The sequence below is a fragment of the Enterobacter pseudoroggenkampii genome, from assembly GCF_026420145.1.
GTDB lineage: Bacteria > Pseudomonadota > Gammaproteobacteria > Enterobacterales > Enterobacteriaceae > Enterobacter > Enterobacter pseudoroggenkampii.
Genome location: NZ_JAPMLV010000001.1, coordinates 227,097 through 284,767 on the forward strand (window position 1 = coordinate 227,097; position 57,671 = coordinate 284,767).

The following is a 57,671-nucleotide window of genomic DNA, read 5'->3' on the forward strand; positions in this document are numbered from 1 at the left end:
AATAACGTGCTGCAGCTGGCGATCCTCTCGCGCATCAAGCTGTTTGTACGCCCTAACAACCTGGCGATGCAGCCGGAAGAGGCGCTTTCCCAGCTGCGGTTCGAACGCGCGGGTAACCACCTCAAAGTTAGCAACGCGTCCCCGTATTACATCACCCTCGTCAATCTGAAGCTGGGCGGGCAGCAGCTGGATAACCTAATGGTTGCGCCGAAAAGCTCGGCTCAGCAGGTGCTGCCAGCCGGTGCCAGCGGTACGCTTTCCTGGCAGAGCGTGAATGACTACGGTGCCATCACCCCGGCGCGTAGCGTCAACCTGTGAGCAGAGTCAGGGCGATGAAAAACCACCAGAGACGTTACTGCCCGGTTGCGCTGGCGCTGATGGCTGCGCTCTGGCCGCAGGCTGGCTGGAGCGAAAGCTATTTCAACCCGGCCTTTTTGTCCGACGACACCGCCAGCGTGGCGGATTTGTCGCGTTTTGAACAAGGACATCAGCAGGCACCCGGCGTTTATCGCGTGGATATCTGGCGCAACGATGAGTTTATCGGTACCCAGGACGTGCGTTTTGAGCAGGCCGAGAACACGCCGCCGGTGGCGGGCGGTTTATCGGCCTGCATTACGCGCGCGATGCTTGACCGCTTTGGCGTCAACGTTGCGGCGTTTCCCGAGCTGGCTAAGGTGCAGGGCGAGACCTGCGTTCCGCTGGCTACGGCCATACCCGGCAGCGAAACGGTATTCAACTTTGCCTCACAGCGTCTGGACGTCAGCCTGCCGCAGGTGGCGTTGCAGAACAGCGCCCGGGGGTATATTCCGCCCGAACAGTGGGATGAAGGCATTCCCGCCGCGCTGGTGAACTACAGCTTCACCGGTAACCGGGGAAGCGAAGACGACAGCTATTATCTGAACCTGCAAAGCGGGTTGAACTATGGCGCCTGGCGTTTACGTAACAACGGCGCATGGCGGTACACGCAGAATAACGGGCAGCGGCACAGCGAGTGGCAGAATATTGGCACCTGGGCGCAGCGCACCGTTATCCCGCTGAAAAGTGAACTGGTGCTGGGCGACAGCAATACCGGCAATGACGTCTTCGACAGCATGGGGTTCCGCGGCGGGCGGCTCTTCTCGTCTGACAGCATGTACCCGGACAGCCTGCAGGGCTACGCGCCGACCGTGCGCGGGATCGCCCGTACGCCCGCCAAAGTGGTGGTTCGCCAGAATGGCTACGTTATCTATCAAAGCTATGTCCAGCCGGGCGCATTTGCCATTACCGATCTTAACCCGACCTCCTCAAGCGGTGACCTGGAGGTCACGGTCGAAGAGAAAGACGGCACCCAGCAGCGCTATACCGTGCCGTACTCCACCGTGCCGCTTCTGCAGCGTGAAGGGCGCTGGAAGTACGACCTCGTCGCGGGGGATTACCGCAGCGGTAACAGCGATCAGGACACGCCGTTCTTCACCCAGGGAACCCTGATTACCGGTCTTGCCAACGGTTACACGCTCTACGGCGGGACACAGCTGGCGTCACGCTATACCGCGGTGGCCGTCGGGGCCGGAAAAAACCTGGGTGACTGGGGCGCGGTCTCGCTCGATATCACCCACGCCCGCAGCCAGCTTGCGGACGACAGCAAGCATGAAGGGCAGTCTCTGCGCTTCCTCTATGCGAAATCCCTTAACGGCTTCGGCACCAACTTCCAGCTGCTGGGCTACCGCTACTCCACGAAAGGCTTTTACACCCTCGACGATGTCGCCTGGCGCTCAATGGAAGGCTATCAGTATGCCGATAGCCAGAACGATAACGATGTTCCAGACGTGCAGAGTTATCACAACCTGACGTGGAATAAAAAAGGCCGCTTCCAGCTCAACGTATCTCAGTCGCTGGGGGACTACGGCTCGGTCTATATCTCCGGTAGCGAGCAGACCTACTGGGGAACCGACGAGACGAACCTCTGGTACCAGTTGGGCTATGCGGGCGGCGTGAAGGGGATCAACTACTCCGTTTCGTGGTCGTGGAACAAATCCGTTGGGATAGACGGCACCGATCGGATCGCGTCATTTAACGTCTCCGTGCCGTTCAGCCTCTTTACCCGTCAGGGCTATCGCCGGGACAGCGCGATTGACCGCGCCTACGCTACGGCATCCGCCAGTCGAAACAGCGATGGCGACACAAGCTGGCAAACCGGCGTCAGCGGAACGCTGCTGGAGGACCGCAACCTGAACTACAGCGTGACCCAGGGACACACCAGCACCAACGGCGCAAGCGGAAGCGCCAGCGCCAACTGGCAGGCGACTTACGGCACGTTGGGCGTGGGCTACAACTACAGCGACGATCAGCACGATCTCAACTGGCAGCTCTCCGGCGGGGTGGTCGGACACGCCGACGGCGTGACCTTCAGCCAGCCGCTGGGCGATACCAACGTGCTGATCAAAGCGCCGGGAGCATCAGGCGTCAGCATTGAAAACCAGACCGGGGTGAAAACCGACTGGCGAGGCTACGCGGTGATGCCGTATGCCACCGTCTATCGCTACAACCGCGTGGCGCTGGATACCAACACCATGAGCAACAACACCGATATCGAAAACAACGTGAGCAGCGTGGTGCCGACGAAAGGCGCGCTGGTGCGCGCCAGCTTTGATACCCGCATTGGCGTGCGCGCTTTGCTGACGGTGATGCGCGGTAACCAGCCCGTGCCGTTCGGCGCTGTGGTCCGTGAAACCCGAAGCGGTGTCACCAGCATGGTGGGGGATGACGGGCAAATTTACCTGAGTGGGCTGCCGCTGGAAGGCGAACTGCTGATCCAGTGGGGCGACGGGGCGCAGTCCCAGTGTCGCGCACCTTACAGCTTGTCTGAACAGAGCCTGCAACAGGCAATCACACTTAAGGGGATCAGCTGTGATTAAAACCCAAATCTTTGCCTTGTCGCTGCTGGCGTTACTGCCCGCGACAAACGCATTCGCTACCGTGTGCGTCAATGAGAAAGGCGTGCCGACGGAGGTGCATTACGACCTGACGGATAAATTCAATAGCTCGAATAACCAGATTGGACAGGTCGTGACGCTCAGCGAAAAATCGCAGTGGGTAGGGGTGAATGCCGTCTGCCCGAAGGGCACGACCGGGAACACCACCAAGCGCAGCTATGTGACGGATTACCCGATCACCGGGACCAGCGATGGCTACCAGTATCTGAAGCTGAACGACTATCTGGACGGGGCCATGAAAATCACGGACAGCTATGCTGGCGTGTTTTACCCGCCAAAAAGCTATATCCAGATGGGGAGCCATCCTAACGTCTCCAAAAACAAACCGTTTGGCGTTCAGGACTCCAGCCTTGTCTTCCGCCTTAAGGTGACCCGGCGTTTTATCAACATGGTGGTGATCCCGCGCGCCACCATGTTCCGCGTCTACGTCACCACTACCTCCTCCGATCCGCTAACCACGCCGGTCTATACCATTAGCTACAGCGGAACCATTCAGGTGCCGCAAAGCTGCGCCATTAATGCCGGTAACGTGGTGGAGTTTGATTTCGGTGACATTGGCGCCTCTTTGTTCAGCAAGGCGGGCGTGGGTAACAAGCCGGAGGGCGTCTCATCGCAAAGCAAAACCATTGCGATCAAATGCACCAACGTGGAGGCGAACGCCATGCTGACGATGCGCGTCGAGGCGGAAAAAGTCTCTGATAATGTGCTGGTGTCGGATAACCCGGACGTCGGGTTCATCATTGCCAACGAGAGCGGAGCGCCGCTCACGCCTAACAACCTGACAAGCAAAATTCCGTTCCGCCTTGACGACAGCGCGCAGGCGCAGGTGGGGATCCGGGTCTGGCCGGTGAGCGTGACGGGCAATAAGCCAGCGGAAGGGCGTTTCACCTCGCGCGGGTACTTGCGCGTGGATTACGACTAAGGAGCCAATATGCGAAACGGGATCCGTTTTATCACCGTGGCGCTTCTTGCGCTTTGCACACAGGCTCAGGCGGACACCGCGTTGGGCGAAATTAACATTCGGCTCTACGGCAATATCGTCGATTTTACCTGCGTTGCCGAGGGCAGCGACAGCGACAAGACCGTCACGCTGGGCACCTGGCCCACGAAACAGCTCAGCACCACCGGAAGCCGCACGCAGCCCATGCCGTTTACGCTGAAGCTGACCGGCTGCCCGCCGGGCGCGGCGTCCATTACGTTTTCGGGTAAAGCCGACGGGAGCAATAACGGTTTGCTGGCGCTCAATGACGCCAGTACAGCAAGTCATGTCGCGGTAGAGATCAGGGATGCGGATAAAACGCGTCTGGCTCTCCAGCAGGCCAGCCAGCCGGTGTCGGTTGATGCGCAGGGGAATGCGACATTGTCGTTTTATGCCAATTATATTGCCACCGCAGATAATCCTCAGCCCGGACGAGCCGATGCGGATGCCACCTTTATGATTAACTATAATTAGCACTGACCGCACTCCCTGCAGCTCAGATAAGCTGCAGGGAGTGAATTCAGGTTAAAGCAGTTCGTGCGCTTTGGCGTAATCAATTAATTCTACGATGCTTTGCACACCCAGCTTGGAATAAATATTGGATTTATGCGCGCTAATAGTTTTGTTGCTTAATAGTAGCTGTTCAGCAATTTCCTTATTGGATAATCCATTCGCCAGATACCGTAATACCGTGACCTCACGATTCGATAATGGCATATCTACTGCCATCCCTTTCCCTGAACCCAGGTGGTTTATAAAGTTCAGCGTTTCCGACGGGAAAAAGGAATAGCCCATCAGGATCATTTCTACGGCGTTGTAGATCTCACCCAAATCTTTCCGTTTGCTGACGAAGCCATTTGCCCCGGCGCGAATGGCGCGACCCGCGTAAAATAGCTCTGATTTAGACGAGAGGAACAGAACCTTAATCTCTTTGTTTAAGTTTCTGATTCTCTTAAGTAAAGTGAAAGCATCCGTGCCCGTGAGTTCAATGTCAAGGATCACCAGATCGATAGGGTGATTGCGGATACAGTCAAGGACTTCATGGCTATCGCCAGACTTGAGCTTGACTGCGATATTCTTATTTTTCTGTAGCAGGACTTCTATCGACATTCTGACGATAGGATGTTCGTCCATAATGATAACGGATGCCGGTTTCATTTTTAATGCCTCAGATTGTTAAAAGCGTTATGCAGAGTTTGGTAAAACTCTCGAAATGCCGGAAGGATATAATGTGCAGATCCCTATACCGTAGTATTTCCCTGGAAAGAGCGAAAGCATCCTTGTTTACGTAATGAAAAGAACTATGCCTCAGCGCGGTCATCTCATTAGGCTGGTGTTGGCAAAAAGGTTTTTCTTATTCAAATTTGGTACGCATCTTATTATACAGGGTAAGTTTTTTCCGAAAACCCTGTAAATTAATATCCGCGTATGGGTTTGTATTATCTTCTGGATCTGAATCACTATTTTTTTAAAATTAGCGGAAATATCCTATTATCTCATTTACCGCATATTTTCATCTTTATGTAATAACAAAAAATAACAGATATCTCTGTATGTTGATCAATTGTTAACAAAAATAGACATCATTTCTGGGGGCGAACCCGCGACGCGGAGGTTAAAAATTGCCCTCGCAGGCCGTCAGACCTTCATCCGAAAGTGCTTGCGTTGACCACGATAACGGCGCCAGGTCCGCAGGAGAACATGCTACCCGCTTCGCTTTTTACTCCTGGACGTTGTCGCTAAGCTGCTTGTTTTTACATCATTATCATCTTGTTAACGCTATCTGCATTCGCCTAACGGATGGAGGAAAGTGCTGCCGTTCATTCAATTTATGGCATTTCACAAGGTTTACGCCCATAAATTAGGAATAGTTATAAATTCGATTTTATTGTTAAAAATTAACATTTATGTAACGCAATTGGTAAGTAAATTCCTAAACCGCTTTAGGAAATAAGGGGTTAGGACGTGAGTGAAAACGTGCAGTCTGAGAGGTTATTAAGAAGATGAAGCAATTCCTGGCGATGGCTCAGCCCCAGCTTCAGCAGGATGCAGCTGAGACGATAGATAATGCGGCTATAGGGGCGATTCTGCATCAGGGCAATCTGACGCAGCGTCTTGCCCCGTGAGAGCTCCTGCAGGATGGGCCATTCATTGCGTGAGAACCAGTCTTTGTCGGAACCCTGCGGGGGGCGGGTATCCAGCAGGCTGTGCTGGAGCGCGGCGGCGTTCAGTTGGCGTTCGAGCACATGAAAGGGACCTGCCGCTTTGCAGAAGAGGCGGGTGTCGTAATTATCGGCCCGGACTAACAGCCAGGGCGTCAGGTACGGAGGAAACAGGCTATGCCTTCTCAACTGATCCAGTTTCTCCAGCAGCCCCGTGGACCGGCTTTCTATATCCACGACCAGACGGGCGGAGGGCCACTGTGTCTGAGCGATAAGGGCGTCGTCCAGCGTGGCGTAGTCGCAGCAACTGCTCAGAGGAAACTGCCCGTTGAGAAAGCCGGTGCGCAGGTAGTGATCCTCCGTCACCAGAAGGATAAAAGGGGCGTCTGTTTTGCGGGGCTGGCTGATGGACTGGCTCAAAAATTCGAGTCGGTCGAAAAAGGGGGGAGCAAAAGGTGAGCGCGTAAATCCCAGTGCATCACTTCCTGTACGCCGCCGCCGGTAACGGCGCACTGTCATTCGCATGGTCTCCCTCCTGGAAATGGCGTTTTAATCCTCCGGCCATGTCCAGGACGGCCAGTAATATCCCTGGCCGAGGTCTGCGCCTGCCTGCAGTGCCCAGGTACGATCGCGTTCAGTCTCAATACCTTCAATAAGCACTTTCCCGGCCAGCTGAAAGCAAAGGGAAACCAGTTGCCTCAGCTCAGGGGTGTCGCGTAAACGCCAGAATGCTTCCTTATCTATTTTGACGCCGCTTAACGGGAGTCGACAGGATAAAAACGACTGCACTAAGACGTCGTCCACGTCATCCAGCCAGATAGCGTGTCCCTGTCTGCTAAGTTGCTGCAGATTCTGAACCACATGCTGCTTCTGTGCGACGGTTAGCGCCAAAAAGGACGCGAGGTCGACAATCTCAATATTGAGCTGCACGCCAGGTAACCTGATAAGTCGCTGAAAAGACGCAGGCTCCGTCAGGACGGTTATCGGCAGATTAATAAAAAGGTTATGTCCGTGCGGCGTATTTTTTAGCGTGGCAAGCTGCGCTTCAAGCAGGGTTATCGACCACTCAGCGGACCGATCGCAAAAAAAGTCCTCGCTGTGGCGCGTGTCGGACAGAACGCTAAGTACCTCCACGCCAACCTGGCGCAGGGAGGTGAGGGCGACGATAGGCTCAAGCTTAATGCCGACGATGTCCTGAGAAAGGTACTGTAACCGGGGGGGCGTATCGATCAGGTTTTGCGCTGTCACTCCATTGTCCTGTTGTCTGTCAGCCTCCAGGCGGCCGGGATACCTGACTCTAGTGTGACGAGCTGACGTTCAGGAAAACAGCAGGCGTTACTTAAATGCAACTAGGCCTTTTCGCAGCGCTAAATTTTACGGTGAAACAGGGAGAAATGTTGAGAAAATAGCCGTATTTACAATCGGCTAGCGGTAATTGCCCTGGAAAGCGGAAAAGGCATTGACTCACCTGCCATTGACCGTATAATTCTTCGCGTTTCACCACCGCGAAGCACACGCTTCTCAGTGCGCCCTTAGCTCAGTTGGATAGAGCAACGGCCTTCTAAGCCGTAGGTCGTAGGTTCGAATCCTACAGGGCGTGCCATTTCCTCTCAACGCACGTCTTTATTCATCGACATCACCCACGCTATGAAGGTTCTAAGCGGTGCTGGCAGATGTTTTCGGCTCGGGTAGTAAACACAAAAATTATCAGCGGGATAGGTATAATAAGGTAGCAAACGGACAAGTTTGTTTTCGCTAATTTTATCCTCAACCAGATTCTCATAAACAAACGCAATCCCTAACCCATATTCAGCAGCCTGGATCATTGCCGCGTCTGAATCGACAACCAGATCGCCATTAACAGATACCTCCATTGTTTCCCCTTGTGGATCCATAAACTCCCAGCGATACAGCTTTCCATCAGGAAAACAGCGATTTATACACCTGAAATTGACCAGATCTTTTGGTGAGTCAGGCGTGCCTGATTTCTTCAGAAAATCGGGGCTGGCAACGGGAATAAGAGACATCTTGCCACCAAAAGGAATGGCAACCATATCTTTAGGAACATCTTGTGTATAACGTATTCCGGCATCGAAACCTGAGTCGATAATATTGATTTTTCTGTCAGTGGTGAACAACTCTAATTTAATACCCGGGTAATCATTTTTGAACGTAACGAAATGGCTTTGAAAAAAGAGATCAACCACGATCCGGGGTAAGTTGACTTTGATGACGCCTTCTGGCTTTTCTTTCTGGTCATTGAGATTATCAATGACGCGTCTGTAGTCATTCAGCACGGGCGTCACGTCATCAAGAAACGCTTTACCGACGGCCGTCAAAGACAAGCTTCGGGTGGAGCGATTCAAAAGTCTAACCCCAAGTTTTTCTTCAAGATTATTTATGGCGACAGTTAACGTCGGCGCTGAAACATTTAATTCTTTTGCGGCCTGACGAAAACTCCCGTGTTTTACAATAAGAAGTAATATTTCTATATGTTGTAACTCTGGTGCATTTTTCATTGTTAATTCTCATAAAATACTGCATTAAAAATATACTAATTGTTATGCGTTAAGAATGAAAGTATATATTTCCTGTCATTTATCAAAACAGGAATATAAGATGAAAACACGTTATCTGGGAAAAGATAAATTCCAGGTGTCAGCACTGGGGTTGGGTTGTATGGGGATGAGTTTTGCCTATGGTGGCGCCGAAGAATCGGAGGCGATCAATACCATTCACGCTGCGGTCGATTTGGGCGTTACCTTCCTTGATTCCGCGGAAGTTTATGGCCCCTATGATAATGAAGTCCTGGTCGGGAAAGCGATTAAAGGCATTCGCGACAAGGTACAGATTGCGACAAAATTTGGTTTTCGCATCCTTCCCTCCGGACATGGTCTTGAACGTATGGCTGGTGTTGACAGCCGCCCTGAACATATTCGTGAAGCGGTAGAAGGTTCACTTAAACGTCTCAATATCGAGACTATCGATCTGCTTTATCAGCACCGCGTCGACCCGTCTGTACCTGTTGAAGACGTTGTGGGAACAATGGCTGATTTAATCAAGGAAGGGAAAGTTCGCCATATCGGGCTTTCAGAAGTCTCAGCCGACACGTTACGCCGGGCCTGCAAAGTTTATCCGATTACCGCCGTGCAAACGGAATATTCGCTCTGGACTCGCGAGCCGGAGGAAAGCATTCTCAACGCTTGCCGCGAGCTGGGCGTTGGGTTTGTGCCCTACAGTCCGCTGGGTCGCGGATTTTTAACCGGGAAAATCACGGACAGCTCCGGCTTTGGCGAGGATGATTTCCGACGGAACCTGCCTCGCTTCCAGAAAGCAGCGATGCAGAAAAACCAACAGCTGCTCGGCCAGCTACAGGATGTCGCAGATAAATACCGCTGTTCCCTCGCACAGCTGGCCCTCGCATGGGTGATGAGTAAAGGAGATGACATTGTTCCTATTCCGGGGGCTCGAAAAATAGCGCATTTGCAGGATAATGCGGGGGCGGTCAGCCTGAATCTTTCCGATTCTGATATTAAGTTCGTTGACCATGTCTTTACGCCTGACAATATTCAGGGGCAAAGATATAACCAGGGTGATTTTAATTTAATCGATAAATAACACACCGCATTACATTCTCCTGCTTCTCTGGCGGGAGAGTTGTTCATCTGTGCATTAAATATCGCAATAATAAATAGAAGGCTAATGAATTCTTCTTCCGTTCAGTCTTAAGGTTTTCTTAATTTTGAATTGAATTGTCTTTCCCATCTGGATTTTTATCATTTCAAACCACGTAATAATGAAATTTTACACTTTTACGCGTAAACTGGATTGATACTAATTATCATTAGCGTTGTTGTATGCTTTAATCCTGTCCCACAAAGCTATGAGTGGTTACTCCCGTTGGTCTATTAAGGATATGTTCATGAATTCTCGCCTGCTGTCCTGCTTCTCGCTTGCCTTGTTGTCGTCATCCCTTTTCCTTTCCACACAATCAGTTGCCGCCGATAACAACGAAGGTATCGTTGTGTATAACGCGCAGCATGAAAACCTGGTGAAGTCGTGGGTTGACGGTTTTACCAAAGAAACCGGCATTAAAGTGACTTTGCGTAATGGTGATGACAGCGAGCTGGGTAACCAGCTGGTTCAGGAAGGCAGCGCATCGCCGGCCGACGTATTCCTGACGGAAAACTCACCGTCCATGGTGCTGGTGGATAACGCTAACCTGTTTGCGCCGCTGGATGCAGACACCCTGAAGCAGGTACCGGCAGAGTATCGTCCGGCGCACGGTCGTTGGATCGGCATTGCCGCCCGCAGCACGGTATTCGTCTATAACCCGGCAAAACTGAACGAACAGCAGCTGCCTAAGTCGCTGATGGATCTGGCGAAACCCGAGTGGAAAGGCCGCTGGGCGGCATCACCGTCAGGCGCGGATTTCCAGGCCATCGTGAGCGCGATGCTGGCTCTGAAAGGCGAAAAGGCCACTCTGGAATGGCTTAAGGCGATGAAAGCCAATTTCGTTGCCTATAAAGGCAACAGCACGGTGATGAAAGCCGTCAATGCCGGCCAGATTGATGGCGGCGTGATTTATCACTACTACCGCTTTGTCGATCAGTCTAAAACCGGTGAAAACAGCAAAAACACCCAGCTCTACTACTTCAAACACCAGGATCCGGGCGCGTTTGTGAGCCTTTCCGGCGGTGGCGTGCTGGCGTCCAGCAAGCACAAAGCCCAGGCGCAGGCCTTCATCAAATACATTACCGGCAAAGAAGGTCAGGAGAGTCTGCGTACCAACAACGCCTTTGAATACGCTGTGGGCGTAAACGCGGCCTCAAACCCGAAACTAGTCCCACTGAAAGATCTTGATGCACCGAAAGTTGAACCTTCAACGCTCAACAGTAAAAAAGTTATCGAGCTGATGACGCAAGCCGGTCTGCTGTGATCCTGAGAGTGAAGTGAACGTCTTATGTCTGGTCTGAGTCTCGACATCGGAAAAAACAGAGTGCAGGAGCCTGCCCGCAGGCGTCCTGCACTGCCGATGGTTGCGTTAGCTGTGTTGTTTTCATTAATGGCGCTTCTGCCTTTGGGTTTTATCATTGCCATTGGCATTGAGACCGGCTGGGAAACCATTAAGGCGCTGGTGTTTCGCCCGCGTGTTGCTGAGCTACTCAGCAACACGCTGTGGCTGACGGCTTTAGCGGTTCCGCTGTGTATCGTGACGGGCGTGGCGATAGCCTGGCTCACCGAGCGCACGCAGCTTGCCGGGCGAGGGATCTGGTCTGCACTGGCGGTCGCCCCGCTGGCGATCCCCGCGTTTGTGCAAAGCTATGCCTGGGTAAGCGTTGTCCCCTCCATGCATGGGCTCTCCGCGGGCGTGTTCCTCTCCGTTCTGGCCTACTATCCGTTTATCTATATGCCGGTTGCGGCGGTGCTGCGTCGTCTTGACCCGACGCTTGAAGATGTCGCCGCATCGCTCGGCACGCCGCCCTGGCGGGTCTTTTTCCGCGTGGTGCTGCCGCAGCTCAAGCTGGCTATCTGCGGCGGCGCGCTGCTGGTGGCGCTGCATCTGCTGGCGGAATATGGCCTGTACGTGATGATCCGCTTTGATACCTTCACCACGGCAATCTATGACCAGTTCCAGTCTACCTTCAGCGGCCCGGCGGCGAACATGCTGGCGGGCGTGCTGGCCTTATGCTGTCTGGCTATCCTGGTGCTGGAAGGCGTAACGCGCGGAAAAGCACGCTACGCGCGCATTGGCGCCGGGGCCGCGCGCGAACAGAAACGCTGGCCGCTGAAGCCTGCGGCTGCCGCGCTGGGCCAGCTGTTTTTCATCGTGCTGATCGTGCTGGCGCTGGGCGTGCCGTTGATTGTCCTGTGCCGCTGGATTTGGCTCGGGGGCGTGCAAAACTGGATGAGTCCCGATCTCTGGCACTCCCTGCGCCAGACGCTGATGCTCGGCGTGGGCGGTGCGCTCCTGACGACGGCGTGCGTGATCCCCATCGCGTGGCTGGGTATCCGCTATCCGCACCGTATCTTCCGGATGCTGGAAGGGTGCATCTATATCACCAGTTCACTGCCGGGCATTGTCACGGCGCTGGCGCTGGTCACCGTCACCATTCATTACGCCCGCCCCATTTACCAGACGGAAATTACCCTGTTCCTGGCCTACCTGCTGATGTTTATGCCCCGAGCGCTCATCAACCTGCGGGCGGGAATTGCGCAGGCGCCGGTCGAGCTGGAAAACGTGGCGCGCAGCCTGGGCAGCACGCCCGTGAAGGCGCTCTGGAGCGTCACGATGCGGCTGGCCGCGCCCGGTGCTGCGGCGGGTGCCGCGCTGGTTTTCCTCGGCGTCAGCAACGAGTTGACCGCCACGCTGTTGCTCTCTCCGCTGGGCACGCGCACGCTCTCCACCGGATTCTGGGCGCTGACCAGTGAAATTGACTATGTTGCCGCCGCGCCTTACGCGATGCTGATGATCCTGATTTCACTCCCGCTGACCGCCATTCTCTATATGCAGTCGAAAAAAATTGCAGGGCTATGACATGCTTGAATTAACCGCCATTTCTAAATCGTTTTCTGATGTGCAGGTGCTCGACAGCTTAAACCTGAGCGTTGCGCCGGGGAGCAGGACGGCGATTGTCGGGCCGTCCGGGTCGGGGAAAACCACGCTGCTGCGTATTCTTGCCGGTTTCGAAACGCCTGACACCGGGCGTATTGTCATGCAGGGGAGAACGCTGTTTGATGAAAACCGTTTTGTCCCTGCCCACCAGCGCGGGATCGGTTTTGTACCTCAGGAGGGGGCGCTGTTCCCGCACCTCAATGTGGCAGACAACATTGCCTGGGGGCTGGACGGCACCCGCCACGAGAAACGCCAGCGCGTTGAGGCGCTGATGGAAATGGTGTCTCTGGACAGGCAACTGGCAACGCACTGGCCCCACGAGATTTCCGGCGGGCAGCAGCAGCGCGTGGCGCTTGCCCGTGCGCTGGCCCAGCGTCCTTCACTGATGCTGCTGGATGAACCGTTCTCGGCGCTGGATACCGGCCTGCGCGCCATGACGCGTAAGGCAACGGCCGATCTGCTGGCCGAAGCGGGCGTGGCCTCGATTCTGGTCACCCACGATCAGAACGAAGCGTTGTCCTTTGCCACGCAGGTTGCCGTGATGCGCTCCGGACGCTTCACACAGGTCGGTACGCCTTATGAGGTTTACACCCGTCCCGTTGACGAAGAGACGGCGCTGTTTCTTGGCGACGCCGTGATCCTGCCAGCTCAACTCGCTGCCGGGTATGCCGTGTGCGCGCTGGGTGAAGTGCCGACGGACAACGCGCATGCGACAGGACAGGGCAGGGTGATGATGCGCCCTGAACAATTACGCGTGACGGCATGTGCCTCACATGAAAGCCCGATCTCGATTCTTGATGTGGATTTCACCGGACAGCTATCGACGCTCACCCTCGGATTAGCCGGGCAGCAACAGCCCGTGATTCTGAAGACCGTCAGCCAGCCAGGATGGAACCCGGGCACGGCGGTACGCATTGATATTGCTGGCACCGCGCGGGTATTCGAATATTCTTAATATTCGTTAGTAATTTCATGCAACGGGTTGTTATAAAAGAATTTTCCCGAACGTATGGCATTTCCTGAGATTCTCTACCATGCTCATAAAACCTCACCACAATGCGTGAGGTTTTTCGTAGTTGCTGATTAATCTCAAGGAAAAAAGGTTATGAAAAAGACGACTGCTATTTTGTTGGGAACGGCGTTACTGTTTACGACCAATGCTTTTGCTGCTCAGTTGCTGACAAAAAATGAGTTCAAGAAAGTTGCGTCTCAGTATCAAAAAATCGGTACGGTAAGTACCTCGAATGAGGTATCTGTTGATGATGCAAAAAAAGAACTGATTGAGAAAGCCGATAAGAAAGGCGCAGATGTCCTGGTGCTCACGTCAGGGAACACCAACAATAAAATTCACGGTACGGCCAATATCTACAAGAAAAAATAACGTCATTGCAGCCACCCCCGCAACGGGGTGGTTGTTCCCCTCATTTCTCGCCAAACCTCCTCATGAACGCGGTTACACTTGCTAATGCATGTATAATGCGTATAGTTCTCATTTGCATTTTGATAAACACATTCTAAGACCCGACAACGGGTCATTTTTGCGCGCACGTATAAATGAGTTAACGATGAACAACACCAAAATAAACAACACGCTGTTGGCGCTCGCCGTTGGCGCGGTGACGCATTCCGCCTTCGCGGCGGACGATCAAAAAGAGGAAACCCTCGTTGTCCAGGCTGCACCAGCCAGCGATTTCAAACCCGGTGGCGACCAGTTGGTACCGGCCTTCCTTGACGGGCAGATGGCGAACGGCGGGCGCATGGGGATGCTGGGCCAGCAGAACGCCATGGACGTGCCGTTCAACATCATCAGCTACACCTCGAAGCTGGTGGAAGATCAGCAGGCGAAAACCATTGCCGATGTCGTCGCGAACGACGCGGGCGTGCAGTTCGTCCAGGGGTTCGGCAACAGCGCGGAAACCTACCGTATCCGTGGTCTGAAGTTCGACGGTGACGACATGACCTTTGGCGGGCTGTCCGGCGTGCTGCCGCGCCAGGTGGTGGATACCCAGATGGTTGAGCGCATTGAGATCTTCAAAGGGGCAAACGCCCTGATGAACGGCGCGGCGAGCTCCGGCGTGGGCGGGATGATCAACCTTGAGCCAAAACACGCGGGCGAACTCCCGCAGGCGAAAGTGGGCGTCGACTACACTTCCGATTCTCAAATTGGCACCACGCTGGATGCGGGCCGTCGCTACGGCGACAACGACCAGTTTGGCGCGCGGGTGAACCTGGTGCACCGCGAAGGGGAAACCGGCATACCGAACGATCGCCGCCGCACCACGCTGCTCTCTACCGGCCTGGATTACAGCGGTGACCGCTTCCGCACCTCGCTTGATCTGGGCTATCAGAAGAAAACCTTCCACGGTAGCCCAACCAGCGTCAACATTTCGGCGGTGGATTTCGTGCCCGAGCCGCCGAAAAACGATCGCAACTTCTCGCAGAAGTGGGCCTACAGCAACATCGAAAACGAGTTCGGGATGTGGCGCAGCGAGTACGACATCACCGACGGCTGGACCGCCTATACCGGCCTGGGCGCGCAGCATGCGCATGAGGAAGGGATCTACAGCGCGCCGAAGCTGGTAGATAAAAGCGGCAAGGCAACGGTCAGCCGCCTTGATACCAACCGCATCAGCGACTCCGTCAGCGGTATGGCGGGCATTCGCGGTAATTTCAATACTGGTTTCGTCTCGCACAAGGTCAACGTTGGCTATTCGGCGATGACCAAAAACGAAAAAATCGCGTGGAAAATGTCGGCGACGAAGGATAACCCGACGACCAACATCTACCACAACACCGGCGTTGAGATGCCGGACAGCACCAACCTCAACGGCTCAGGCGGGAAATACAGCGACCCGCTGACCAGCGGACGCACCCGTACCCAGGGCTGGCTGTTGAGCGATACCCTGGGCGTGCTGGACGACAAACTGCTGTTCACCGCCGGCGCGCGCCATCAGAAGGTGGTCATTCGCGGGTATAACAAAATTACCGGTGCGGAAAGCGCGGCAGACGGCTTCGACGGCAGCCGCTGGATGCCAACCTACGGCGTGGTCTACAAGCCGTGGGAGGAAATCTCCCTCTATGCTAACCATACCGAAGCGCTGCAGCCGGGCAAAACCGCGCCTAATACCGCCACCAACTACGGCCAGAGCACCGGTATCGTGCACTCTAAGCAGAACGAAGTGGGCGTGAAGGCGGACTTTGGCCGCGTGCGCGGATCGCTTGCGCTGTTCGAAATCAAGATGCCGTCGGCGATCCTCGACGACAGCGGCCACTACGGCCTTGACGCCGAGCAGCGTAACCGTGGCGTGGAGCTGAACGTCTTTGGCGAGCCCATGCTGGGGATGCGTCTGAATGCCAGCGCCACCTGGCTGCAGGCCGAGCTGACCAAAACCAAAAATGGCGTCAATCAGGGGAACGATGCGATCGGTATTCCGAACTTTTACGCCGTGCTGGGCGCAGAGTACGACATCAAGCCGATTGACGGCCTGACCGCCACCGCCCGCGTGAACCACTCCGGCGCGCAGTACGCTGACCTGGCAAACACCAAAAAGCTGGACAGCTACACCACGCTGGATCTGGGGATGCGCTATCGCTTCGCGGTGAACCACAATGCAAACCAGATGACCGTGCGCGCAGGCATCGATAACGTGACCAATGAAAACTACTGGGCCAGCGTGGACGATTCCGGTACTTACATCACGCAGGGCGAACCGCGCACCTTTAAGATCTCGGTTGGCTACGAATTCTAAGCGTTCCATCTCGTTATCCGGGGCAGGGATGCCCCAATCCCTTGCTACCTCCAGCATGAAGTGTTAAAACGTGCCCCTTCTAAAAAAGAGACAGGGGTAGGACGTGAAAGACGCGTCATCCGCTTCAGGCCATGGTAGCGCCGAAGCCTCGTCGGATCAGAATCCGACGCTGCAACGTGGTTTGCAAAATCGACATATTCAGTTAATTGCCCTTGGCGGCGCAATCGGTACCGGGCTCTTTCTCGGCATCGGCCCCGCTATTCAGATGGCGGGCCCGGCAGTGCTGCTGGGTTACGGTATCGCCGGGATTATTGCCTTCCTGATCATGCGCCAGCTTGGCGAGATGGTTGTCGAAGAGCCGGTTTCAGGCTCCTTCGCGCACTTTGCTTATAAATACTGGGGCCCGTTTGCCGGCTTCCTGTCCGGCTGGAACTACTGGGTCATGTTCGTGCTGGTGGGAATGGCGGAGCTGACCGCCGCAGGCATCTATATGCAGTACTGGCTGCCGGATGTCCCGACGTGGATCTGGGCGGCGGCCTTCTTCATCATTATTAACGCCGTTAACCTCGTCAACGTCCGCCTGTATGGTGAAACCGAGTTCTGGTTTGCGCTGATCAAGGTGCTGGCGATTATCGGCATGATCGGCTTTGGCCTGTGGCTGCTGTTCTCAGGCCACGGCGGCGAGCGCGCCACGATCGACAACCTGTGGCAGCACGGCGGCTTCCTCGCCACCGGCTGGAAAGGGCTGATCCTCTCCCTGGCGGTGATCATGTTCTCCTTCGGCGGTCTCGAGCTGATTGGCATTACCGCCGCCGAAGCGCGCGACCCGCATAAAAGCATTCCAAAAGCGGTTAACCAGGTGGTGTACCGTATCCTGCTGTTCTACATCGGCTCGCTGGTGGTCTTGCTGGCGCTCTATCCGTGGGTGGAAGTGAAATCCGACAGCAGCCCGTTCGTGATGATTTTCCACGATCTGAACAGCAACGTGGTCGCCTCTGCGCTGAACTTCGTCATTCTGGTGGCGTCGCTGTCGGTCTATAACAGCGGCGTTTACTCCAACAGCCGTATGCTGTTTGGCCTCTCCGTTCAGGGCAACGCACCGCGCTTCTTAACCCGCGTCAGCCGTCGCGGCGTGCCGGTGAACTCCTTGTTACTGTCAGGTGCCATCACGTCGCTGGTGGTGCTGATCAACTACCTGCTGCCGAAAGAGGCCTTTGGCCTGCTGATGGCGCTGGTTGTCGCCACGCTGCTGCTGAACTGGATCATGATCTGCCTGGCGCACCTGCGATTCCGCGCCGCGATGCGCCGCAAGGGGCGCGAAACGCAGTTCAAAGCGCTGCTTTACCCGGCGGGTAACTACCTCTGTATCGCTTTCCTGGGGCTGATTCTGGTACTGATGTGCACCATGGATGAGATGCGCCTCTCGGCGATGCTGCTGCCGGTGTGGGTGATCTTCCTGTTTGTGACGTTTAAGCTTTCCCGCAAAAAGTAGCACGTTTTTCACCCTCTCCCTGTGGGAGAGGGCCGGGGTGAGGGCACCAGACCGCACTTGCCTTCACGCCCGGGTGCCTACACAGATTACCTGGCAATGACCCCCGACAGGGCGCGAATATCGTTCCCGGTCGGGGACTGGTGAATACGCAACCCAAATTCATCCACCACCGCGAAAATATGGTCGAAGATGTCGGCCTGAATCTCCTCATATTCTGCCCAGACCACCGTATTGGTGAAGGCATATATTTCAATCGGCAAACCATTCGCGTCAGGTGCTAGCTGGCGCACCATCAGCGTCATATCTTTGCGAATGCGCGGGTGATTGCGCAGATATTCGTTCAGGTAGGCGCGGAAGGTGCCGATATTGGTCATTTTGCGCAGGTTTAATACCGATTCCCCTTCACCGTTCTGCTGATTCCACAGGTTAATTTCCTCATGACGTGCGGCCAGATAAGGCTTCAGCAGTTTCGCCTGAATGAGCTTCTGCTGCTCCTGCTCGTCGAGGAAATGAATACTGGTGGTATCAATATTCAGGCTGCGCTTAATACGTCGCCCGCCGGAGGCCGACATGCCGCTCCAGTTGATAAAGGCGTCGGAGACCAGGGCCCACGTCGGAATGGTCGTAATCGTATTATCGAAATTGCGTACTTTCACGGTGGTCAGGCCGATATCCGTCACCGTGCCGTTGGCGCCGTATTTCGGCATTTCCAGCCAGTCGCCGAGCTTGAGCATGTCGTTGGCGGAAAGCTGAATACCTGCCACCAGTCCGAGTATCGGGTCTTTAAACACCAGCATCAGCACGGCGGCCATGGCGCCCAGACCGCTTATCAGAATCGCCGGGGACTGGCCGATGAGCAGGGAGATAATCAATATCCCCACCAGGATGGCGCTCACCAGCTTGATGCCCTGGAAGATCCCTTTCAGCGGCAGCTGTGACGCGGTGGCCATTTTCTGCGACAGATTGAAAATCACGTCCAGCAGCGAGAAGAAGGAGAGCAGGGCATATACCATTACCCACAGCCTGGCGCAGGTAGTGAGAATTTCCGCTGCTTCGCTGCCTTTTTGCAGCCACAATACCGCCTGGACATTGACAATTATCCCCTGCAGGGTAAAGGCCAGACGGTGAAATAATTTATTCTGGGTGATGATCTGCAGCCATAAATGGCTGCTGGCCTGCGCGCGTTTTTCGAATGCGCGAAGCACCCCTTTGTGTAGAATAAAATGAACGATGATGGCGGTAAGAAAAATAATACCAAAGATAATCACTAAAGAGGTGGTGTGATTAATTTCAATGCCTAACTCTTCAACCTGAGCAATCAATTCCTGCATAACGTCTCCTGTATTTTTGCAGCCCCATAATGGCGGCTGCGGATCTATTATGCAAATTCACGAACTTATTTGGCGGCCTGGCAGACCTTTACCACCGGCAGGCACAGGCTATGGCGGATGCGCAGCGTCGCCAGAGCCAGCACCACCATCATGGCCGTTTCCACCATCAGGAAGACGTTAACCGCCTGGGTGTAATCCCCGTGATGGTTTTGCAGCGCGTGCAGCAAGATTGCGCCAAAAATGGCCGGGCCAAGACCCAGCGCGGCCTGCTGGAGCGTGCTTAAAATAGCGCTCGCGGCCCCCGCGTCGTCAGGCTGAATGTCGCGCATCCCGATGCGGTAGAAGCTGTTCACGATCAGCGCCTGCCCGTAGCCCACCAGTCCGGTGGCGGGTGCCAGCGTCAGGGCGGTATTCTCTATGCCCCAAACGCGGAACGTGGCGATCAGCGCCAGCAGGCCGGTGATCTGGATCGCCAGACCCGTCAGCAGGATGGTGCTGGTGCTGTAGCGGGCAATCAGCCGCGGCGCGAACCACGCCGAAACAAAGTAGGTCACGCCAAGGGCGATAAAGCTGTTCCCGGACTGCCACGGCGCCATCCCCAGACCCGTTTGCATGGTCAGTGCCATACAGAACATAAATCCGGACCAGACGCTGAAAAAGAGCATCGCAATCAGAATGCCAAAGCGCACGCTGCGAAGCGCAAGCAGGCGCGGCGGGATCAGCGGGTGGGCATTCTCACGCTCTTTTTTGCGCGCATTCAGCGCCATCAGCCAGGCCAGCGGAACAAGGGCGAGCAGCATCGCCTTCAGCGGCCAGGACCAGTGCCACTGCGGGCCGAGCGCCATCGGGAACAGCAGGCAGCAAAGCATGATGGCCAGCAACACGGTACCCGGCCAGTCGATGCGTGACGGCGTCTCGCGACGGGTTTCCGGTACGAAGCGGCGGCTCAGCGCCAGCACCACCAGACAGATCGGCACGTTGATAAAGAAGGCGTTACGCCAGCCCAGCCCGGCGATATCCGCCGACACCAGCCAGCCCCCGCCCATCTGCCCGACGATAAACGCAATCCCGCCGATGCCGCCGAACAGGCTGATGGCTTTTGCATGCGCCGTACCTTTCAGCGTCACGTGCAGCGTGGCAAGAATTTGCGGCATGATCAGTGCGGCACCCGCGCCCTGAACGATGCGCGCGGCGAGCAGCTGTTCAATGTTCCCCGCCATTCCGCACAGCAGCGAGGCCAGACCAAAGCTCGCCACACCCCACATAAACAGACGGCGACGGCCAAAATTATCCCCCAGCTTGCTGCCGAGCGCGAGGCAGACGGCAAAGGCCACGCCGTAGAGCGCGACGATCAGCTCCAGCTCGGTGGCGGTAGCGTGCAGTGAATGGGTAATGGCGTCCAGCGCCACGTTGGTGATTGAGGTATCAATCATCGGCAGCATCTGGCCGGTTAACAGCAATATCAGGCCAGCGCGACCCGGTGAAACAACTGACGTATTCATGGTAACTCCATTGCGTCATTCAACAGATGGTCGTAGCATCTACCATCAGATAAACGGGTACCAGTTCTTACTTATACTGGTACTGGCACCACCATGCAGGGGGATTTATGGCGCTGATGTCTGAACCCGTCGTCTCACTTCAGGATGACACCCGAAAACAGCTGGGGGCATTTTTACGCGCGCGGCGTGAAAGCCTCGATCCGCAGCGCTTAGGCCTGCCGCGCAGCGGTCGCCGCCGCACGCCCGGTCTGCGTCGGGAAGAGGTAGCGATGCTCGCTGACGTGGGCGTAACCTGGTACACCTGGCTTGAGCAGGGCAGGGACGTCAATCCGTCCAGCGCGGTGATGGCGGCCGTGGCAAAAGCGCTGCAATGTACCCCGACCGAGGCCCGGCATCTGTTTGTATTAGCGGGTTTGCCGCCGGGTGAAGCACCCCAGGCGGTCTGCTGCGAGGGCATCAGCGAAGGCACACGCCGCCTGCTCGACACCCTGCTGCCAAAACCTGCCAGCATCCAGAAGCCCAATTTCGACATCGTGGCGTGGAACGACAGCTTCGGCCACCTGATGGGTGTGGATTTCAATGAAATCCCGCCGGAAGACCGCAACTGTATTTACCTGTTCCTCACGCATCCGGCGTGGCGCGCGCGTCTTGGCAGACGCGACGACGTGCTGCCCATTTTTGTCTCCTATTTCCGCGCGGCGATGGCCGAGCACCGGGGCGACCCGCTGTGGGAAGCCAAACTGGCGCGCTTCTTTGCGGTGTCCGAAGAGTTTAAAACCCTGTGGCACCAGCGTAACGACGTGCGCGGCGTGGAGAATCAGCTCAAGCTGTTTACCCATCCCGAGCTGGGGGAGTTTACGCTGCAGCAGATGTACTGGTATTCCGCGCCGCGAAACGGGTCGCGTCTGCTGGTGTATCTGCCGGTAGATGAGGCAGGGGAGCGGGCGATGGCGTGGCTGGCGGCGCAGGGGAAATAGTTTTTTGCGAGGGGCTTTCAGGGAATAAGCACGGTTTCGGTTTAGCCTGGTTGAAGCGTATAAAGTGCGTCATGAAAGGCAATATTAGCCTTTAATGCAAATTGTCTTATATGCTAATATCATCAGGGATGAAAAATCGTGTTCAGACTTATCGTTCATGAGGCCGTTAGAGAAGAAATTCTCGCATTGCCAGCAGAGGTACAGGCGAAGCTGATTCGCCAACTTGATAAATTACGCACTCACCCGACAGCACTACGAGAACCCGACAGCAAGCCCTTACCCTATGGTTTGTTTGAAATCAGAACCGTTGGGGCGATCCATAGCCGTGGGATCTATGTGTACCAGCGGGAAAAGACGATTTTCCTGTTGCGTGTGTTTATCAAAAAGACGCAAAAAACACCCTCTGCTGAGATTCGTCTGGCGCTGAAAAGACAACAGGAGATGTTGGATGAGCAAGAAGATTATTGACTGGGACGAATTAAGAACCGAGCTGTTAAGTGATGCGGAAGTAAAGGCGTCTTTTGATGCGGAAGCCCGTAAAGAACGTTTGCAGGAGATGCTGGCACAATGGCGTAATCATGCTGGCCTGACGCGTGCTCAGGTTGCGGAGCGAATGGGCGTCAGCGCGCCAACGGTATCGCGAATGGAAGCCAATATCACCCGGGCGAGCCTTGATACGTTAACGCGATATGCGCTGGTATGTGGGGTTAAGCATCCGCAGATCACGCTTTACTGATGGCTGGCACGCCGGGATCCAGCGTGCCAGTAAGGTTTAGCACTCAGTCACAATCGTGCTCAGCGGCAGGCGAGATTTCGGCAGCGTGGCGTTGAAATCTTCTACGCTGTGATGCCCAACCGGCACCACCACCAGGCTGGTGAAGCCCTTCTCTTTCAGGCCAAACTCTTCGTCGAGGATCGCAGCGTCGAAACCTTCGATCGGTACCGCGTCCAGGCCCATTGCGCCCACGCCCAGCAGGAAGTTGCCCACGTTCAGGTAAACCTGCTTCGCCATCCACTGGTCGTCATCTTTCAGATCCACGCGGTGCATGTCGGCAAAGTAGGTACGGCCCTTATGGTTCGCGGCTTTGGCTTCCGGGGTGTTGAAGCGACCGTCGGCTTCTTCCTGATCGACAACGCGCTCCAGCCAGGCATCGTCCATCGCGGTTTTTGCGCAGAACACCACCACGTGAGATGCATCCAGCATTTTGCGTTCGTTGAACACATAGGTGCCCGCGGCGGATTTCGCCACGCGCGCTTTTCCTTCCTCGGTGCTGGCCACAATGAAGTGCCACGGCTGGGAGTTGGTGCTGGACGGGCTGTACTGCAGCAGGGTTTTGATTTTTTCCGCTTCTTCCGCGGTCAGTTTTTTGCTTGCGTCGAACGCCTTGGTGGAGTGGCGTTTCAGGGCGACAGAAATGATATCCATAACAACTCCTGGTGATGAAATTCGCCCGCTCGCGGGCGCGAAAGGAAAGCAGATTACCGCGCGAAGCGGCAAAAGATAAGTGCAATTCGAGCGCTTAATCTGTTCGTCTCAGACGAACAATCAGACTGGCCGGATCCACTTCTGGTCTTTTTTCGGCAGCTTATCCACCACCAGATGCCAGGAGTCATTAATGAGGTCGGTAACCAGTTCCGGCGTCACGTCGTCAGTGCCGTAAAGGGAAATCCAGTGCTTTTTACTCAGATGGTAGCCGGGTTCTACCCCGCGGTAGATCTGCTGGTTTAACAGTGATTTCTCCGGGTCTGACTTCAGGCTGACGTGCGGCCGCCCGTGCGCGACGGCCACAATCATGAAAATTTTTCCGCCCACTTTGAAGACGTCAAACTCCGGCCCGAACGGCCAGCAGTGTTCGGTGAACGGCAGTTCCAGGGCCACACGCATAGCGTGCTCCTGTAAGGCTTTACTCTCCATTGGCGTCCGCGCCACATCACCTCAAAGCCGAGCGCTTTAAAATCAACGGCGCGGGACGGATCGCGGGTGGCAAATTCCATCGTGCTTTCAGCCAGCGATAAGAAAAGTGCATCGCCAAACGTTTTAAATTCATCTGACATAAACACCGGGCGCACCGAGCGGCGGCACAGCTCATGGAGTTCCGGGAACATATCTTTCACCGCCTGTTCCGTTTCGACGCTCAGCTTTTCACTGACGCCAATCTGGCGGATCGCCGCATGAGAAACGGGGTTACGTATACCCCAGTCCACATAGCTGTTCCAGATATTGCGGGTATGTTCTTTAGGCAGCGTGATGGTGCGATCGAGGTTCGCCAGCATGGTCTGGCAGAGATCCTGCTTCAGATGCACATAGAGGGCATTCAGCAGATCGTCTTTCGTAGCAAAGTAGCGGAACAGGGTACCTTCGGCGACGCCCGCCTTACGGGCAATGAGCGCCGTTGAGGCGGCGATACCTGACTGTGCAAACGCCGCCGTTGCGGCTTCCAGTAAGGCCTGTTTTTTATCTTCACTCTTCGGACGTGCCACTAAATTGTTCCCCCTGTCAATGGTTAAAACCCTGATTGAAACACGTGCTTTGACACGCTGCAACGCGGAATGTCAAAGATCGAAAACGTCTTGACGACTTTATCATCATATCTATAATGAGTGCTTACTCACTCATAATCAAGTTTACCCTGCGCACGCTATCGGATGGGGCGCGTTTTCGGGTCAGGATATGAAAAAACCTCTCTTCATCTGCGTGGTGTTAATCATGATTATTGCTTCAGCCGCGAGTTTACCGTTTGTTCTGAATGCCGGATTCGGCCAGCCGCCGCAGGGTGAGCAGCTCACCGAAGTGGAGGCCTCCCCACAGTATCGCGAGGGGAAATTCCACAATACGCTGCCGACGCCGGGTTATAACGGTGACAAAAACATGCTGGTCGCGATGTGGGAATTTCTGACCAAAAAAACCGAAAACGCCCGCCCGGCCCGGCCGCTTCCGCTGGTGAAAACCGATCTTGCGAGCCTGCCGCTGGAGCAGGACACCCTGGTGTGGCTCGGTCACTCCTCGTGGTACCTGCAGCTCGCGGGCAAACGGATCCTGATTGACCCGGTTCTTGGCAACTATGCCGCGCCGTTCTCGTTCCTCAATAAGGCCTTTACCGGCGAGTATCCGTGGCGCGCTGAACGCATGCCGGCGATTGACCTGCTGATTATCTCGCACGATCACTACGATCATCTGGATTACGCCACTATCAAGGCGCTACTGCCAAAGGTGAAGCGCGTGGTGACGCCGCTGGGCGTGGGATCCCACCTGCGCTACTGGGGAATGAAGCCTGAGATTATTGACGAGCGCGACTGGAACCAGTCGGTACGCATCAGCGATGAATTGACGGTGCATGTTCTGCCAGCACGTCACTTCTCCGGGCGCGGCATTAAACGCGATCGCACCCTGTGGGGCAGCTTTATGTTCGTCACGCCAGATCAGAAGATTTATTACAGCGGGGATTCCGGTTACGGCCCGCACTTTAAGGCTATCGGCGAGCAGTTTGGTGAGGTGGATTTAGCCATTATGGAAAACGGTCAGTACGACCAGGACTGGAAGTACATCCACATGCTGCCGGAGGAAACGGCGCAGGCCTCGGCGGATCTGAATGCGAAAGCCGTGGTGCCCGGGCATAACGGACGCTTCGTGCTGGCGAAACACGCCTGGAACGATCCGCTGATCCAGCTGGCAAAAGCCAGCAAGGATAAAAATTATCGGCTGCTGACGCCGGAACTGGGCGAGCCCGTCCGGGTAAGCGACAGCGCACAAACCTTTCGTGCGTGGTGGGAATAATGTTTAAGCGAGAAGCAGAGGGGGACAGCAGTATGACCATTTCCGCTCAAGTCATCGACACTATCGTCGAATGGATCGACGACAATCTGCATCAGCCATTACGTATAGAAGAGATTGCCCGCCACGCGGGTTACTCGAAGTGGCACCTGCAGCGGCTGTTTATGCAGTACAAAGGGGAGAGCCTGGGACGTTATATCCGTGAACGTAAGCTGCTGCTGGCGGCGCGCGATCTGCGAGAATCCGACGCCCGGGTGTACGACATCTGCCTGCGCTACGGGTTTGACTCGCAGCAGACGTTTACCCGCATCTTCACCCGTACGTTCAACCAGCCGCCGGGTGCGTACCGTAAAGAGAACCATAGCCAGACACATTAACCTGTCGCGTGCAGGCCGGGTAAGGCGTAGCCGCCACCCGGCTTTTTTGTGAGCTCAGGACGCGAGTGAAAACCAGCGTCGCCAGACAAAACGCAGCACGAAGAATTCAATCGCCCCGAGCAGTAAAAACCACACGCAGAACAGAATGGTATAGAGCTGGTTAAGATCGACCATATGAAAGGTCTGAACCAGCTTCTGCGCCAGCACCAGCCCAAGCGAAGGCGCAGGGAGCAGCAGGCACGAAAGCAGGGCCAGCAATAAAATGCCGCCTGCGGTGAGCAGCGATTCTAGCGGGTGTTTCATCGTAATGTTAATCGTCAGTTAAAAATGTCATTGTCCGGCATTCTGTAACGTAAAGCAATATCAGCCCCGCTGACCTTTTTGAATAAAATAAAGACATTATTACTGCGCACAAATAACAACATACGACCCGGCGTTTATATTAATATCGCGTTATGTAAATAAACGTCCGCATCAGGAAAATAATTTTACAAATGTATAGGTGCTATAACCAATTAACGTGGCAATAACAATGGCCGCGATAACGTATAACACCAGTCTGCGCCCGCGATAAATACCCCACATGGTTCCCCCTCGTTTAGTATTGGTTTAGAAATATTTTGTAAAAATCAGGTCATCGAAATAGTTTTAATCAGTTTTGAATAACCGAGAAGTCATTATATTGCGGTAGATCAATTTTACCCGCAAGTCTTTAAAATGAATTTATTTAAGCCCGAAAGGAATTCAGGCTTCAGTTCACCGGATATTGAAGGAAAAATACGATGACCGAAAAAAAATTGTCCCCAAACATGCCGCCTTCCGGCGGGCTGGCATACCAGCAGACCGCAGAGCAGGTGCTTGCTCACGCGCAGAGCCAGGCCAGCGGTCTGGATCGTGCGGAGGCGCAGGCGCGTCTGCAAAAAACAGGGCCGAACGCGCTGCCGGAGAAAAAAGGTAAACCTGCCTGGCTGCGTTTCCTGGCCCATTTTAATGATGTGCTGATTTATGTCCTGCTGGCCGCCGCCGTATTAACGGCAATAATGGGCCACTGGGTGGATACGCTGGTTATTTTAGGCGTGGCGGTAATCAATGCCTTAATTGGCCATATTCAGGAAAGCAACGCGGAAAAATCCCTGAAGAGTATTCGTAATATGCTCGCCAGCGAGGCGCGCGTTATTCGTAACGGTAACCATGAAACAATCCCCACAACTGAAATAGTCCCGGGCGATATTATTGTATTACGCGCGGGGGATCGTATTCCGGCGGATATGCGTTTAATTGAAGCGCATAATTTACGCGTGGAAGAAGCGATTCTGACCGGTGAATCCACCGTGGTGGATAAACACGTTAATCCGCTGAGCGGTGAATTACCGCTGGGCGATCGTACCAACATGGTCTTCTCCGGGACGACAGTCAGCGCGGGCGGCGGCGTCGGTGTGGTCACCGCGACCGGTCAGGATACGGAACTCGGCCACATCAACCAGATGATGGCAGGTATCGAGAAGCACCGTACGCCGCTGCTGGTGCAGATGGACAAGCTGGGTAAAGCGATCTTCGCGATTATTCTGGCAATGATGGCCGCGCTGTTTGTCTTCAGCCTGGCGTTCCGCGAGATCCCGATGGGGGAGCTCCTGCTCTCCCTGATTAGCCTGGCGGTGGCCTCCGTACCGGAAGGTCTGCCGGCCATTATCTCCATCATCCTCTCCCTGGGCGTGCAGGCGATGGCGCGCAAGCGGGCGATTATCCGCAAGCTGCCGACGGTTGAAACCCTGGGCGCGATGACCGTGGTCTGCTCGGATAAAACCGGTACCCTGACCATGAACGAGATGACGGTTAAAGCCATCATTACCGCTGACGCCTGCTACCGCGTGGACGGTAACAGCTACGAGCCGGTGGGCAACATCTACCTGGAAGGCAGCGACGAGCCGGTGCAGATCCAGCCGGGCACCGTGCTGGAGCAGTACCTGCGCACCATCGACCTGTGTAACGACAGCCAGCTGATTCAGGACGATCGCGGGCTGTGGGGCATCACCGGTGGGCCGACCGAGGGCGCGCTGAAGGTGCTGGCGGCGAAGGCCAGCCTTGAGCCGGTGATGACCACGCTGGTGAATAAGATCCCGTTCGACTCGCAGTACAAGTACATGAGCACCCACTACCAGATTGGCGGTGAGGAGCAGATCCTGATCACCGGCGCGCCGGACGTCATTTTCGCTCTGTGCGCCGAGCAGCAGACCCGCAACGGTGTGGAAGCCTTCAACCGCACGTACTGGGAAAGCGAGATGGAGCGCTATGCGCGTCAGGGGCTGCGCATGGTCGCCGCGGCGTTCAGGCCGGCGAACGGCGAGCAGGAGCTAACGCACGATGACCTGAGCCACGGCCTGATCTTCCTCGGCATCGCCGGGATGATGGATCCGCCGCGTCCGGAAGCGATTGACGCGATTAACGCCTGCCAGCAGGCGGGGATCCGCGTGAAGATGATCACCGGGGATCACCCGCAGACGGCGATGAGCATTGGCCAGATGCTGGGAATCACCAACAGCGAGCAGGCGGTTACCGGCTACGAGCTGGAGAAGATGGACGACGCCGCGCTGGCGGAAGCCGCGGTGAAGTATGACATCTTCGCCCGTACCAGCCCGGAGCATAAGCTGCGCCTGGTGAAAGCGCTGCAGGACAAAGGCGAAATCGTCGGTATGACCGGCGACGGCGTGAACGATGCCCCGGCGCTGCGTCAGGCTGACGTGGGCATCGCGATGGGCATCAAGGGCACGGAAGTGACCAAAGAGGCGGCGGATATGGTCCTGACGGACGATAACTTTGCCACCATCGCCAGCGCGGTGAAAGAGGGGCGTCGCGTTTACGACAACCTGAAGAAGACCATCCTGTTCATCATGCCGACCAACCTGGCGCAGGGGCTGCTGATTGTGATTGCGCTGCTGGCGGGGAACATCATTCCGCTGACGCCGGTGCTGATTCTGTGGATGAACATGGCCACCTCCGCCACGCTCTCCTTCGGCCTGGCCTTTGAGGCCGCCGAGCGCAACATCATGCGCCGTCCGCCGCGTCAGACCGGGCAGCACGTGATGGACGCCTACGCCGTCTGGCGCGTGGCCTTCGTCGGCACCATGATTGCCATTGCCGCCTTTGCGCTGGAGGCCTGGCTGGCCCCGCGCGGCCACAGCGCGGAGTTCATCCGCACCGTGCTGCTGCAGATGCTGGTCTGCGCCCAGTGGGTATACATGATTAACTGCCGCAACACCGAAGGGTTCTCCCTCAACCGCGGCCTGCTGGCGAACAAAGGGATCTGGCTGGTGACGGGCGTGCTGTTCCTGCTCCAGGCGGCGATTATCTACCTGCCGTTTATGCAGATGCTGTTCGGCACCGAAGCCCTGCCGCTGCGCTACTGGTTTGTGACCCTGGCCGTTGCAGGCGTGATGTTCTTCGTCGTCGAAATCGAGAAGCGACTGACCCGCAGGTTCCGTAAGGCTGCATAACCTTTTGCCCTCACCCTAACCCTCTCCCACGGGGAGAGGGGACTCTGACCTCCCTCTCCCTGTGGGAGAGGGCCGGGGTGCGGGCAACAACCCTGAGGTACTCCCATGAAATTCCCACTTCTGTTCGCGCTCCTCGCCTGCACCCTGCAACCCGCATTCGCCGCCATTCCCGTTCGCATCGCCACCGTGGAGCAGACCGCCCATGCCGCCGAACGCCAGATCCCGGGCCGCATCGAAGCCATCCACACCGTTGAGCTGCGCGCCCGCACGGAAGGCGTGATTACCCAAATCCACTTCCGCGACGGGCAGTACGTGAAAAAGGGCGACGTGCTGTTTGAGCTGGACGACGCCGAGCCGCGCGCCGCCCTGCGCCTGGCGCAGGCCGAAGTGAGAAGCGCCGAAGCCACGCTGCGTCAGGCGCAGCAGCAGCTTTCCCGCTTTGAAAGCCTGGGCAGCAGCAACGCCATCAGCCGTCACGACGTGGACAACGCCCGCATGCAGCGCGACGTCGCCAGTGCCGCTCTCGAGCAGGCGAAGGCCCGGCTGGAAGCCCGCAACGTCACCCTGAACTACACCCGCATCGCCTCGCCGATTGACGGCCGCGTGGGGCACAGCAGCTTCCACGTGGGTAGCCTGGTCAACCCGGCGAGCGGCGTTTTGGTGGAGGTCGTGCAGCTCGATCCGATCCGTATCGCCTTTGCGCTGGAAGAGGGGGCGTTTGCCACCAAAGCCGGACAGCATGCGGATATCAGCGCCATGAAGCAGGCCTGGCAGGCATTAATTGACAGCAACGGCCAGCGCGTCAGCGGTGAACTGACGTCAGTGGACAATCGCATCGACCCGCGCACCGCCAGCGTGATGCTGCGCGCCGAGTTCGCCAACCCGCGCCATCAGCTCCTGCCCGGCGGCAACGTAAACGTGACCCTGCGACCGGCAAGCGAGCAGCCGGTGCTGACCCTGCCTGCCGCCGCGGTCCAGCAGAACGGCGACGGGTTCTTTGCCTGGGTGGTTAGCGCCGACGGCAACGCCGAAATGCGCCCGCTGAAGGTCGCCGGACAGATTGGCCAGCAGTTCCAGATTTCATCCGGCGTGAAGCCCGGTGAGCGAGCGATTACTGACGGCGCGCAGCGCGTGCAGCCCGGCGCTGCTGTCCAGATACTGAATTAAGGAGCCATCATGCTGACGTTTTTCATCAAACGCCCGCGCTTCGCGATGGTGATTGCGCTGGTCATCACCCTGCTGGGGGCCATTGCGCTGAAGATTATCCCGGTGGAGCAGTATCCGCAGATCACGCCGCCGGTGGTGAACGTCTCTGCCAGTTGGCCGGGCGCCAGCTCCGCTGACGTGGCGGAGGCCATCGCCACGCCGCTGGAGACGCAGCTGAACGGCGTGGATCATATGCTCTACATGGAGTCCACCAGTTCGGACGAAGGCACGTACAGCCTGAACATCACCTTTGCGGCGGGCACCGATCCGGACCTCGCCGCCATCGACGTGCAGAACCGCGTGGCGCAGGCCGTGGCGCAGCTGCCCACCGAGGCGCAGCAAAACGGCGTGCAGGTGCGCAAGCGGGCCACCAACCTGATGATGGGGGTAAGTCTTTACTCACCGAATAACACCCACACGCCGCTGTTCGTCAGCAACTACGCCAGCACCCAGGTGCGCGAGGCGCTGTCGCGTCTGCCCGGCGTGGGGCAGGTGCAGATGTTTGGCGCGCGCGACTACAGCATGCGCATCTGGCTGCGCCCGGACCGCATGAACGCCCTGAACGTCACCACCGATGACGTGGCGCAGGCGCTGCGCGAGCAGAACGTGCAGGGCGCGGCGGGTCAGGTGGGCACCCCGCCGGTGTTTAACGGCCAGCAGCAGACCCTGACCATCAACGGGCTGGGGCGCTTAAGCCAGGCCGAAGAGTTTGCCGACATCATCATCCGCGCGGGGGAGATGGGCCAACTGGTGCGCCTGAAGGACATCGCCACCATCGAGCTCGGCTCGCGCAGCTACAGCTCCGGCGCGCAGCTGAACGGGCACGACTCCGCCTATTTGGGTATCTATCCGACGCCGTCCGCCAACGCCCTGCGCGTGGCCAATGCGGTACGCGCGGAGCTGGAACGCCTCTCAACGCGCTTCCCGGACGACCTGGTTTATGAGGTGAAATTCGACACCACCTCTTTTGTCGCCTCGACCATTAAAGAAATCGGCGTCTCGCTGGCGCTGACCATGCTGGCGGTGGTGGTGGTCGTTTCCCTGTTCCTGCAGAGCTGGCGTGCGACGCTGATTGTCGCCCTCGCCATTCCGGTGTCGCTGGTGGGCACCTTCGCGGTGCTTTATACGCTCGGCTACTCCGCCAACACGCTCAGCCTGTTTGCCATTATTCTGGCGCTGACCATGGTGGTGGATGACGCCATCGTGGTGGTGGAGAGCGTTGAAACGCTGATGGCGGAAGGACAAAGCCGCACGGCGGCCACCGAGCTGGCGCTGCGCCAGATTGCCGGGCCGGTGATCGCGACGACGCTGGTGCTGCTGGCGGTATTTGTGCCGGTGGCCCTGCTGCCGGGGATTGTCGGCGAACTCTACCGCCAGTTCGCGGTGACGCTCTCCACCGCCGTGACGCTCTCAAGCCTGGTGGCGCTGACCCTGACGCCCGCGCTGTGCGCGATGCTGCTGCGTCCGCGCCCGGAGAAACCTGCGGCCATTTATCGCGCCTTCAACCGCGGGCTGGACGCTACGCGCGGTTTCTACACCCGCCTCGTGCATGTCTCAAATCTGCGACCGTGGCTGGCGCTGCTGGCCACCGCAGGCGCGGCGGCAGTCGTGCTGTTCAGCTTTATGTCGATGCCAAAAGGCTTCCTGCCGCAGGAAGACCAGGGCTACTTCTTCGCCAGCGTTCAGCTGCCTGAAGCGGCTTCGCTGGAGCGCACCGAAGCGGCGATGACCACCGCGCGGGAGCTGATCGCCGAAAATCCGGCGGTGGAGGACGTCATTCAGGTCTCCGGATTTAACATCCTCAACGGCACCAGCGCCTCCAACGGCGGGTTTATCTCCATCATGCTGAAGGACTGGAGCGCGCGTCCGCCGCTGGAGGAGGTGATGGGCACCCTGCAGCGCCAGCTGCTGGCCCTGCCGGAAGCGACCATCATGACCTTCGCGCCGCCGACGCTGCCGGGGCTGGGCAACGCCTCCGGCTTTGACCTGCGCATCCAGGCTCAGGCGGGGCAGAGCCCGGCGGAGCTGGAGCGCGTCACCCGCGAGGTGCTGGCGAAAGCCAACCAGCATCCGCAGCTGAGCCGCGTGTTCACCACCTGGAGCAGCAACGTGCCGCAGCTGACGCTGACCGTTGACCGCGAGCGCGCCGCCCGTCTCGACGTGCCGGTGTCGCGCATCTTCAGCAGCCTGCAAACCGCCTTTGGCGGCACGCGCGCCGGGGATTTCAGCATCAACAACCGCGTCTACCACGTGGTGATGCAGAACGAGATGCAGTGGCGCGAGCGCGCAGAGCAGATCGGCGAGCTGTTCGTGCGCAGCAACAGCGGCGAGCGGGTGCGCCTGAGCAACCTCGTCACCATCACGCCAACCGTCGGCGCGCCGTTCCTGCAGCAGTACAACCAGTTCCCGTCCGTGTCGGTGAGCGGCTCGGCAGCGGCTGGGGTGAGCAGCAGCACCGCGATGGCTGCGATGGGTAAGATTCTGGCGGAAAGCCTGCCGGCCGGCTACGACTACGCCTGGAGCGGCATGTCGTACCAGGAGCAGCAGACCGGCAATCAGGCGATCTGGATCGTGCTGGCGGCGGTGGTGATGGCATGGCTGTTCCTCGTCGCCCAGTACGAGAGCTGGACGCTCCCGGCAAGCGTGATGCTCTCGGTGCTGTTTGCCATTGGCGGGGCGCTGGTCTGGCTGTGGATGGCCGGATACGCCAACGACGTGTACGTGCAGATTGGTCTGGTATTGCTGATCGCGTTAGCGGCCAAGAACGCGATTCTTATCGTCGAGTTCGCCCGCGCGCGGCGTTTGGACGGAATGGCGATTGTCGATGCCGCGCGGGAAGGGGCCTCGCGCCGCTTCCGCGCGGTGATGATGACCGCCGTGTCGTTCATTATCGGCGTTCTGCCGATGATGCTGGCGACTGGCGCAGGCGCCCAGAGCCGCCGCATCATCGGCACCACGGTCTTCAGCGGCATGCTGGTGGCGACCGTGGTGGGGATTCTGTTCATCCCCGCGCTGTTCGTGCTGTTCCAGCGCCTGCGTGAGTGGGGCCACGGCCTTACGGACTCGTCGCCCACAGCTCGCAGTGCTTCTGCACCAGAGAAATCAGCGAGCCGCCGTCGGCGATAAAGTCCCGCATGCGCTGCGCCTCACTCTTGCCCTGCTTTAACAGCAGGGCAATTTCATTGATTGCGCTTGTCGCACCGAGCTTATCGGCCGACGGCGCCACCTGCTCCAGCAGCCAGGCGATGTCCTCCGCCACGGTTCGTTGCTCGCCGGTGTGCACATCCGTCAGGATCCCCTCCAGCCCGTAGCGACACGCCTGAAAACGGTTAAAACGGTAGAGCAGAAAATCCCGTTCCTGATGCTTATACGGTCGCGTGGTCAGCAGCCAGTGTGACGTGGCCTGAATCAGCCCGGCGATGTTAATCGCGTGGCCGAGCGTCAGCGGCGTATCCATCACCCGCACCTCCACGGTGCCAAAATGCGGGCTGGGGCGAATATCCCAGTGCAGATCCTTGATGCTGTCGATCATGCTGGTGGCGCTCAGGCGGCGGAACAGCCCTTCAAACTCCTGCCAGCTGTTGACCCACGGCATCTGTCCGTTATCCGGGAACCCGGAGAAGATATTGAGCCGCGACGAGGAGAACTTCGTGTCGGTGCCCTGCATATACGGCGAGGCGGCCGCCAGGGCGATAAAATGCGGCACGAAGCGCGACAGGCCGTGCAGCAGGTAAATCGCGTCATCCCCGGTCCGGCACCCGACATGCACATGCTGGCCGAATACCGTTGCCTGCAAAATCAGATAGCCAAAGCGCTCCAGCGTGACGTTATAGCGCTCGTCGTCGCACACCTCCTGGCGCTGCCATTTCTGGAACGGATGCGTCCCGCCGCCGCAGATCTGAATGTGCTGCTCTGCCGCCGCGCGCAGGATGCTCTGTTGCATCACTGAGAATTGTGCCGCCGCCTGATCGATGGTCTGACACACGCCGGTGGCGATTTCGAGCATGCTTTCGGTGATGTCGTGTTTGACTTCGCCGCCTTTGATGTCGTCTTTGACGGCGGCGATGAGCGCGGAGGAGTCCTGGCTGAGATCGTACCCCGGCGGGTTAACCACCTGCAGTTCGAGCTCGATGCCAAGGGTGAACGGTTCAGAGGATTTGAAATCGGGTAAAGGCATGGCGCACTCCGTTGTCTGTGAATGTTGAGTATAGACAACGGGTGTGGCGCGCTCGTCTCAGGGTGGTATAACTGATAGCAGGCTTAGCAAAAGGGGAGTGACTCATGTCTGACTATCCAACCATTGCGCTGATAGGACCCGGTGCGATTGGCACCACCATTGCCGCAGTACTGCATGACGCTGGCCGCACGCCGCTGCTGTGCGGACGGACCGCACATGCGGCGTTACGCCTGCGCCACGATGAGGGTGAAACGGTGGTGCCCGGTCCGGTATTAACCGATCCGACAGCCATCGCGCGTCCCGTTGACCTCGTTTTTATCGCGGTGAAAACGACGCAAAACGCCGACAGCGCCGGGTGGCTGCGCGCGCTATGCGATGAAAATACGGTGGTCTGCGCCCTGCAAAATGGCGTAGAGCAGAAGGCTCAGCTTGAGCCTTTGGTCAGTGGCGCAACGGTGCTGCCGTCGGTGGTCTGGTTCCCGGCGCAGCGCGAGCCGGATGCCTCCGTCTGGCTGCGGGCGGAGCCGCGCCTGACGCTGCCGGACATGCCGCAGGCGCAGCGGGTGGCGGAGGCGCTTCGCGGTACGCGCTGTGAAGTTGAACTCTCGGCAGATTTCGCCACCGTCGCCTGGCGCAAGCTGCTGCAAAACGCGGTCGCCGGGCTGATGGTGCTGGCCAACCGCCGCGCCGGGATGTTCAGGCGCGAGGATATCAGCGAACTTTCGCTGGCCTACCTGCGCGAGGGGCTTACTGTCGCCCGCGCGGAAGGGGCGAAGCTGAACGATGACGTGGCGCAGGAGATCCTGGCGAACTTTCAGCGTGCCCCTGAGGACCTGGGTACGTCTATTCTGGCTGACCGTCAGGCCAACCGTCCGATGGAGTGGGACATCCGTAACGGCGTGATCCAGCGCTACGGCCGCAAGCACGGCATTGCGGTGCCCATCAGCGACGTGGTGGTGCCGCTGCTGGCGGCGGGGAGCGAGGGGCCGGGTTAACGGCCGCTGTTTTTCCGTTCGGCAAAGTAATGCGCGGGCGTGCTGCCCATCGCTTTTCGGAACATGGTGATAAACGCGTTCACGGATTCGTACCCGAGCGTTGTCGCCACGTTCTGGACCGGCACGCCGCTTGCCAGCTCCCGCAGGGCAATAATCAAGTGCAGCTGCTGGCGCCATCGCCCGAAGCTCAGCCCGGTCTCGCGCTGCATCAGGCGGGAAAACGAGCGCTCGCTGAGGGCAAGCCGTTTCGCCCACTCCTTCAGGCTGCTTCTGTCCTCAGGTCGGCTGACCAGCGCGTCGGCCATGGCGCGAATTTTCGGGTCGGTTGAGACCGGCAGGCTCAGCTTCTGCTGCGGCATGCTGGCAAGCTCATCAAGCGTGACCCTGATTAGCCTGGAGACATGGCCGTCGGGCGGATAATCAACGCCCTCGTGGGTTAGGCGATCGACCAGCTCCTTGATCAGCGGCGAGATCGCCAGCGTGCAGCATCTCTCCGGCAGCGCCGCCGCGCCGGGCTCAATAAACAGATAGTTCAGATGCGCGTTCCAGGTCGCTTTGGCACTGTGCGGGATCCCCCCTGGGATCCAGACGGCGCAGTCTGGCGGCACGATCCAGATGTCATTCTCCGCGTAACAGCTGACCGCACCGTACCGGGCAATAATCAGCTGTCCTTTCCGGTGGCTATGCACCGGTACTTCCGCGGCGTAGTCCACGAAGTCCAGATGACGCGCCACCGCCGGGCTGGCGGTAGAGTCGGGGTCATACAGCGTAGTAGCAGATTGAGGCTTCACGATTCTGGCAACATTTAGGTATTTTTTGACAGAATAGAGTATTTAAGCGGGTCTGCAAGCCGGTAATAATTCCGGCATGAAAAACGTCTTCTCTTATCCCGTGCGCCTGCCCGCCGCGCTGCAAAACGACGCGGGGGCGCTGATCTACGCCGCGAAGAGTTTCGCCGCGGCGATGCTCGCTTATTACATCGCGCTGTCTATCGGCCTCGAACGCCCCTCATGGGCGATTATTACGGTTTACATCGTGTCGCAGACGTCGGTCGGGGCATCGCTCAGCAGAAGCCTCTACCGGCTGGCCGGTACGGTTGTCGGGGCCAGCGCGACCGTTCTGATTGTGCCCACCTTCGCGAATACGCCGATCCTGTGCAGCATGGTGCTGACGGGCTGGATCGTATTCTGCCTGTGGCTCTCCCTGCTGGAGCGCACGCCCCGGGCCTATGCCTTTGTGCTGGCGGGCTACACCGCGAGCCTGATTGGTTTTCCCGCGGTATCCGATCCCGGCGGCATCTTTAACGTCGCTATTGTCCGCGTGCAGGAGATCGCGATCGGGATTTTCTGCGCGGCGCTGATTCACCGCTACGTGCTGCCCGCGCGGGTATCAGGGCTGTTCAACGCTAAATTATCCCAGACGCTACAGGCCACGCGCGAGCGGGTGGCGGATACCTTAGCGGGCAAGCCCGATGCGGCTTCCGGCCCGCTGCATCTGGCCCTGGCGCTGCAGTTCCTGCAGGGCATAAGCCACCATATTCCGTACGATTTTGCCCTCTCCGCCCCGGTGCGGCAGGCCAGAAAAGCGATTCACGACCGGCTGGCGCGGCTCGTTATCGTCAACTGTGAACTACACGATCGCCTGCCAACGCTTGGAACCCTGCCCGCCGACGTGCAGGCCTTGCTGGAGGATGTTCAGGCCTGGGTGGCCGGTGAAGGCGCTAGCCTCAGCAGTACGGCAGAGGCGCTGCGGCTCCGCTGTGCGCTTCTCATCGATCGGTATGCCGCGCAGGCGCAGACGTTTGACGACGCGCGGCTGGTCAGTTTTATTCGCTACCTCTCGGAGGCGATCGCGCTTCTGCAGCAGTGCGAGCGCCTTTCCAGCGCCATCCACCATGCCAAACCCGTCTTTGGGGAGGTGCAAACCCGCGCGGCTAAAGGCTACGTTTTTCACCGCGATCCTCTTACCGCGGCCCGCACGGCGCTGGGGGCTTTCGCTATTATCCTGAGCGGCTGTCTGGTCTGGATCTTCTCAGCATGGCCGGATGGCGGTACGGCGGTGTCTATCCTGGGGGTCTGCTGCACGCTGTTTGGCAGCTTCGACACCCCGGCCCCCCACATTGTGAAATACATCATTGGCTCGTTCTGGGGCGTGGTAATTAGCCTGTTCTACAGCTTTGCGCTGCTGCCGCTGGTGAGCGATTTCCCGGTGCTGGTGGCGGTGCTGGCTCCTGCGTATCTTCTGGCCGGGTCGCTTCAGGCGCGTCCACCGACCACGTTTATGGCGATGGGCATCACCCTGACGCTGCCCATTCTGTGCGAGCTGGGGGCGCACTACAGCGGAGACTTCGCCGTTGCGGCCAACACCGCCATCGCGCTATTTGCCGCGACCGGCTTTGCCGTTATCAGCATGAGCCTGCTGCAAACCGTGCAGGCGGATGGTGCCATCACGCGTCTGCTGAACCTGTGCCAGCGCGACATTCGCCGCAGCGTGAAGGGCACGCTGCGGGTTGACGAAACGCACTGGATCAACCTGATGATGGACCGAACCGCCCTGTTGCTGCCGCGACTGCAGCGCAGCGAGCGCGCGCCAGAGCAGGCGCTCGATCGGCTGCTACACGCGCTGCGTCTGGGGCTGTCGGTCATACATTTACGCCGCAGTGACGCACCGCCGGGCAGGGAGGTTGACGCACTTTTTCATAGGATAAACGCCGCAGACCGCAACGCCTTACGGGAACGCATCGTCACCCTTATCGAGCGCCATCTGCCTGCGGCAGATGAACATACGCGCCAGTTTGTCTTCAGGCTGGTGGATCTGCACTGTGCATTACGGGAGCCAGACCATGGTTAACGATCTCAATATCGGCGGGGTTTTTATCCCGGGGCTGCTGACGGTCGCCCTCGCGGCGCTGGTCTGCACGCTAAGCCTCGTCGCGTTTTTCTCTCTTAGCAGGGGCTACCGGCGCTTGCCGTTTCGCCCGCTGATGGATGTTTCAACCTGGATTGTCACCTTTTTCCTGCTGATGCAGGGTCTGACCGCGTTGGGGTTATTGTCATGAAATCACTGCTCTCTTTACTGGCTCGCTATGCGCTGACGTTGAGCGTCGTAGCGGCGGCTACGCTTCTGGCGTTTATGATGTGGAAACACTACGCAGAAACGCCGTGGACCCGCGACGGGCGCGTGCGTGCGGACGTGGTGCAGATTGCGCCGGACGTCTCCGGGCCCGTCATCAGCGTGGCCGTCCGGGATAACCAGTGGGTGAACCGGGGTGATGTGCTTTACACCATCGATCCGCGCTGGCTCAAGCTGGCGGTGGCAAGCGCGCAGGCTGATGTGGAGTCGAAACGCCATGAGATGCTGATGCGCCAGGACGCGGCCCATCGCCGCACGCTGATTAAAAACGCCATCTCCGGCGAGGATTTGCAGCAAACCGGCAGCGCGGCGAACGTCGCAGCGGCCAATTATCACGGCGCGCTGGCCGCGCTGGATCTGGCTGAGCTTAATCTGGCGCACGCCACCGTCCGTGCGCCGGTTTCGGGGTACGTTACGCACCTGCGGCTGCGGCCCGGAGACTACGCGACGGCGGGGGAGACAAAGGTCGCCATCGTCGATGCCCACAGCTTCTGGGTGGTGGGATACTTTGAAGAGACCAAGCTGCGCCATATTCGCGTTGGGGATGCTGCGCAGGTTGTGCTGATGGGATACGAGCCGGTCATCACGGGGCACGTGGAGAGCATCGGACACGGGATTGGGGACAGCAACGACGAGACGGGCGGGCTGGGTCTGCCCGACGTCGAGCCTACCTTTAGCTGGGTGCGGCTGGCGCAGCGCGTGCCGGTGCGTATTCATATCGACAGGTTGCCGGAGGGGGTTGAACTGGTGGCGGGGCTGTCGGCGAGCGTGGCGGTGGGGCGATAATCTGGGGATAGTCAGCCTTAAACACATATGCGAAACTTACCGCTTCTGAAAATATGTGGTGGGACCCGCTCAATGTCAGAACAACATTCGCAGTGCCTTTTCAGTGAAGGACTGATCTCTTTTCCTGAGGGATATCAGGATCGTACCGTCAACGTATTTGCGCCGCCCGCTGCGGATGCACCGGCGTTCAACATCTCCCGCGATGCTCTCAACGCTGGTGAAGCGCTTGCCGCGTATATCGATCGCCAGCTCGCCCTGATGGAAAAACACATCAAGGGCTGGAAGCAGGGTGAGCGCAGCGCCGCTACGCTGGGCGACGACCTTTTACAGGGTGAAACCGTCCATGCTACCTACCTGCGCGACGGGAAACGCATATGGCAGCAGCAGGCCGTATTTAACGTCGACAGCAATAACATTCTGGTGTTCACCATGACCTGCACCCGCGCGCTGGGCGATGCTGACAGCACGCTGTTTGGCGATCTTCTCAGGAGCTTCCGCTTCCACCATTAACACCAGGGACAGTTGTTATGTTTGAAGCAGCACGCGTTGGTGATGATATCGGCCACTCCGGTGCGCTGGCCGGGATGATTGCCGGAACGATTGTCGGCGGCCTGATTGCCGCCGCCGGGGGCATTCTGGCGGGGGCCATGTTTATTGCCGGACTTGGTGCATCCTGTCTTGGCGTGGGCGTCCTGCTCGTCGGCGCCAGCCTGGCCGTGGGGTATTACACCGGGGAGCTGGCGACCGCCGCCCGGGACAGCATCGCGGACGCCGGGGCATCCAGCATGACGAAGAAAGGCGTCATCACCTCCGGCTCGCCCAACGTGTTTATCAACGGTAAACCCGCCGCCATGGCCACGGACAGCGCGGTGAAGTGCTCTGACGATGGCTCGCAGCAGATGGCCGAAGGCTCTTCGCGGGTCTCTATCAACGGCCTGCCTGCGGCACGCATCGGGGATCGCACCACCTGCGACGCGAAGGTGATGACCGGTTCGGACAACGTCATTATCGGCGGCGACCCGCAGCAAACCCTCCCCATTCAGTCTGAAGTCCCCGAGTGGCTGTATAAAGTCTCCGATCTTACTCTGCTGTTTGCCGGGCTTATCGGCGGGTGGGGCGGTGCCGCTGGTAAAGTCGGGGCGCTCTCTAAGCTGCTGGGCAAAATCCCCGGCATCAATAAGCTGGCCCGTATCGCCTGTCGCGCCGGCACGCTGATGACAGGCGTGGCGGCCGCGGGGATCATCGCCCGCCCGGTGGATATCGTCAGCGGACAAAAATTTCTCAGCGGGGATGATGAGCTGGACTTCGTCCTTCCTTCCCGCCTTCCGGTGCGCTGGCAGCGCTACTGGCGCAGCGGCAACCCCGGCGACAGCGTGCTGGGCCGCGGCTGGAGCCTGTTCTGGGAAAGCCGCCTGGAGCCTTACCAGGACGGCCTGGTGTGGCGCGCGCCGTCCGGCGATTACGTCGCCTTCCCGAAGGTCCCGAAAGGGATGCGCACCTACTGCGAAAGCGAAAAAAACTGGCTTGAACATCACTCTGACGACAGCTGGTCGGTGTATGACGTCAGCGGCGAGCGCTGGCACTATGCGCCGCTGCGGGATGATGCCCCGTCACTGCTCCAGCGCATCTCTGAACCCTGCGGCAACGAGATCCTCTTCGAATGGAATGCGGATCATACCCTGCATGCCCTGACCGACAGCGCGAGCCAGCGCGTGGTCTGCCGCTACGACCGTGACAGGCTCGTCGGCGCATGGCTGGATGACGAGATCTGCCTGGTCAGTTACGCTTATGATGAACAGCGCCAGCTGGTCTCCGTGACCGGCCGGGGCGGTAGCGTGCGCCGACGCTTCCGCTGGCAGGACGGGCTGATGAGCGCCCATGAGGACGCCAACGGCCTGCTGAGCGAATACCGCTGGCGGGAGATTGACGGCCTGCCGCGCGTGGTCGGCTTCCGCCACAGCGGCGGCGAACAGCTGGCGTTCGAATACGATTTTGAAAATGGCATCCGCCGTGCTATCCGCGATGACGGCGCCCAGGCGCACTGGCTGGTGGACGACGACGACAACGTCGCGCGCTTCACGGATTACGACGGTCGCCAGACGACGTTTGTTTACCGAGACGGCGAGCTCTGCGACGTTATTCTGCCCGGCGGCGCAATGCGCCGCAGCACGTGGGACAAATACGGCCGCATGACCAGCGAGACGGACCCGGCGGGCCGCCGCACCGAGTACCACTGGCATCGCCTGACCGACCGCATCACCCGCACGGTGTACCCGGACGGCACCTCATCGCAGGCCATGTACGACCTTCGCGGTCGCCTGCTGTCGGAAACGGATCCGGCCGGTAGCACCACCGCGTATGGCTATCCTGACGATGAAGAAAACCTGCCTGAGAGCATCACCGACGCCACAGGTGGCGTGGTGCGCCTGGTCTGGAACCACCAGGCGCTGCTGACGCAGCGCACCGACTGCTCCGGCAGCGTGACCCGCTTCACCTACGATCGATTCGGGCAGCTGATTGCCAGCGAGGATGCGGAAGGGAATATCACGCGCCGGGAGTGGAGTGGTGCCGGGCTGCTGAGCGTCGTGATCCATCCGGACGGCAGCCGCGAGTCGCTGGTGTGGAACGAACGCGGCCAGCTCACGGGCTGGCGCGACCCGCTGGAAAGCGAGGTGAGCTGGGCCTACAACGCGCTCGGCCTCCCGGTCAGCCTCACCGACCGTATTGGCCGCGTGCGCCAGTGGCGCTACGACCCGCGCGGTAACCTGCTGCGACTGGATAACGGCAACGGGGCGGAATACCGGTTCACCTACGACGCCGTGGGCCGCCCGCTCAGCGAAACGCGCCCGGATGAGACCGTGCGCTATATGGAATGGGACGCGCGAGGGTTCCTCTGCGCGCTCGAAGAAAACGGACGGCCTGCCGCCGACGGCGGTATCGCCCGTCGCGTCCAGCAGTTCAGCTATGACGACAGCGGGCTGCTGATCGGGCGTACTCAGCGCCACGCGGAGTACCGCTACTTCCGCGACCTGAGCGGCCAGATTACCCGCATCCGCCGCACGCCGACGGCCGAAGGCGTTGCCCTGGATATCGAAAGCGATGAGATCGCATACCGCCATGACGCCGCCGGGCGCGTGCTGAGCGAGTCCGGCATTAACGGCGCGGTGGGCTACGAGTGGGATGCCCTGAGCAACCTGACCGGCCTGACGCTGCCCGGCGAGCAAAAGCTGGCCTGGCTGCACTACGGCTCCGGCCACGTCAGCGCCATCCGCTTCGGGCAGCAGCTGGTGACCGAGTTCACCCGCGACCGCCTGCACCGCGAGGTGCGCCGCACTCAGGGCGCGCGCGAGCAGATTCGTCAGTATGACAGCCTCGGCAGACGCACCCTGCAGCGCAGCGAGCTGAACACGGACGTGACCCTGCCGGAGCAGGCGCTACTGGAACGCCTGTATCGCTACACCGCGCGCGGCGAGCTTTCCGGCGTCAGCGACACCCTGCGCGGTGAGGTGGACTACGGCTACGACGCCGAAGGGCGTCTGCTGAAGCACTACGAGGCCCGCCAGGGGCACAGCCGCGCGCAGTTCAGCTACGACGCCGCGGATAACCTCGCCGCCAATGACGATCCGGTACCGGTCACGGATAACCGCCTGCAGCACTGGCAGGCGCTGTTCATGAAATACGACCACTGGGGCAACCTGGTCAGCCGCCGCAACGGGCTGTATGAACAGCATTATGCGTATGACGCCGAGAACCGTCTGGTGTTCGCCCGTGGAACCGGGCCTGAAGGGCGGTTTGAGGCGCGCTATCACTACGACGCGCTGGGTCGCCGCACGCGCAAAATCGTCACCACGACGCACGGCACCACCGACACCCGCTTCCTGTGGCAGGGCTACCGCCTGCTGCAGGAGCAGCAGGAGAGCGGGCTGTACAGCACGTATGTATACGACCCGAATGAAGACTGGAGCCCGCTGGCGCGGGTGGATCACCTTCGTGACCAAAGCAGCGGTGAGATTTACTGGTTCAATACCGACCTGAACGGGGCGCCGCTGGAGGTCACAGACGAGCGCGGCACGGTGCGCTGGAGCGGCCAGTACGGTAGCTTTGGCGATGTACGCCACCAGAGCGAAGGGTTCTCACGGGTTGTGAATCGCTCGGCGATGGCACACCAGCCGCTTCGCTACGCCGGGCAGTACGCTGACGGTGAAACGGGGCTGCACTATAACCTGTTCCGCTACTACGACCCGCAGGTCGGGCGGTTTATTGTGCAGGATCCGATTGGGTTGAATGGCGGAAACTTAAATTTATATAACTATGCCCCTAACCCTCTGTTATGGATAGACCCTATGGGTCTGGCATTGAGCGGCGTTGACTTTAGTGGAAGCCCATCACTTTATCCTGTTACTGGGACACAACGAAATATCGTTGAAATTACCCTTCAAGGATCAAGGGGGCGGGATTTCACAGAAGCCTACAAACTTGCAGGCATAAGTGAAGCTGATGCAAGCGAATATACATGGCATCATCTTGATGATTTTGATCCAAAAACAGGTAAGTCAACTATGCAGCTGGTCACGACTGAGGCGCACAAAGCATCTTTCCCACATAAGGGGTCTGTATCTCAGTTCGAAAAACATTTTGGAGTGAAGTATGGCTCTCCTGAAGCTATAAAAATATCTCATAGTAAAGGATGGCTGAGAGGTCGTATTCCTAAACATTGTCAATAGGAGAGAAATGATGATTAAACTTATAGATTCTTCCCCTGCTGTATCTGCTGATGAGCTAGGCAAGATCGAAGTTTCGCTGGGTGTAACTTTTCCTAATGCCTTAAAATCTTTATGGCTTATAAGTAATGGTGGCATACTGGACGAAGGTCGTCGTGTTTATCAAAGCGAACACTACGAGAATGATATAAAATATTTCCTACCTATATTACATACTAAAAGATCGGGCATATTAACTGTTGATGATTACTATAAGGATTTAGTAATTAACAAAAAAATTCTTGCAGAAAATTTTATACCATTCGCAATTGATGGAGGTGGGTTCCCCTATTGTGTTGGGATAAATGATGGTGCAGTATATTTTTGTGATTTGGAAAATCAGGAGGAGATCTATCTTGAGCCAAATTTTGAAAGTTTTATTGGAAAAATAATTCCTGAAGATGAAGCATGGTGATACAGGTTCTTACCCTCGTAAGAGGGTAGCTTTGTTAATCACTACTTTTTACAGGGGGCTTCATTAATGCAATGATGGAGTGCCCAATTATTTCATTAATAACATATTCCTTTTCTGCTATACGCAGATCTGTCAGCTTATTGTGCAGGCTTCGAGAGGGGTAAATGGTGGGTTATACTCATATGTTCCCAACCAACTTACTTGGATAAATCTGTTAGGGTTAATGCCATGGGCATTGAACCCAATTTGAATCGGATACCATTTAATGCCACGAAAAATAGCCAACAGCATTGGACCAACCGATCTTGGTACTATGAAAATACACCAACGTTTTTCCCGGATCCTTATAGCGCTGGAATGCATGAAGAACTACATAGAGCTATTAAAAACGATATTGGAAAAATTCAGGGGCCGTGGCAGGGTTCCGCGGAAGATTTATTCAATGCGTATAGCCGTAATTTAAATTCCTTTTCACATATAAGTGGTGATTTAAAGATTCCTTCGACGGGTGAAATCTTAGCCAGAAATGTCACTCCTAAAGAAGCACATTCAAAACTGCTGGAGTGGTTCAATAATAAACAAACATGTAAGGCATCAGGAGGTAGATGTGGTTAAAATAATTGACATTGATGTGGATTTTAACGGGATAATAATTTTCGATTATCCAGGAATACTGGCCCCATTTGGTGGGAAGATAGAGGATGGAGATAACATTCTCCAAGAATTCACCACCACAGACAAAGGGGACCTTGTTCTTAATAAAGGTATTGCCTTACCTATTATGGGCCTTGATGATGGTGGCTATGTTGTTAGGCTTTTTTTAAATGAACTCCCCGACGATAAAGATAGGGAAGTTATATTCACAGATAAATATTTCTATCTTAATGTAACTGGTGATTTATACGTTGCTGATATGGCAGTATTTTGGGAGTGGGAAGATTATACTGGTTGGATTAACGCTGATATTCCTAAAGGAATATATAAAGTGAGCCTTGAAGGGGTTCATTTATTAAAGGGGGGGGAGACTGTTTATTGCTATGATTTAATTTTTGAAAAAACGAATCAACTTGGTATAAGAGATGTTGAACCACGCTCAGACTCCAGGCTTTATTAAATCCATTAGCCGTCAAGGAAAATAAACTTTTCCGGCTTTTATTAATTTATTTTTCAATCATACCTAAAGAGACGTACAATGTAGTTAATCATAAATGTGACTTAAAGATGCTAAGAGTTTGTTCGCTAAAATGGTTATGGGAATTAGGAAAGAGAAAATTTACTTTTTATGGGGATGAGTTGAAGAAATGATTAAATATAATCTAATCTCTAAAATAAATATCTTTTCTGATAGTAATGTCATTGGGCGGATAGGTGGAAACATCCCTGAATTCTTTTTAGATAAACTAGATGAAGTTCAGGGTTATAAGTTTTATTTGACAGTTCAGAATCCTGATATTGGACATGAGTATATTACGATACTTACTTCTGAAGGATATGACGATATGATTGATAACAATATCTACCCTAATTGTTCAGTAAAAGTTTTTACGCATACGTTTTCTGATGAAAGCAATAATGAAGAATTTACGATAAAATACATTAACAAGGCAGTTATTGTTGGGTATGATAAGGTTGAAGGTGAAGAGTTTGATTTTATCACTAAAACCGAAGAAGCAAGGTTAATACAATCTGAAGATTATTATTTTGATGCTTTGCAAAAGGATGGTTATAAATTTTTTATGCAGGTTGATGAAGATTATTATCCAGATACATTGCTTGATGGTGATTACATCTTTGGGTACGGTGCTTTGTATTTGTATAAGAATATATCCAGCGGAAAAATTATAGCTGGTTTTTGGCAATGCTCGTAAAGATAAGTGATTAATAAAAAGCCGGATTATATCGGTTATTTCCTTCTTATATAATAATGATGATATTATATTTTTAATGCAAAATGTATTTCTTCTAAAGTTTTTACTTTCGGTTATAAGTTTCTTTTCGCTAATCAAACATGACATTAATATCAGACGTCAGAAAAATACATGCCTGTATAATTTAAGAATAGTGACATATCCATGTTCAAATTTTATTTTTAGAACTGTTGATATTTGAAAGTATAGATTTATAGTAGTTAAGAAAGTAAGTCGATGCGTACAATACAATAGGATATCCTTTATGAGATTGTAAAGGTAATCGATATAAAATATAATCTGATTTAAGGGTTTGATTTCTGGTGGTAAAAATGGTTCAAAAAATTACCCTGATTATTAAATTTGATCAAAGTACAGTTCAATGGAATATATAATCCTATTATTAACACTTGCTTTATAAAGTATAAAAGATAAAACTCAAGGATTTTGCGTATGAGTCAGTTAGAATACAGAAAAGCGTATGGTTTAGATGATTTAATATATAATGTTATGGGTGGGTATGCTTAGACAATTTTGTGTGTGTACAAAAGAATATGAAGAAACTGCTAAAGAAGAGCTTGTTTGTTATTTAGATAACCATCCTATCATTAGTGATGACGATGAGGAAGTATATCCTGATTTTGTTGTTGATAATTCTCTAGAGTTGTTTTTCTATGGAGATCAATTTATAGATGTATTACATAATATCTCTATCCAAAGAGAAAAACCATCTGTAGCGGATTTCATATCAGCTTTAAATTTTTATCTCGAGAACGATAACTTCATAGAGCTTTTATTTAAAGAGCGAGAGATTAATTAAAAATTTATTTACTTAGCTTGTTTGAAGGTAGTACATACTGAGAATGTAATTCTAAATTAATTGGTTATTACTGAGGGCTATATTTATGGATGCGTCTGAGACTATTGTGAATGAGATTGAAAAAGCATTAAAACAACTTATTGTCATTTGCAATAAACACTCGCTGTCAGGAAGTTTCAGCACCGTCACTGATCTGGACAATGCCTTCCCGTCCAACTTACCTCGTTCGACAGAGGTGGAATTTTTATATGAAAATTATAATCCTGAAAAGTTAAAGATTGAAACAGGCTTCACGCCAATTAAACTTCACTCGGCCAGTGAGCTCTTGAAGGCTCAAAGTGGTTATGAATACTTACCAGATAATTATCTTGTTATTGGTAATGATTTAGGCGGAGGTAAACCTATAATTGCGGTTATCGATGAAGGGAGTTCCTCTGTTTATGCAGGTTGTGATGTAATTGAACCGTTTCAGATAGCTAGTAGTCTCTCTGGGTTCATATTTTCTCTAGCTGAGCTTATTGATTTGGTATATGGCCAATACGATATCTTTGATATAGCAGATGATAATGACGAAGTAAAAGATGATTTTATTGATGAATTGCGGGGAAGGATTGTGCCTCTTATCGGTAATGAAAACTTCAATGCGTTTTATAATTATTTTTATGGATAGATTTTTTCATTAAAAGGAAACCCTCACGGTAAAATATTCTTTTATAGCGAGATGAGGTTCTCTTTTTTTTACGGGTATTTTAAACAAAATTTAAAAGAGTAATGCTATTTATTTAAGTGGAATTAATCTAATGTATGAAAGGAGAAGGATTATATGCAGACTACGCGAGTAATGGGAGAAGGATATGAACCTTACGTTGAGCAATTAGGTGACAAACTGATTTATTCCTTACCTGTTGAATCGGGATTTGTCAGTTTTCATTTTGAGTTTGATATTCGTCAGATCGATCTTGACGTCCTGCTGTCCGATCATTACCGGCGGGCCGTCCTGGAAGTGTCCGCACACACTTTGCTCCAGCGCTCGACGTTGAAGGGACATAAACGATTCACTCAGAACGATTTTGATAACCTTATTGCCACTACCCTTCATGCATCGCAAGAGCATCTTAGCGCATTCATTTCTCAGATTAATCGGGAGCACAATATTTCGATTGAACATTATGTTAATGACATAATGAATAGACGCTTAACTAAAGGATGAATATACCGATCCCAGATAAGGTCAACATTCATCTTAAAATCACGCTGTATCTACAGCTCTTTTCAACCTCGTGCTGCCCGAAGAAGTCAAATCGATTTCGAGATAACCGACGAATGCGGCTAAGTGCGCAGAAGCGGCCAGCTCTGCAGCTTTGGCGAGGTACGTCATCGGAGCCAAGGTTTCCCATGTGTTGTGAATCGCATGGCGATGGCACATCAGCCGCTTCGCTATGCCGGAAAAATATATACTTTGCCTTTTAACAGGAGCAATATATAAAAATATTTGTGCGGATGCAATCTTCGACTACTTTTACGATACTAACATGTTAATGAATATCATGCTTTCGGTAAAATCTGTCAGGAGCAAAACGATTCAAGACAAGGACAAGTGATGAGTAATGTTAAAAATCTTATTGCAGCGTATATTAACTGCTTTGAAGAAAATGATGTTCTCACTATCGGAATAGGAGATGACACTCATGATCCAAAAAACTTTATCATTATAGGACGATTTGATGAGGATGAATTACCCATTAACGACTGCATTGGATTTCAGAGTGAGTCAACGGAATATGAGTTAACAGACTCTATTCGTTCCGTTCAACTCACAGATGGCAAACTTGTGATCGTGCTTAATGATGATGCCGCAAAAAAAATTGGCATCAGCGAATATCGCGTGGTCATTCCTGCAGCAAAAGATTTTAAATCGCTTGAAAAGTATTTAAGAGAAATGTTTGATGGCAGTGATGTGCCGCTACAATTACCGTAAGGTTTTAGCTACTACATGGCTATCTTAGCACCCGAACTTTAAAAGATGCAGGCGGGACATTTCGAGTAGAGGGCACATGTGCTGAGCCAACGTTTAACGGCGAATAGGATTGCTACGTCACTGTATGAGGTGAAAGCGAAAGATATGTCCGCTTTGTGCCAGCAGCGGACGTTGCGCGGTATGTTAGTTATGATACGAAATGTTTGCGTAAGATTTTTTCTAATAGTGAAAAAATTACTGTGACCCTTTTTGGAGTAATCGTCTGATAAGGCCGATATAAATAAAATTGCCATTTCTCCTGTCGCAGTTCTGGCAGGGGTTTTATGAGTTGACCATTTGCTAAGTACTCTCTACAGATAAAATCGCTGGACTGTACAACCGTTTTGCCAGCCAAAGCGGCCTGAATTTCTGCGTATGGGTCCGTAGTATAAAATTCAATATGACGAGGGACAAAGGTATTCACTGCGTCACTCATAAATTCAAAGATTTTTCCCGTTTCAGGATTAAGTAAACCACTGAATGGATAACGTTGCCGAAGATCTTCTAAATCCGTTGGAGCTCCCAGGCGCGCAACGAGTTCTGGGGATGCTACCAAAATATGTTCCACCTGCGTGATATTTTTAATGATAAAGTTTGGATTAGGTTCTCGCCCGACGCGTATACCTATATCGATACGATGCTCGACAGTATCAAGTTTCATCATGTCTAAACGCCAGTCGATAAATAATTCAGGATATGGGCGTAGCGCAGTCAATAGTTCATATAATACTTGTTCATGCTTTGGAAATCGAAGCGACGTGATACGGACAATGCCCTTCATTTCATTATCATCTTTCGCCGTCTGAAATAGTTTTTCCGAATCCTCTAGCAGTCGCCTGGCTTGAGGTAAAAAAAGCTCACCGAAGCTTGTGAGAAAGATCGAGCGAGTATTGCGTCTGAAAAGGGGTTCATCAAGCTGTTTCTCCAGCTCAGCGATTGTTCGTGTTACAACCGATGGTGAAACCGAAAGCTTTATAGAGGCTTCGCGGAAGTTGAGGGTCTCAGCGGCGATGATAAAAAACTTCAGAGCATCAAGTTTGTTCATGATTGTTGTGAAAGTTGCAATAATGTTTTTTGATATTAGCAATTAATTTGCAATTATTCCAGTCGTATAATCAAACCATCAAACAAGTAATCTATCGTATCCTTTTATCAGAACTTTGAAGAGTAATTTATGGCAATACAACCAGTAGAATTAAACAAAGCCTATCGTTTATTGCAGGTCGGGCCAACGACGATGATATCGGCTAAAAATAATGGTATTGAAAATGTCATGGCAGCTGCCTGGGTGGGATTAGTAGGCAATAACAAAGTGATGGCTTTTATAGGTCCACAGGCATTTACACGCGGCCTTGTCGAAAAAAGTGGATATTACGTTGTCCAGGTCCCAGTAGTAAATCAGATGGAAATGGTTTTATATGCAGGCGGTCACAGTTATTCTGACATACCCGAAAAAAACAATAAAATCCCACTTTTTTATCAGAAAGAGTTTGATCTGCCTTTAGTTGTAGGTTGCGCTGGCTGGCTAGTCTGTAAGGTTATACCCAATGAAGAAAATGAAAAGCAGCACAACTTGTTCATGGGGGAAATTGTCGGAGCATGGAGTGATGACCGCGTTTTCAGGAATGGGCACTGGATTTTTGATGATGCGCCTGATGAACTACGTACTGTCCATTACGTAGCTGGCGGACAGTTTTACGCCATTGGCAAAGGTACAAAATTTAATTATGGTCCGGGAAAAGACTAATCCTTACTTCTGTATAAATGTAGCCATAGAAAATGGCTACATAGAGGTAAGAACACCAAAATCAACCCACTAAAGATGTCTGCTCTTCGCTCATAGCGGAACTTCATCTCAGTAGGCTTATCAGTTCCGCTCTGCGCTTTAGCGTGACCCTATCGAAGCAGTTTAAGGGGGCACAGAATGACGTTCGCCACTATTGATGACGTCAGAAACCGGATCGAACCGTTAGACAGAGAACTGCTCATCGGATAACGGAAATGCAAGCTGTCGTTTTTACCCGTTCTGGTAGCTGTTAAGGGTGAGCGGTTATGAGAAAATAACCCACGCAAACGGTTTCGTTGGTTTTAACCGTTTTCGACACATTATCTATCGCTGTGATGGCGTTGTTGTTTAGCATTTTATTCTTTACGTCTCCTCCCCTGGGGAGACGTCTTTTTCCCACGCACTCTTCACAATGTCTGCAACCCCAAACGCCCCTGAAAAATCGCCTTTGATAAGGGATTAGATGTACCTCTATGAGAGTTTGGCCATCAGAAGAAAGGGTTTGAGCTCTGGATGGAAGTCAGTTGCAGCCATGTTCCGTATTCGCTGCAGGGGAACCTGCTCTGAGTTTGTTTAACCTTTCCACGGCAATAACGTCTCTTTCGCACGGAACGGGAGGCGCGTAAAAATAACCCTGTATCTCTGCACACCTTCCTCAAGGATACGATCAAATTGCTCCTGAGTTTCAACACCTTCAGCGACAGCTCTAGCGACAGTGGCACAGTCCGGCCGAACGACGGCATCTTTAACAAAACTGCCGTCAATTTTGATTTTGTCAAACGTGAACATGCGCGGATCATGTCTATGCGTTATGGTATACCGCCCGATCACCATATTTCACAGGCGTTTCCCCAGATAAAAAATTATCTGTAAAAGCATCGAAAACGCCTCTTATCGAAGGGTATTTTTACGTCAGTTTTTATGGCCGGTAACTGACCAGAATGCGGCCTGAACGTTTTCTGGTGAAGTCTTTCCGTTTGCAAGCAGAAGCTGAGTAAGGATCCGTGCTTTTGCCGGATTCAGCCCCGACGAAACAACAAAGCCGGCTTTGTTATCATCGACCTCGACGTTACGTTTTACTGCTCCTGTATAGGAGCGCGATGCGCGGACCACGACAAGTCCATGCTCCCGGGCCGCTTTGAGCGCAGCTAACGCTGAGGCGGATGTATTTCCGTCTCCCACGCCGGCGAGAATAATTCCTTTTGCACCATCACGCACCGCATTGTTGATTTGGACATCGTCCATATTACTGTGGGCATAAATGATCTCAACCCGCGGAAGTTTATGGGATGCAGGTAATTGTAGAGACAGACGAGATTCTGCCGGCACCGGGGTAATATAATGAACTTCTGCCGCATCGACATAACCCAGTGGGCCGGCGTAAGGTGACTGAAAAGTAGCCACTCCGGTTGTATCCGATTTCGTGGACCAAATCGGTGACTGGATAGTGTCATTCATCACAATCATTACTCCCCGTCCCTTCGATTGTTTGTCCACAGCAGTATTCACAGATTCAAGCAAATTAGCAGGGCCATCTGCACCAGTTGCTGTCGCCGGTCGCATGGCTCCAGTAATAATAACAGGCTGGGGGTGATGTATTACCAGACTGAGGAAAAAAGCTGTCTCTTCAAGAGTATCTGTGCCATGGGTAATAATAATAGCGTCAGCGGCACCTGTACTGAACAGATCGTCGATCTTCTGGGCAAGATCAAACCAGATTTTATCATTCATGTCCTGAGAACCAATGGATGCGACCTGGACACTACTAAGCTGGGCTTTTTTATCCAATCCTGGAACGGCTGCAAGCAATACTCTTGGGCTGATGGCGCCGGATGTGTATCCGATAGAGCTGGAGTCTTCACCAGTGCTCTGTCCAGCAATGGTACCGCCGGTAGCAAGGATCATCAATTTAGGCAGAGCTTCAGTCGCTTTTTGGCTATATGTCGTTAATGACGGCGAGGCCGTTGCAGCCTGAGAACCATGAGTAAATAGCGAGGCATATACTAGTGTTAGCGCAAACGCGACAGGATGATTTATAGGCTTGAACATGACTTATTCCTTAGATAAAAGGCAGATGCCTTAACTTTTGTCGCCGATACTTTGGCTGGAGCATCATGGGGCATGACAATCGTAGCCGACATACCGGGTAATTTTGCAGACAGAGTGGTAGCCTGAACATAATTTCCGGATGAAAAGGCCAGAGTACCGACTGAGAGCAGGCGTTATAATTACTCATCTATCAATTTTTCAGCAGATGCAACTACATCACCATAAGCAAGTAGTGTTATATAAAGAACACCTCATTTATACACACCTTGTCCTTTCACTTCCAGTTCTCACTCTGGAAGACAAGCTTATATTGCGACACATCTCAAAGAAAAAATCCCTGGAACATAAATGGGGTTATTTAATCTATGTAATTTATTCCATACAAAATTTGATACAGAATCCACTAATGAGTCAAAAGTTGTCCTGGTGATGGTTTTAACAGAATTGATGTTATCAAAATATAAAAAACAGAACTAATGCATGCACAATGTTAACAATATGAAAACATTTTCAAGTCAACGTGTTAACAAAAAGACGGGTGTTAAAGTTTAATATGTCAACTATGATTTTTAATTGGCTTTTTAATAAGCCACTGTTTTCTTTGCTTACATTTCAAAAAGACTACGGCCTCGTTGCGGGAGGAATAGATGGTGCTTGTCTGCTGCGTGCCAGGAGCGGTCATTGATTTAATCAGATAAACAATGCTTAAAGGCCGATCTTACGTTTTCGTATAGCGCAGGTGAGAGCATGACATTTTCCCAAATATTATTATGTCCAGCTTTGGGAATGGTCAGAAGTTGCTTTTGACTACAGCATGATGCAGAAGACAGCAGCTTTTCTGGTATTTCTGAGGGGATGATTGCATCATTTTCGGCAGCAATAATCAGTAAATTCCCGTTAAACTCAGCAGCAATGTTCCATGCATCTGTATGTTCCCAATTCCTGGGTTGGCGTATTATTGCAGAGAAATCAGGGCCAAACTTAACTTTATATGCAAGTGTTGAGTAGACACCTGGAACCATAAGGATGAGAGATCGGAATTGCATCGCTTTACTAAGCTGAAGTGCATTATAGGCTCCCATACTGATGCCCATACAACCTGTAAGCGTCTGCCCCAGAGAAGCGATAACCGCCTCTGCTTGCATCGTACGATTAAAAAGAGAAGATTCGTGAATGTCTCCCCCCGTTTCACCATGACCTATAAAGTCAAATACCGTCGTTCCAAAACCCAGGGTATCCAAAATATCCCGGTATTTGTAGAAAACGGTTCGATCTTTGCCGCCACCATGAAGCATCAGAACATGTCCATTGCGCCCAAATGTGCTTTCAGCATGAATTGTTTTGCCATGGAACGGGACCAGGAAGTTGTGACTCGAAATCATCTTCGTATGTGTTTTTGGCGACATGGTTTATTCGTTGTATCAAACCCAAGCGCGCCATGCAATGTCAGACTGAATCACCACTGCTTCGGTAGCCATTTTTTAGTTTGTCACACGATCTCTTGCCCAATTGATGTGCGTCGGCATCTTCCGCTCCTCGCTAAAAGCGGAATTCAGACTAGCATCTAATTTCGATGACTGAAGCGGATGTAACTTTAACGAGCAATCAGTCGATAATTATTTCAAAGAACATACCAGAGTGGCATGATCCCACCACTCGTTGGTATTAACTTTTGTTGCAAGTACGTTAAATTGTGCTTCCTGTATCTCATTTGTTAATGCAGGGAGAGGTTTCAGGGTACGCCAGGGGTGACCTTCTTTCAGTAAATGATGTCTTATAGGATCAAAAACACTAATATCATCAGAATTACGGGGGCTTCCACACATGGAGCTGATCACAAGCCGTCCGCCGGGTTTGAGCAATCTTTTCGCTTCTGCGAAAAAGCGAGTTCGGTCATCATCTATCAGGCAATGCAAACAACTACCATCAATAACCAGCTCAAACATTGAGTCCTTGCATTGATAAATATGACAAACATTTCCGACAAGAAAATGAGCGGAGAGGCCCGCTTGTTGAAAACGCCTTTCAGCCCATCTGATAGCGGTTTCAGAAAAATCCACACCCCATACTGAATATCCTCGTTCAGCAAGAAACTGCGCAGCCATCGCTCCATTACCACATCCCATTTCAAGTATTGGCGCGCCAGGTTGGGGTAAATAATTATTAAAATCAAGCCACTGAAAGATTTTTTCTTGCTGTTCTTTTGCCCTGAAATAACCTTTATCAGCCCAAGCTATAGCCCCATTCGCTATGAGTTGTCTGTATTTTTCTTCATAGGGATTCATATTTAAGACGCTTTATTGCAACAATAACACCCTTTATTTTATATGTTATTTATGGAAAAGAATGAAGTTTCTGGCGAAAAAGTGCGTGCTGTAGATACACGCAATAACGTCCGCTTTCACTCTTAAGGGACATTCGACAAACAACATTGTATTTTGCGTAAGGCCGAAATTCCTGCTTCTTACTCAACAGTTTTCCGGCCTCCCATCTCACGCCTCAGTGCGCCGCGATATACGGCTCCTTCACAAACTCCGCCATTAGCCAGACCATATCATGCAGCAGCCCGGTCAGCTCTTTCGCCACGCTCGCAGGCAGTGTTCCGCCCATCACCGCCAGCGTTAACGCCACGGCATAGTCCACCTGCAGAGTCGTCTCTTGCCAGCAGTCCGGCACGCAGGAAGCCATCTTTTCTCCCGCAATCAGCTGTTCAACCAGATACGGCGGGAGTTCAGCATCACAGCACTCCCGTAGTCGCTTCAGCGCAGCCAGCAACCGCTTACAGAGCGTGGTGGATGTCACTTCGTCGTCAGTTTCCACCAGCACGCTTACATATGCAGTACAGGCATCGGCCAGTTCGAAGAGATCCGCAGATTCGGAAATTGAATTGTTGATGAGGTGACAAACAGCGCTTTCCGCAGAGAGCGCGTAAGAAAATTCAGGGGTAGTAGCCACTTAGCATCCTCGTTGTGCAAAAAAATGTCATGTTATGCTAACGGGTTCCTACGCCCGGTTACGGATGTGCCGCAACGCAGGCACTTTACGACCGCGAAGAAGGGAAAAAAAGGGATAGCCATGAATTACATCAGGTTGCTTGCAGGTTTGCGAGGCGGCTTCCAGAAGGGCGTAGCCGCCGGGCACATTTTGTACCGCGGTTACTCTTTACGCAGACTTTTTCATTTTGATCAATCCTTCTAATAACGTCTGCGTCGCGCGGGAAGATTTGCCCGCCTGGGAGCAAACCAGCCCAAACTCCCGGCACAGCGAAGGCGTCACGGGCACGATGCACAAACCGCGTAATTCATCCGGCAGGGCGGATTCAGGTATCAGTGCGACGCCCAAGCCTTCGCGTACCAGCAGGCAGGCGCTGATCCAGTCGCGGACGGTCACCTGTACGTCAGACAGTTCCAACCCAGTCTGCTCCATCAGGCTTTTTCCATTGACGGCACAACCGCCTGTGGCGAGTACGAAGGGCTGGTCTGCCAGTTCCTCAAGGGTGATGCCGCACGTGCGTGCATAGCGAGCCAGACGGTGGTTGGCTGGCAGCACTGCGACCCATGCATCTTGCCCCAGGATCGCATCCGCGCGTCCGGGAACAGGGTTCATGACCACGCCGAGATCAACCGTATCTGCCGCAAGCCACTCTTCGACCTCCTGGTCCGTGCCTTCCAGTACGACCACCTCTATTTCAGGATGCAGGCGCTTCACGTCCCGCAGCAGCCCCGGCAAAAGCGTGGACGTTACTGACGGAAAACTGGCAAGTCGAATGCGCCCGCCACTCAGCCCGCGGCTCTCATCCGCCAGTGTGCGGATGGCGTCCAGCCGTGCCAGCATGCTTCTTGCCTCTTTGACAACCCGCTCGCCCAGGGCTGTAACACCGACGTGGCGTCGCTCACGCGTAAATACCGCAAATCCTAATGAAGCCTCTAACTGAGCGATCGCCTGGCTGGCACCCGACTGCGTCATGCCGACCTCTTCAGCGGCACGCGAAATATTACTGGCGTCCGCCACGGCAACCACCAGGCGCCAGTGCAACAGATTCATCATGGGTATCAGTAGCTCAGCTAATAGTTATTTTATGAATCGTTAATTTTACAGAGATAACGGTTTTAAGCACAGTGAATGCAAACCGTATGTTTATCACTCACAGCTTTAACGGAGAGATTATGAAACTCTATTACGCCCCGGACACCTGTTCACT

Annotated in this window: 53 protein-coding genes, 1 tRNA gene and 2 pseudogenes (2 of these 56 cut by a window edge); 36 read left to right on the plus strand and 20 right to left on the minus strand. The window is 54.4% G+C overall.

The window, feature by feature from the left end; all coding sequences use genetic code 11:
- The 4 genes in view from fimC to sfmF are tightly spaced (at most 14 nt apart) and all read left to right on the plus strand, a layout consistent with a single transcriptional unit that may run on beyond the window.
- Window positions 1-318, plus strand: partial view of a type 1 fimbria chaperone FimC gene (gene fimC / locus OTG14_RS01100; protein ID WP_061715842.1) — the final stretch only. 375 nt of this gene lie to the left of the window's left edge; 318 of the gene's 693 nt are visible here — the last part of the coding sequence; its start codon lies off the left edge, out of view; its stop codon occupies window positions 316-318.
- 14 nt (window positions 319-332) lie between these two features.
- On the plus strand, window positions 333-2,894 hold the full coding sequence (locus tag OTG14_RS01105; protein WP_024906883.1) for a fimbrial biogenesis usher protein: 2,562 nt from the start codon (window positions 333-335) through the stop codon (window positions 2,892-2,894).
- Window positions 2,887-3,894 (plus strand): type 1 fimbria D-mannose specific adhesin FimH, encoded by a 1,008-nt coding sequence (gene fimH / locus OTG14_RS01110; RefSeq protein ID WP_024906884.1) that lies wholly within the window; start codon window positions 2,887-2,889, stop codon window positions 3,892-3,894. Before OTG14_RS01105 ends, fimH begins: the two co-directional genes overlap by 8 nt.
- A 9-nt stretch (window positions 3,895-3,903) precedes the next feature.
- On the plus strand, window positions 3,904-4,425 hold the full coding sequence (gene sfmF / locus OTG14_RS01115; RefSeq protein WP_024906885.1) for a fimbria assembly protein: 522 nt from the start codon (window positions 3,904-3,906) through the stop codon (window positions 4,423-4,425).
- A 51-nt stretch (window positions 4,426-4,476) separates the two neighbouring features.
- Here the strand turns inward: sfmF and fimZ are convergent, their stop codons facing one another.
- The 3 genes from fimZ to OTG14_RS01130 all read right to left on the minus strand — a co-directional run bounded on the left by fimZ (window position 4,477) and on the right by OTG14_RS01130 (window position 7,361).
- On the minus strand, window positions 4,477-5,109 hold the full coding sequence (gene fimZ, locus OTG14_RS01120; RefSeq protein WP_267214456.1) for a fimbria biosynthesis transcriptional regulator FimZ: 633 nt from the start codon (window positions 5,107-5,109) through the stop codon (window positions 4,477-4,479).
- 800 nt (window positions 5,110-5,909) lie between these two features.
- Window positions 5,910-6,638 carry a helix-turn-helix transcriptional regulator gene (locus tag OTG14_RS01125; RefSeq protein ID WP_048991448.1) on the minus strand — a complete coding sequence of 243 codons (729 nt, stop codon included), beginning with the start codon at window positions 6,636-6,638 and terminating at the stop codon, window positions 5,910-5,912.
- 24 nt (window positions 6,639-6,662) lie between these two features.
- A complete protein-coding gene (locus OTG14_RS01130; protein ID WP_267214457.1) occupies window positions 6,663-7,361 on the minus strand; it encodes an EAL domain-containing protein in 699 nt (232 codons plus the stop codon).
- Between the two features lie 278 nt (window positions 7,362-7,639).
- Here OTG14_RS01130 and OTG14_RS01135 point away from each other — a divergent pair.
- Window positions 7,640-7,716 (plus strand) — tRNA-Arg (locus tag OTG14_RS01135).
- 7 nt (window positions 7,717-7,723) lie between these two features.
- Here OTG14_RS01135 and OTG14_RS01140 read toward each other — a convergent pair.
- Complete coding sequence (locus OTG14_RS01140) at window positions 7,724-8,632, minus strand: LysR family transcriptional regulator (protein WP_267214458.1); 909 nt, start codon at window positions 8,630-8,632, stop codon at window positions 7,724-7,726.
- A 100-nt stretch (window positions 8,633-8,732) separates the two neighbouring features.
- On the opposite strand from OTG14_RS01140, the gene OTG14_RS01145 reads away from it, so the two are divergent.
- From OTG14_RS01145 to pheP, 7 genes are all read left to right on the plus strand, one after another.
- A complete protein-coding gene (locus tag OTG14_RS01145; RefSeq protein WP_208763579.1) occupies window positions 8,733-9,731 on the plus strand; it encodes an aldo/keto reductase in 999 nt (332 codons plus the stop codon).
- Between the two features lie 304 nt (window positions 9,732-10,035).
- Window positions 10,036-11,052, plus strand: coding sequence for an iron ABC transporter substrate-binding protein (locus OTG14_RS01150; protein ID WP_024906891.1), 1,017 nt, complete (start codon window positions 10,036-10,038; stop codon window positions 11,050-11,052).
- Between the two features lie 24 nt (window positions 11,053-11,076).
- Window positions 11,077-12,651, plus strand: coding sequence for an ABC transporter permease (locus OTG14_RS01155; protein WP_267214459.1), 1,575 nt, complete (start codon window positions 11,077-11,079; stop codon window positions 12,649-12,651).
- Between the two features lies 1 nt (window position 12,652).
- The gene (locus tag OTG14_RS01160; protein ID WP_032646219.1) at window positions 12,653-13,684 is read left to right on the plus strand and encodes an ABC transporter ATP-binding protein; all 1,032 of its coding nucleotides are present in this window, start codon (window positions 12,653-12,655) and stop codon (window positions 13,682-13,684) included.
- A 150-nt stretch (window positions 13,685-13,834) separates the two neighbouring features.
- Window positions 13,835-14,110: a DUF1471 family periplasmic protein YahO gene (gene yahO, locus OTG14_RS01165; protein ID WP_024906894.1), complete on the plus strand. Its 276-nt coding sequence runs from the start codon at window positions 13,835-13,837 to the stop codon at window positions 14,108-14,110.
- A 184-nt stretch (window positions 14,111-14,294) separates the two neighbouring features.
- Window positions 14,295-16,478 carry a TonB-dependent receptor gene (locus tag OTG14_RS01170; protein ID WP_267214460.1) on the plus strand — a complete coding sequence of 728 codons (2,184 nt, stop codon included), beginning with the start codon at window positions 14,295-14,297 and terminating at the stop codon, window positions 16,476-16,478.
- Window positions 16,479-16,581: 103 nt separating this feature from the next.
- On the plus strand, window positions 16,582-17,970 hold the full coding sequence (pheP, locus tag OTG14_RS01175; RefSeq protein ID WP_267214461.1) for a phenylalanine transporter: 1,389 nt from the start codon (window positions 16,582-16,584) through the stop codon (window positions 17,968-17,970).
- A gap of 86 nt (window positions 17,971-18,056) precedes the next feature.
- On the opposite strand, the gene OTG14_RS01180 is transcribed toward pheP, so the two are convergent.
- On the minus strand, window positions 18,057-19,301 hold the full coding sequence (locus OTG14_RS01180; RefSeq protein WP_024906897.1) for a mechanosensitive ion channel family protein: 1,245 nt from the start codon (window positions 19,299-19,301) through the stop codon (window positions 18,057-18,059).
- 65 nt (window positions 19,302-19,366) lie between these two features.
- Window positions 19,367-20,803 carry an MFS transporter gene (locus OTG14_RS01185; RefSeq protein ID WP_267214462.1) on the minus strand — a complete coding sequence of 479 codons (1,437 nt, stop codon included), beginning with the start codon at window positions 20,801-20,803 and terminating at the stop codon, window positions 19,367-19,369.
- Window positions 20,804-20,910: 107 nt separating this feature from the next.
- Here OTG14_RS01185 and OTG14_RS01190 point away from each other — a divergent pair, with 107 nt between their 5' ends.
- From OTG14_RS01190 to OTG14_RS01200, 3 genes are all read left to right on the plus strand, one after another.
- Window positions 20,911-21,780: a helix-turn-helix transcriptional regulator gene (locus tag OTG14_RS01190; protein ID WP_061715828.1), complete on the plus strand. Its 870-nt coding sequence runs from the start codon at window positions 20,911-20,913 to the stop codon at window positions 21,778-21,780.
- Window positions 21,781-21,918: 138 nt separating this feature from the next.
- Window positions 21,919-22,248 carry a type II toxin-antitoxin system RelE/ParE family toxin gene (locus OTG14_RS01195; protein WP_248272941.1) on the plus strand — a complete coding sequence of 110 codons (330 nt, stop codon included), beginning with the start codon at window positions 21,919-21,921 and terminating at the stop codon, window positions 22,246-22,248.
- Window positions 22,229-22,516: a helix-turn-helix domain-containing protein gene (locus OTG14_RS01200; protein ID WP_104949203.1), complete on the plus strand. Its 288-nt coding sequence runs from the start codon at window positions 22,229-22,231 to the stop codon at window positions 22,514-22,516. The genes OTG14_RS01195 and OTG14_RS01200 overlap by 20 nt, the downstream gene beginning before the upstream one ends.
- 36 nt (window positions 22,517-22,552) lie before the next feature.
- On the opposite strand, the gene nfsB is transcribed toward OTG14_RS01200, so the two are convergent.
- From nfsB to OTG14_RS01215, 3 genes and pseudogenes are all read right to left on the minus strand, one after another.
- Window positions 22,553-23,206 (minus strand): oxygen-insensitive NAD(P)H nitroreductase, encoded by a 654-nt coding sequence (gene nfsB, locus OTG14_RS01205; RefSeq protein ID WP_024906901.1) that lies wholly within the window; start codon window positions 23,204-23,206, stop codon window positions 22,553-22,555.
- Window positions 23,207-23,326: 120 nt separating this feature from the next.
- On the minus strand, window positions 23,327-23,695 hold the full coding sequence (locus tag OTG14_RS01210; protein ID WP_024906902.1) for an MmcQ/YjbR family DNA-binding protein: 369 nt from the start codon (window positions 23,693-23,695) through the stop codon (window positions 23,327-23,329).
- Window positions 23,696-23,700: 5 nt separating this feature from the next.
- A pseudogene (locus tag OTG14_RS01215) lies at window positions 23,701-24,261 on the minus strand (TetR/AcrR family transcriptional regulator); the annotation flags it as partial.
- 190 nt (window positions 24,262-24,451) lie between these two features.
- On the opposite strand from OTG14_RS01215, the gene OTG14_RS01220 reads away from it, so the two are divergent.
- Both OTG14_RS01220 and OTG14_RS01225 read left to right on the plus strand, forming a co-directional pair.
- The gene (locus tag OTG14_RS01220; protein ID WP_267214463.1) at window positions 24,452-25,555 is read left to right on the plus strand and encodes an MBL fold metallo-hydrolase; all 1,104 of its coding nucleotides are present in this window, start codon (window positions 24,452-24,454) and stop codon (window positions 25,553-25,555) included.
- A 32-nt stretch (window positions 25,556-25,587) separates the two neighbouring features.
- The gene (locus OTG14_RS01225) at window positions 25,588-25,929 is read left to right on the plus strand and encodes a RamA family antibiotic efflux transcriptional regulator (protein WP_010428317.1); all 342 of its coding nucleotides are present in this window, start codon (window positions 25,588-25,590) and stop codon (window positions 25,927-25,929) included.
- 54 nt (window positions 25,930-25,983) lie between these two features.
- On the opposite strand, the gene OTG14_RS01230 is transcribed toward OTG14_RS01225, so the two are convergent.
- Window positions 25,984-26,232 (minus strand): DUF1158 domain-containing protein, encoded by a 249-nt coding sequence (locus OTG14_RS01230; protein WP_013097677.1) that lies wholly within the window; start codon window positions 26,230-26,232, stop codon window positions 25,984-25,986.
- Between the two features lie 479 nt (window positions 26,233-26,711).
- On the opposite strand from OTG14_RS01230, the gene OTG14_RS01235 reads away from it, so the two are divergent.
- From OTG14_RS01235 to OTG14_RS01245, 3 genes are all read left to right on the plus strand, one after another.
- The gene (locus tag OTG14_RS01235) at window positions 26,712-29,420 is read left to right on the plus strand and encodes a cation-transporting P-type ATPase (RefSeq protein ID WP_267214464.1); all 2,709 of its coding nucleotides are present in this window, start codon (window positions 26,712-26,714) and stop codon (window positions 29,418-29,420) included.
- A gap of 105 nt (window positions 29,421-29,525) precedes the next feature.
- On the plus strand, window positions 29,526-30,587 hold the full coding sequence (locus tag OTG14_RS01240; protein ID WP_267214465.1) for an efflux RND transporter periplasmic adaptor subunit: 1,062 nt from the start codon (window positions 29,526-29,528) through the stop codon (window positions 30,585-30,587).
- A gap of 9 nt (window positions 30,588-30,596) precedes the next feature.
- Entirely contained in the window at window positions 30,597-33,752 is a 3,156-nt protein-coding gene (locus tag OTG14_RS01245) for an efflux RND transporter permease subunit (protein ID WP_267214466.1), read from the plus strand.
- On the opposite strand, the gene OTG14_RS01250 is transcribed toward OTG14_RS01245, so the two are convergent.
- The gene (locus tag OTG14_RS01250; RefSeq protein ID WP_048226000.1) at window positions 33,682-34,803 is read right to left on the minus strand and encodes a YbdK family carboxylate-amine ligase; all 1,122 of its coding nucleotides are present in this window, start codon (window positions 34,801-34,803) and stop codon (window positions 33,682-33,684) included. The genes OTG14_RS01245 and OTG14_RS01250 overlap by 71 nt on opposite strands.
- A 104-nt stretch (window positions 34,804-34,907) precedes the next feature.
- On the opposite strand from OTG14_RS01250, the gene OTG14_RS01255 reads away from it, so the two are divergent.
- Entirely contained in the window at window positions 34,908-35,798 is an 891-nt protein-coding gene (locus tag OTG14_RS01255; RefSeq protein WP_061715820.1) for an oxidoreductase, read from the plus strand.
- Here OTG14_RS01255 and OTG14_RS01260 read toward each other — a convergent pair.
- The gene (locus tag OTG14_RS01260) at window positions 35,795-36,589 is read right to left on the minus strand and encodes an AraC family transcriptional regulator (protein WP_267214467.1); all 795 of its coding nucleotides are present in this window, start codon (window positions 36,587-36,589) and stop codon (window positions 35,795-35,797) included. The genes OTG14_RS01255 and OTG14_RS01260 overlap by 4 nt on opposite strands.
- 76 nt (window positions 36,590-36,665) lie before the next feature.
- Between OTG14_RS01260 and OTG14_RS01265 the strand changes: the two genes are divergently transcribed.
- The 13 genes from OTG14_RS01265 to OTG14_RS01325 all read left to right on the plus strand — a co-directional run bounded on the left by OTG14_RS01265 (window position 36,666) and on the right by OTG14_RS01325 (window position 49,596).
- Window positions 36,666-38,648, plus strand: coding sequence for an FUSC family protein (locus OTG14_RS01265; RefSeq protein ID WP_267214468.1), 1,983 nt, complete (start codon window positions 36,666-36,668; stop codon window positions 38,646-38,648).
- Window positions 38,641-38,856, plus strand: coding sequence for a DUF1656 domain-containing protein (locus OTG14_RS01270; protein ID WP_157188723.1), 216 nt, complete (start codon window positions 38,641-38,643; stop codon window positions 38,854-38,856). The genes OTG14_RS01265 and OTG14_RS01270 overlap by 8 nt, the downstream gene beginning before the upstream one ends.
- The gene (locus tag OTG14_RS01275; protein ID WP_090417904.1) at window positions 38,853-39,716 is read left to right on the plus strand and encodes an efflux RND transporter periplasmic adaptor subunit; all 864 of its coding nucleotides are present in this window, start codon (window positions 38,853-38,855) and stop codon (window positions 39,714-39,716) included. The genes OTG14_RS01270 and OTG14_RS01275 overlap by 4 nt, the downstream gene beginning before the upstream one ends.
- 72 nt (window positions 39,717-39,788) lie before the next feature.
- On the plus strand, window positions 39,789-40,226 hold the full coding sequence (locus OTG14_RS01280; protein WP_048993217.1) for a DcrB-related protein: 438 nt from the start codon (window positions 39,789-39,791) through the stop codon (window positions 40,224-40,226).
- 17 nt (window positions 40,227-40,243) lie between these two features.
- The gene (locus OTG14_RS01285; protein WP_267214469.1) at window positions 40,244-44,440 is read left to right on the plus strand and encodes an RHS repeat-associated core domain-containing protein; all 4,197 of its coding nucleotides are present in this window, start codon (window positions 40,244-40,246) and stop codon (window positions 44,438-44,440) included.
- A gap of 7 nt (window positions 44,441-44,447) precedes the next feature.
- Window positions 44,448-44,891, plus strand: coding sequence for an SMI1/KNR4 family protein (locus OTG14_RS01290; RefSeq protein WP_148769262.1), 444 nt, complete (start codon window positions 44,448-44,450; stop codon window positions 44,889-44,891).
- A gap of 228 nt (window positions 44,892-45,119) precedes the next feature.
- Entirely contained in the window at window positions 45,120-45,506 is a 387-nt protein-coding gene (locus OTG14_RS01295) for a hypothetical protein (RefSeq protein WP_198313990.1), read from the plus strand.
- Window positions 45,499-46,005 (plus strand): hypothetical protein, encoded by a 507-nt coding sequence (locus OTG14_RS01300; RefSeq protein ID WP_267214470.1) that lies wholly within the window; start codon window positions 45,499-45,501, stop codon window positions 46,003-46,005. Before OTG14_RS01295 ends, OTG14_RS01300 begins: the two co-directional genes overlap by 8 nt.
- A gap of 187 nt (window positions 46,006-46,192) precedes the next feature.
- Window positions 46,193-46,759, plus strand: a complete 567-nt coding sequence (locus OTG14_RS01305; RefSeq protein ID WP_157188725.1) for a hypothetical protein — start codon at window positions 46,193-46,195, stop codon at window positions 46,757-46,759.
- A 544-nt stretch (window positions 46,760-47,303) separates the two neighbouring features.
- Window positions 47,304-47,618: a DUF7716 domain-containing protein gene (locus OTG14_RS01310; protein ID WP_267214471.1), complete on the plus strand. Its 315-nt coding sequence runs from the start codon at window positions 47,304-47,306 to the stop codon at window positions 47,616-47,618.
- Between the two features lie 85 nt (window positions 47,619-47,703).
- Window positions 47,704-48,288 (plus strand): hypothetical protein, encoded by a 585-nt coding sequence (locus OTG14_RS01315; protein WP_090417901.1) that lies wholly within the window; start codon window positions 47,704-47,706, stop codon window positions 48,286-48,288.
- A 153-nt stretch (window positions 48,289-48,441) separates the two neighbouring features.
- Window positions 48,442-48,828: a hypothetical protein gene (locus OTG14_RS01320; RefSeq protein WP_248272930.1), complete on the plus strand. Its 387-nt coding sequence runs from the start codon at window positions 48,442-48,444 to the stop codon at window positions 48,826-48,828.
- Window positions 48,829-49,218: 390 nt separating this feature from the next.
- Window positions 49,219-49,596: a hypothetical protein gene (locus OTG14_RS01325; protein WP_048993206.1), complete on the plus strand. Its 378-nt coding sequence runs from the start codon at window positions 49,219-49,221 to the stop codon at window positions 49,594-49,596.
- Window positions 49,597-49,783: 187 nt separating this feature from the next.
- Here OTG14_RS01325 and OTG14_RS01330 read toward each other — a convergent pair whose 3' ends face one another.
- Window positions 49,784-50,680, minus strand: coding sequence for a LysR family transcriptional regulator (locus OTG14_RS01330; RefSeq protein WP_047174611.1), 897 nt, complete (start codon window positions 50,678-50,680; stop codon window positions 49,784-49,786).
- Between the two features lie 129 nt (window positions 50,681-50,809).
- Here OTG14_RS01330 and OTG14_RS01335 point away from each other — a divergent pair, with 129 nt between their 5' ends.
- Window positions 50,810-51,382: a flavin reductase family protein gene (locus OTG14_RS01335; protein ID WP_048980365.1), complete on the plus strand. Its 573-nt coding sequence runs from the start codon at window positions 50,810-50,812 to the stop codon at window positions 51,380-51,382.
- Between the two features lie 612 nt (window positions 51,383-51,994).
- On the opposite strand, the gene OTG14_RS01340 is transcribed toward OTG14_RS01335, so the two are convergent.
- From OTG14_RS01340 to OTG14_RS01370, 7 genes and pseudogenes are all read right to left on the minus strand, one after another.
- Window positions 51,995-52,210: a hypothetical protein gene (locus OTG14_RS01340; RefSeq protein WP_248272928.1), complete on the minus strand. Its 216-nt coding sequence runs from the start codon at window positions 52,208-52,210 to the stop codon at window positions 51,995-51,997.
- Between the two features lie 123 nt (window positions 52,211-52,333).
- Complete coding sequence (locus OTG14_RS01345) at window positions 52,334-53,470, minus strand: asparaginase (protein WP_024906937.1); 1,137 nt, start codon at window positions 53,468-53,470, stop codon at window positions 52,334-52,336.
- A gap of 35 nt (window positions 53,471-53,505) precedes the next feature.
- Window positions 53,506-53,622, minus strand: a pseudogene (locus tag OTG14_RS01350) (serine dehydratase); the annotation flags it as partial.
- Window positions 53,623-54,156: 534 nt separating this feature from the next.
- A complete protein-coding gene (locus tag OTG14_RS01355) occupies window positions 54,157-54,876 on the minus strand; it encodes an alpha/beta fold hydrolase (protein WP_024906938.1) in 720 nt (239 codons plus the stop codon).
- Between the two features lie 210 nt (window positions 54,877-55,086).
- The gene (locus OTG14_RS01360; protein WP_071994451.1) at window positions 55,087-55,755 is read right to left on the minus strand and encodes a class I SAM-dependent methyltransferase; all 669 of its coding nucleotides are present in this window, start codon (window positions 55,753-55,755) and stop codon (window positions 55,087-55,089) included.
- A 214-nt stretch (window positions 55,756-55,969) separates the two neighbouring features.
- On the minus strand, window positions 55,970-56,425 hold the full coding sequence (locus OTG14_RS01365; RefSeq protein WP_248272927.1) for a hypothetical protein: 456 nt from the start codon (window positions 56,423-56,425) through the stop codon (window positions 55,970-55,972).
- A 207-nt stretch (window positions 56,426-56,632) separates the two neighbouring features.
- Window positions 56,633-57,517 (minus strand): LysR family transcriptional regulator, encoded by an 885-nt coding sequence (locus OTG14_RS01370; protein ID WP_248272926.1) that lies wholly within the window; start codon window positions 57,515-57,517, stop codon window positions 56,633-56,635.
- Between the two features lie 119 nt (window positions 57,518-57,636).
- On the opposite strand from OTG14_RS01370, the gene gstA reads away from it, so the two are divergent.
- A protein-coding gene (gene gstA, locus OTG14_RS01375) for a glutathione transferase GstA (RefSeq protein WP_048993219.1) crosses the window boundary here: on the plus strand, window positions 57,637-57,671 show its start. 571 nt of this gene lie beyond the right edge of the window; 35 of the gene's 606 nt are visible here — the first part of the coding sequence; the start codon lies at window positions 57,637-57,639; the stop codon falls past the right edge of the window.

Coding starts and splice junctions, on each gene's coding strand:
- OTG14_RS01105 (WP_024906883.1), top strand. CDS start 333: ATGAAAAACCACCAGAGACGTTACTGCCCGGTTGCGCTGGCGCTGATG.
- sfmF (WP_024906885.1), top strand. CDS start 3,904: ATGCGAAACGGGATCCGTTTTATCACCGTGGCGCTTCTTGCGCTTTGC.
- fimZ (WP_267214456.1), bottom strand. CDS start 5,109: ATGAAACCGGCATCCGTTATCATTATGGACGAACATCCTATCGTCAGA.
- OTG14_RS01125 (WP_048991448.1), bottom strand. CDS start 6,638: ATGCGAATGACAGTGCGCCGTTACCGGCGGCGGCGTACAGGAAGTGAT.
- OTG14_RS01140 (WP_267214458.1), bottom strand. CDS start 8,632: ATGAAAAATGCACCAGAGTTACAACATATAGAAATATTACTTCTTATT.
- OTG14_RS01145 (WP_208763579.1), top strand. CDS start 8,733: ATGAAAACACGTTATCTGGGAAAAGATAAATTCCAGGTGTCAGCACTG.
- OTG14_RS01150 (WP_024906891.1), top strand. CDS start 10,036: ATGAATTCTCGCCTGCTGTCCTGCTTCTCGCTTGCCTTGTTGTCGTCA.
- OTG14_RS01155 (WP_267214459.1), top strand. CDS start 11,077: ATGTCTGGTCTGAGTCTCGACATCGGAAAAAACAGAGTGCAGGAGCCT.
- OTG14_RS01160 (WP_032646219.1), top strand. CDS start 12,653: ATGCTTGAATTAACCGCCATTTCTAAATCGTTTTCTGATGTGCAGGTG.
- yahO (WP_024906894.1), top strand. CDS start 13,835: ATGAAAAAGACGACTGCTATTTTGTTGGGAACGGCGTTACTGTTTACG.
- OTG14_RS01170 (WP_267214460.1), top strand. CDS start 14,295: ATGAACAACACCAAAATAAACAACACGCTGTTGGCGCTCGCCGTTGGC.
- OTG14_RS01180 (WP_024906897.1), bottom strand. CDS start 19,301: ATGCAGGAATTGATTGCTCAGGTTGAAGAGTTAGGCATTGAAATTAAT.
- OTG14_RS01185 (WP_267214462.1), bottom strand. CDS start 20,803: ATGAATACGTCAGTTGTTTCACCGGGTCGCGCTGGCCTGATATTGCTG.
- OTG14_RS01190 (WP_061715828.1), top strand. CDS start 20,911: ATGGCGCTGATGTCTGAACCCGTCGTCTCACTTCAGGATGACACCCGA.
- OTG14_RS01200 (WP_104949203.1), top strand. CDS start 22,229: ATGAGCAAGAAGATTATTGACTGGGACGAATTAAGAACCGAGCTGTTA.
- nfsB (WP_024906901.1), bottom strand. CDS start 23,206: ATGGATATCATTTCTGTCGCCCTGAAACGCCACTCCACCAAGGCGTTC.
- OTG14_RS01210 (WP_024906902.1), bottom strand. CDS start 23,695: ATGGAGAGTAAAGCCTTACAGGAGCACGCTATGCGTGTGGCCCTGGAA.
- OTG14_RS01220 (WP_267214463.1), top strand. CDS start 24,452: ATGAAAAAACCTCTCTTCATCTGCGTGGTGTTAATCATGATTATTGCT.
- OTG14_RS01225 (WP_010428317.1), top strand. CDS start 25,588: ATGACCATTTCCGCTCAAGTCATCGACACTATCGTCGAATGGATCGAC.
- OTG14_RS01230 (WP_013097677.1), bottom strand. CDS start 26,232: ATGAAACACCCGCTAGAATCGCTGCTCACCGCAGGCGGCATTTTATTG.
- OTG14_RS01235 (WP_267214464.1), top strand. CDS start 26,712: ATGACCGAAAAAAAATTGTCCCCAAACATGCCGCCTTCCGGCGGGCTG.
- OTG14_RS01240 (WP_267214465.1), top strand. CDS start 29,526: ATGAAATTCCCACTTCTGTTCGCGCTCCTCGCCTGCACCCTGCAACCC.
- OTG14_RS01245 (WP_267214466.1), top strand. CDS start 30,597: ATGCTGACGTTTTTCATCAAACGCCCGCGCTTCGCGATGGTGATTGCG.
- OTG14_RS01250 (WP_048226000.1), bottom strand. CDS start 34,803: ATGCCTTTACCCGATTTCAAATCCTCTGAACCGTTCACCCTTGGCATC.
- OTG14_RS01255 (WP_061715820.1), top strand. CDS start 34,908: ATGTCTGACTATCCAACCATTGCGCTGATAGGACCCGGTGCGATTGGC.
- OTG14_RS01265 (WP_267214468.1), top strand. CDS start 36,666: ATGAAAAACGTCTTCTCTTATCCCGTGCGCCTGCCCGCCGCGCTGCAA.
- OTG14_RS01270 (WP_157188723.1), top strand. CDS start 38,641: ATGGTTAACGATCTCAATATCGGCGGGGTTTTTATCCCGGGGCTGCTG.
- OTG14_RS01275 (WP_090417904.1), top strand. CDS start 38,853: ATGAAATCACTGCTCTCTTTACTGGCTCGCTATGCGCTGACGTTGAGC.
- OTG14_RS01280 (WP_048993217.1), top strand. CDS start 39,789: ATGTCAGAACAACATTCGCAGTGCCTTTTCAGTGAAGGACTGATCTCT.
- OTG14_RS01285 (WP_267214469.1), top strand. CDS start 40,244: ATGTTTGAAGCAGCACGCGTTGGTGATGATATCGGCCACTCCGGTGCG.
- OTG14_RS01290 (WP_148769262.1), top strand. CDS start 44,448: ATGATGATTAAACTTATAGATTCTTCCCCTGCTGTATCTGCTGATGAG.
- OTG14_RS01295 (WP_198313990.1), top strand. CDS start 45,120: ATGGGCATTGAACCCAATTTGAATCGGATACCATTTAATGCCACGAAA.
- OTG14_RS01305 (WP_157188725.1), top strand. CDS start 46,193: ATGATTAAATATAATCTAATCTCTAAAATAAATATCTTTTCTGATAGT.
- OTG14_RS01310 (WP_267214471.1), top strand. CDS start 47,304: ATGTTATGGGTGGGTATGCTTAGACAATTTTGTGTGTGTACAAAAGAA.
- OTG14_RS01315 (WP_090417901.1), top strand. CDS start 47,704: ATGGATGCGTCTGAGACTATTGTGAATGAGATTGAAAAAGCATTAAAA.
- OTG14_RS01320 (WP_248272930.1), top strand. CDS start 48,442: ATGCAGACTACGCGAGTAATGGGAGAAGGATATGAACCTTACGTTGAG.
- OTG14_RS01325 (WP_048993206.1), top strand. CDS start 49,219: ATGAGTAATGTTAAAAATCTTATTGCAGCGTATATTAACTGCTTTGAA.
- OTG14_RS01330 (WP_047174611.1), bottom strand. CDS start 50,680: ATGAACAAACTTGATGCTCTGAAGTTTTTTATCATCGCCGCTGAGACC.
- OTG14_RS01335 (WP_048980365.1), top strand. CDS start 50,810: ATGGCAATACAACCAGTAGAATTAAACAAAGCCTATCGTTTATTGCAG.
- OTG14_RS01340 (WP_248272928.1), bottom strand. CDS start 52,210: ATGTTCACGTTTGACAAAATCAAAATTGACGGCAGTTTTGTTAAAGAT.
- OTG14_RS01345 (WP_024906937.1), bottom strand. CDS start 53,470: ATGTTCAAGCCTATAAATCATCCTGTCGCGTTTGCGCTAACACTAGTA.
- OTG14_RS01355 (WP_024906938.1), bottom strand. CDS start 54,876: ATGTCGCCAAAAACACATACGAAGATGATTTCGAGTCACAACTTCCTG.
- OTG14_RS01360 (WP_071994451.1), bottom strand. CDS start 55,755: ATGAATCCCTATGAAGAAAAATACAGACAACTCATAGCGAATGGGGCT.
- OTG14_RS01370 (WP_248272926.1), bottom strand. CDS start 57,517: ATGATGAATCTGTTGCACTGGCGCCTGGTGGTTGCCGTGGCGGACGCC.